Here is a 55,413-nt window from a genome sequence, read left to right on the forward strand (position 1 = left end):
CTCATGATCAGCGTCTTCGAGATCAGGGCGTCGAAGGCCGCCGTCATGCTGTCCTCGCGGGCCTTGGCGACCTCGAAATCGTGGTCGAGGGACACGGCGAGGCGCTCGAGCTCGGTGCGCAGCGACTGCTTGGCCGCCAGGATGTCCCGCTGGATCGCCTGGACCGCCTCGTGGTCGGGGCCGAGGCGGCGCTTCAGGTCGTCGGCGCGCTGCACGAGGTCGACGTACTGCCGGCGCAGCTGGATGATGACGCTGTCCTTGAACGCCTCGGTGATCCCCGGATCGGCGATGTCGGAATCGAGGAGCCCGCGGATCTGATCGCGCACCGCTCGGGCGTCGACGGTCTTGGACCGGGCTGCGGCCACCGCGGTGTTGAGCTCCTCGACCTGCTGCTCGCCCACGAGGCCGCGCTTGCCCAGGTCGATGATGGTGTGCTCGGCCTTGTAGGTCTGGGCCTCGCGCGAGGCCTGGCTGGCGCGCTGCTGGAGTTCCTTCAGGCGCGGCAGCATCCACTCGCCGGCGACCTTCCAGACCTGGGCCCGGTTCTCCAGCTCGGTGCTGACATAGGCCCCGGCCACCGCGTTCGCGACAGCGGCCGCCGTGGCGGGATTGTCCGCGCTGTAGCCGACCTCGATCACGTAGGCGGCGCCGATGCGGCTGGCCTCGACGTTCTCGCGCAGCGTTCGCGCCTGGCGCAGGTCCGGGCTGACGGGGGCGGGTTCCTGGACCGGCCGCTCGGCCCCGATCAGCCGGAGGGGCAGCGCCTTGGCGGCCTTCACGAACTCCCGGACCTTCGCGACGAGCGGGTGCGTCGGCGCCGCCAGATCCTTCAGAGCCGACTCGTCGAGCCGGTGCACGGCGGCGAGCGCGATCTTCTCCGAGCGGATGTACTCGACCTGGCTCTCGACCTCGGCGATCTCGAGCGGCGTCCCGGCATTGGGCGTGTCGCGGGCCGTCACCGGGCTGGAGCGGCTCTCGATGTAGACGCGGGCCCGGGCCGTGAAGATGGCCGGCGCCGTCGCGACGTAGATCCCGGCGCAGACCAGCCCGACGGCGGCGAAGGCCAGGATCGACCGCCAGTTCTGCCGCGCGATGGTCAGGATCGAGACCTGGGACTCCGTCTCGGGCGAGAAGGGCTGGCCGCGCCAGGCTCCGGTCCCACCGGGGCGGGTCGCACCGATCGGCAGGAAGGACGCGCTGGTCGAGTGTCGATTCATGGATCTCTCCTCACCGCGGCGGTCACCGCCTCGGGGCGCTATCCGTCAAAGGGGACGCCGGCTCGGCCCGATGGGCGCGTCGAGCCGGGGCGGGTGGGTCAGTTCTGGCCGGCCCCGTCGCCGACGCCCCGCATGGCGGGATCCGGCTTGAGCGCGATCTCCACGACGTCGCCCGGCAGCAGCTCCGTGTCCTCGGCGGCGTCGATCTGCGTCTTGGCCGGTCCGCTCTGCCGGAAGACCGCGATCGCCGCCTGCGCGCGGCTTCCGGACAGGAGCTGCGCCCGGAGGGCGCCGGTATAGACCAGCTTGTCGTTGATGCTGTTCAGGCGCGACCGGTACGTCGCCAGGTTGTTCTCCGCGACCTGGAGCTTCTCCAGGGCGTCCATGGCCTGCACGTCGTCGACCCGCTCGAGCTTGCGGGCGACGTCGCTCTTGTCGCGCTCGAGCTGGGTGAGCTGGACCGTCGTCTGCAGCGCGCGGGTCGAGGAGAGCAGGACGGCGCGCCGCGCGTCGGTCAGCCGGGTCGTGACCACGGCGCCGCGCTGGAAGAGCGCCCGCACGGTGTCGTAATCCTCGGCGTCGGCGGTGACGCCCTCCTTCTCCTTGACCTGCTGATCGCTGAGGCTGGTGAACTGCGTCTGCGTCCGGTTGAGGGAGCGCTGCAGATGGTCCTTCTCCTTGGCGATGTCGGTCATCTGTACCCGGAGCTGCTGCTCGGCGAGCTTCTGCGCCGGGGTCGCGCGGCTGCCCGGGGCGACGTCCGCCGGCGGCGGGGACTTGTCGCCCCGCGACGCGGCGACGACCGCCTTCAGGCGCCAGATCGTGGCGGATTCCCGCTGGATGCTCGCCCAGGTGCTGTCGTACTCGGCGCGCAGGTTCGCCGTCTCGACGACGGGGTTCTCCATCCTGAACCGCAGGAGGTTGTAGCCGCCCGCCAGGGCGATGGCCTGCCGCACGGTCATGCCCGGATGGAACGGGTGCTCGCCCTGCTTGGTCACGTCGCCGCTCAGGTAGACCGGCTGGTACTTCGAGATCCGCACCCCGATCTCGTCGGGCTCGAGCACGGCGATCGATTCCTTGCCCTCGGAGTTGCGCTGCCGCACCGCCTTGGCGGGCAGCGACTTCTGCAGGCTCTGGCGCAGCTCCGCGACGGTGAGCCCGGCGGCCGGGACGTCCCCGAGCAGCGGGACCATGACGGTGCCGTCGGTGGAGACCGTCGCCTCCTGCTTGAAGGTCGGGATGCTGAGGGCCGTGACCTCGATCGTGTCGCCGGGCCCGATGCGGTACTCCGCGGCCGCCGGCAGCGCCGACAGGGCGAGCAGGCACGCCGCGAGACCGGCGCGGCCGGCGCGGGCGGTGGCGCGGGTTGCCGCGGTCTTCGTCGACATCTTCGACACGCATCGTCCCCTTAAGGCTCGCCCTCGGAACCCGGGCGCGGCGGTCGAGCGGCAGGACCGCGCCGGCCTCACGGGCTCATGAGGGCTGAGACGGCATGATGCGTAACGGCCGAGCCAGCCGGGACTCCTCCAAATGGCGGGCGCGGGCATCCTTGCCGGGGCGGGGGCTTCGCCTTTCGACGTAGGCCCCCTGGCCCGAACGGTGCGCCGGGCCGGGGAGGGGTCACACCGGATGGGCGCCGTTCGCCTTTCGACGGACGAACCGCATCGAAAGCCTGGGTTCCCGGCCGTCCGCAGCTCTGTGCAGTTTTGACGCACAGAAGTTCGGCGGAAGGAGCGGCGGGCATGCCGATTACCGATGCAGATATTGGGGCGGATGTGGGGATCTTCTACCCGGATCTAGTCAATATTTATGGATGTCGAATCGAAAGCGGTTCGCGCATCGGCCCCTTCGTGGAGATCCAGCGCGGTAGCCGGATCGGCCCGCGCTGCAAGATCTCCTCGCACAGCTTCATCTGCGCGGGCGTCTCGATCGGGGCCGAGGTGTTCGTCGGCCACGGCGTGGTCTTCACCAACGAGCTCTACCCGGAAGCCACCAACGCGGACGGGAGCCTGAAGCGGGACGGCGAGTGGGAGCTCGTCGAGACCGTGGTCGAGGCCCGCGCCTCCATCGGCTCCAACGCAACCATCGTGGCGGGGATCACCATCGGCGAGGGCGCCCTGGTCGGCGCCGGTGCCGTCGTCACCCGGGACGTCCCGGCCTTCGCCATCGTCGCCGGATGCCCCGCGCGGGTCGTCGGCGACACCCGCACCAAGCGCGCCGAGAGCGCCGCGCGCGCCCGTTCCGTCCAGTCGCCGCGGCCCGAGCCGGCCGAGCCTCTGCAGGTTGCTTGAGGGGAATGCAGTCATGATCTCGATCGGTATCGTCGGATACGGCTACTGGGGGCCGAACCTCGCCCGGTGCACCTCGGAGAGCGAGCGCTGCCAGCTGGTGGCCATCGCCGACCAGTCGCCCGCCGCGCTCGGCCGGGCCGGCAAGCGCTACCCCGCCGTCCAGCTCCATCAGGACTGGCGCGACCTCGTGGCCGATCCCGCGATCGACGCCGTCATGGTGGCGACGCCAGTGAGCTCGCACTTCGAGATCGCCATCAACGCGCTGCGGGCCGGCAAGCACGTCTTCATCGAGAAGCCGATCACGCCCTCGGCCTTCGAGGCCCGGCTGCTGATCGAGGAGGCGGCCAAGCGCAACCTGCGGCTGATGGTGGACCACACCTTCGTCTACACGGGCGCGGTCGAGAAGATCCACGAACTCATCACGACCGACGCCATCGGCGACGTGTTCTACTACGACTCGACCCGGGTGAACCTCGGCCTGTTCCAGCGCGACGTGAACGTGATCTGGGACCTGGCGGTCCACGACCTCGCCATCCTCGACCACATCCTGGACCTCGCCCCGGTGGCGATCTCGGCGAGCGGCACCGGCCATTTCAGCGGCCGCCCCGAGAACATGGCCCACCTGACCGTCTTCTACCCGCGCGGCGTCGTCGCGCAGATCAACGTCAACTGGCTCGCGCCCGTGAAGGTGCGGCAGACGCTGATCGGCGGCAGCAAGAAGATGATCGTCTACAACGACCTCGACCCGATCGAGAAGGTCAAGGTCTACGACCGCGGCGTCACCGTCGGCGGCGGCTCGGACGACATCACCGAGCTGATGGTCTCCTACCGGACCGGCGACATGTGGTCGCCGCACCTGTCCTTCCGCGAGGCGCTGATCGTCGAGATCGAGCACTTCGCCGACTCCATCGAGAACGGCACCGCGCCCATGACCGACGGCCACAGCGGCCTGCGCGTCGTCGAGATGCTCGAAGCCGCCATGCGCTCCCTGCGCCAGAACGGCACCCCCATCGACCTCATGCCACTTGCGAGGGCCTCGTGATCCCCTTCCTCGACCTCAAGGCGCAGTACGCGGCGATCGGCGGCGACGTCGAGACCGCGGTCCTCAACGTCCTGCGCAGCGGCGACTTCGTCCTCGGCCCGGCGGTCAGCGCCTTCGAGGCGGCCTTCGCCGAAGCCTGCGGCGCCCGCCACGCGGTCGCCGTCAGCAGCGGCACCGCGGCCCTGCACCTCGCCCTCCTCGCCCTCGACATCGGTCCGGGCGACGAGGTGATCACGGTCTCGTCGACCTTCGTGGCGACGGTGGCGGCGGTGCTGTACGCCGGCGCCACTCCGGTCCTCGTCGACATCGACCCGGTCGACTGGACCATGGACCCGGCCCTGGTCGAGGCGGCGATCACGCCCCGCACCAAGGCGATCCTGCCGGTGCACCTGCACGGCCGGATGGCCGATCTCGACGCGCTCGGCGCCATCGCCCGGCGCCACGGGATCGCCCTCGTCGAGGACGCCGCCCAGGCGCATCTCGCCGAGCGCGGCGGCCGCAAGGCCGGCACGATCGGGGATCTCGGCTGCTTCAGCTTCTATCCCGGCAAGAATCTCGGGGCCTACGGCGAGGGCGGCGCCATCGTCACGGACCGGGACGACCTCGCCGAGGCGGCCCGCTGCCTGCGCGACTGGGGCCAGCAGGGCAAGTACAACCACGTCCGCCACGGCTTCAACCTGCGCATGGACGGCGTCCAGGGCGCGGTGCTGGGGGTCAAACTCCCGCACCTGGAGGGCTGGACCCGCGCCCGCCAGGCGGTGGCGGCGGAGTACGGGGCGCGGCTCGCGGGCCTCGGCCTGGAGCTTCCGGCCCCCGCCGGCCTCGACCACGTGTTCCACGTCTACGCCGTGTCGACGGCGGACCGCGAGGGGCTGCGCCAGTACCTCAACGCGGCCGGCATCGCCACCGGCATCCACTACCCCGTCCCGGTCCACCGGCAGCCCGCTTACAGCCACCTCGACGACGGTGCCGGCCGCCTGCCGGTCACCGAGCGGCTGGCCGCCCGGACCCTGTCCCTCCCGATGTTCCCCGAGATGACGTCCGCGCAGATCGACACCGTCTGCCGGGCCGTCGCCAGCTACTGCGAGGTCGCCGATGCCCAAGCTGCGTGAGGTCACCAAGGGAAGCCGGTTCAGCGGCGACCTGCGCGGGACCCGGATCCTGGTCACGGGCGGATCGGGCTTCATCGGCTCCCACATCATCGACCTTCTGGTCGAGGCCGGCTGCGACGAGATCGTGGCCATCGACAACATGATCCGCGGCCGCCCCGAGAATCTCGGGGACGCCCTCGGCTCCGGCCGCGTCCGCCTCGTCCAGGGCGACATCCGCGACCGCGCCCTGATGGACACGCTGGTCAAGGGCACCGACGTGGTGTTCCACCAGGCGGCCCTCCGGATCACGCAGTGCGCCGCGGAGCCCCGCCACGCCTTCGAGGTGATGGCCGCCGCGACCTTCAACCTGCTGGAGAGCTGCGTCGAGGCCGGCGTCGCCAAGGTCGTGATGGCCTCCTCGGCCTCGGTCTACGGGATGGCGGAGGTCTTCCCGACGACCGAGAAGCACCACCCCTACGACAACCGGACCCTGTACGGCGCCGCCAAGTCCTTCGGCGAGGGCCTCCTGCGCTCGTTCAACGACATGCACGGGCTCGACTACGTCGCGCTCCGGTACTTCAACGCCTACGGCCCGCGGATGGACCTGACCGGCCGCTACACCGAGGTCATGGTCCGCTGGATGCAGCGCCTGGCCGAGGGCCAGTCGCCGATCGTGTTCGGCGACGGCCTGCAGACCATGGACCTCGTCCATGTCCGCGACATCGCCCGGGCCAACATCCTGTCGGCGATCTCGCCGGCCACCGACGTGGTGCTCAACGTCGGCACCGGCGTCGAGACCTCGCTGGTCGACCTCGCCGGCCACCTCACCCGGATCATGGGCCGGGACGGCACGCCGCTGGTCCACGAGGCCGAGCGGGCCGTGAACCCGGTGCCCCGGCGCCTCTGCGACACGAGCCTCGCCAAGGAGCTGATCGGCTTCGAGGCGAAGATCGGGGCGGCCGAGGGCCTCGCCGACCTCGTCGCCTGGTGGCAGGACGAATCCCGCTCGGAACACCTGCGGCGGGCGCTCGCATGATCCCGATCGCCAAGCCCGAAGTCGGCGCCCCCGAGGCCGAGGCCGCCGCCGCCGTCGTCCGCTCCGGATGGCTGACCCAGGGGCCGCAGGTCGCGGCCTTCGAGACGGAGTTCGCCGCGATCGTCGGCGCGCCCCACGCCTGCGCGGTCTCGAACTGCACGACCGCGCTGCATCTCGCCCTGCTCGCCGTCGGGGTCGGCCCCGGCGACGAGGTGGTGACGGTGAGCCACAGCTTCATCGCCACCGCCAACGCCATCGCCCAGTGCGGGGCGACGCCGATCTTCGTCGACATCGACCCGGCGACCTACAACATGGCCCCGGACGCCGCCGCGGCGGCGATCACCGAGAAAACGAAGGCGATCGTCTGCGTCCACCAGATGGGCATGCCCTGCGACCTGGAGGCGATCGCCGCGATCGGGCGCCGCTCCGGCATCCCGGTGATCGAGGACGCCGCCTGCGCCATCGGCTCCGAGCGGCTCCAGGGCGACGTCTGGCGGCCGATCGGCAGCCCGGCGGGCGACATCGCCTGCTTCTCGTTCCACCCGCGCAAGGTGCTGACCACCGGCGACGGCGGCATGATCACCACCGCCAACGCCGCGTGGGACCGGACCTTCCGGCTGCTGCGCCAGCACGGGATGAGCGTCTCCGACATCGCCCGCCACGGCAGCGCCAAGGTGGTGGTCGAGGCGTACTCCATCGCGGGCTTCAACTACCGGATGACGGACGTGCAGGCGGCCATCGGCCGGGAGCAGCTGAAGCGGCTGCCCGACCTGATCGCCCGGCGCCGCGCCCTCGCCGACGGCTACCGCGCGCGGCTCGCCGATCTCCCCGGGGTGACGCCGCCGCCCGAGCCGATGGGGCTGCGCAGCAACTGGCAGAGCTACTGCGTCCGCCTCCCGGACGACGCGGACCAGCAGGCGGTCATGCAGGCGATGCTCGACCGGGGCATCGCCACCCGCCGGGGCATCATGTGCGCGCATCTGGAGCCGCCCTACGCGGAGGCGCCGCGGCGGTTCGCGCTGCCCGAATCCGAGCGGGCGCGCGACCACGCGATCCTGCTGCCGCTCTACGCGGCGATGACGGAGGCGGAGCAGGACCAGGTCGTCGACGGCCTGCGCGACGCCCTGCGATGATCCCCGCACCGGTCAAGAGCCTCGCCCGGGCGGTCGGCCTGACGCGCCCGCGCGTCGCCGCCGCACGGATGGCCTGCGAGCGCACGACGCTCGCCCTCGCCCGGATCCGGCGCCCGGCGCCGGGCGGCCGCATCCTCTGCTACCACTCGGTCGGCCAGTCGGAATGCGGCGTCAACGACGTCTCTCCCGCGCGCTTCCGCCACCAGCTCGAGCGCGCGCTCGGTCTCGGCTACCGCTTCGTGCCGGCGGCCACGATCGCCGACGGGCGCGGCGGCGCGCGGGACCTCGCCATCACCTTCGACGACGGCTGGCGCAGCGTCCTCAGCGGGGCGGCGCCGGTCCTCAGCGATCTCGGGATCCCCTGGACCCTGTTCATCGTGTCGGGCTGGCTCGACCGGCCCGAGAGCGCGCCGCCGGGTGTCCTCGGCTGGGGCGCCATCGAGGCGCTGGCCGCCAACGGGGTCGAGATCGGCAGCCATTCCGTGACCCACCCGGATTTCGGGCGCCTCAGCGCGGAAGAGGCGGCCGAGGAGCTGGAGGAATCCCGGCGCGCCATCGGGGCCCGCCTCGGCGTCCTGCCCGACTCCTTCGCGATACCCCTGGGGCAGTCTGCGAACTGGACGCGGGCGGCCGCCCACGCGGCCCGGGAGGCGGGCTACCGGATCGTCTACGCGCAGGCGGTGGAGACCCGTCCCGCCGGAACCTTGGCGCGCAGCTTCGTCACGCAGTTCGACAACGATCTCGTCTTCGGTGCCCTGCTCCGGGGCGCCTACGACGCCTGGGAGGAGTGGGTATGAACCGACCCGCGCAGCGCCGCGTCTCCGTCGTGGTGCCCACCTGCAACCGGCCCGCCTTCCTGCGCGAGGCCCTGGCGAGCATCCGCGCCCTGGAAGGCCCCGACCTCGCCTTCGAGATCATCGTCGGCGACAACGGCGCGGCGGGGCCGGCCGCCGAGGTCGCCGCCGCGTTCGGCGCGATCCACGTCCCCGTCGACCGGCCCGGCGCCGGCGCGGCCCGCAATGCCGGCCTGACCCGGGCGAGCGCGCCCTACGTGGCGTTCCTCGACGACGACGACGTCTGGCAGCCGGCGCATATCCGGGAGCATCTGCGCCTGTTCGAGGCCGATCCGGAGCTCGGGGTCGTGTTCGGGCAGATCGTCACCGCCGACCACGACCTCGTGCCGACCTACGGCCCCTGGCCGCCGGAACTTCCGTCCGACAAGGGCGCGCTGCTGCGCCGCATGCTGAGCGGCTACTTCCCGCAGATCGGGGCGACGGTGGTGCGCCGGGCCGTCGTGGACGCGATCGGCCTGTTCGACGAGGCCCTGCTCGGCGATCAGGACTGGGACTGGCAGCTGCGCGCTGTCCGCGGCCACGGCGTCGGCTTCGTCGCCGCGCCCTGCGTGCATTTCCGGCAGCGGCCGGCCGGGACCTTCGACCGCCTAATCGCCCGCCGGATCCACTTCACCCGCCTGGTCTTCCGACGCCACGCGCCGGCGCTCGGCGTCTCGCGTCTCGCGGCCCTGCGGCTCTATTTCGGGACCGTGCAGGGCTACTACGACGCTCTGCTGGACGCCACCGAGGCCCACATGGCCCGCGGCGACCGCCGCGCCGCCGCGGGGGCGTTCCTCACGGCATTCCGCCTGATGCCGCACCGGGCGATCCGGCAGGCCTTCCGGCCGACGCGCGTGCGCGCGGCCCTGCTGGCCCTGGCCACCGGGCCGGCCGCCCGGCCGCTGACCGCCGAGCCGAAGACGCGCTGAGGCCGACAAGGCTGTCGCTCCGCGGCGCGGACCCTCCCAGGGCCCGCGCCGCGGAGCGCGCTCGCGCTGTCCCTGTGGTGTTCGGCGGGCCGCCCAGGATTCCACGCGGTCCTGGCGGCTCCGCCGCCCCTGCGGCGGCGCGCGGGCCTTCGTCCCGCGGACCGGTGAGGGCTGTAGAGGCGCGGGCGGGCGACCCGGCCTCCCGCGACGCGCGCGCCGTCCGGCGTGACCGATCCGCGGCCACCCGGGCCCGGGGCGGCCTCAGGCGCCGGGGATCTGCGCTCGGAGCCGCAGCGGGCCGAACCGGTCCTTCACGTTGCGGACCAGCCATTCCGGGAGGAGAAGCCGCACCGGCTCCCAGAGGCCGGAGAAGTCGCCGGCGCGGCGCAGGGCCAGCCAGGAGGCGACGCGCTGCCGCAGCGGCAGCATGCCGATGTAGTTCTTGGTCATCTCCGACACGGGGAAGTCCGAGCCGAACATGTCCTGGTGGCGCAGGTCGGGCTCGCCGAGATGGGGCGTCTCGGCCGGGCCGGGCGCGTCGGCCTCCGGGGGCAGGCGGGGCAGGTCCAGCGCCTGCGCGTAGATCGCGTCGAGTCCCGCCAGCCAGGCGGCCGGCGCGTAGAGGCCCGCGACCGCGGCGGCGCTCTCGGCGCCCGCGGCGTCCCGCGCCGCCGCGTCGGTGATGAGCGCCGTGAGGTGGGCCTCGTAGGCGGCTTGGTCGTGGGCGACCCGGGCCGTGACGTCGAGCCCCGGATGGTTGATCGCCACGATCTCCGCCGCCGCGGGCGCCTCGAACCGCGTGACCAGCGGCAGCCCGTAGGCGGCGGCCTCCAGCATCGAGGTCGACGACACGAACGGGTAGGAATCGACGTAGATGTCGGCCGCCTCGAAGAAGACCCGCGGGTCCGACAGCTCGGGATGGGCCGTGATGCGCCCGCCGGTGGCGGCCCGGGCCCGTTCCCAGTCGGCCCGCTCGCCGGGGCCGACCACGATGAGCCGGGCCTGCGGATGTGCCGCGAGCAGGTCGACGTGGCGATCCGCGTAGGTGACCGGCCCGACGTTGCGGTACTTGGCCCCCCGGGCCACCGAGACCAGGAGGACGCTGTCCTCCGGGACGCCCAGGGCCTGCTTGGCCGCGCTGCGAGCGCGCTGGCGCTCGGGCAGGGTGATCAGGGTCGGCAGCAGGAGGCTGCGGGCCGGATCGACGCCGCGCCGCGTGACGGCGAGCCGGCGCGCGGCCTCGCGCAGGTTGATCACCGCGTGGCTGATCCGCGTCCCGATCCAGAACAGGTGGTCGGCGTGGTTGAGGAGCAGGACCGGCGGGCTCTTCGCCGGATCCGCGAAGGCGATCAGCGGGACCACGTCCTCGCAGTGGATGTGCAGGACGACGACGTCGTAGCCGCGCGCGATCTGGCGCAGCTCCCGCGCCCAGGCGAGCTTGTCGCCCTTGTGGTGGTTCAGGTGGTGGATCCCGCCGCCGCTCTCGCGCACCGCGGCGGTGATCCGCCCGTCGACCGGGCCGCGATGCTGGGTCAGGGCGACGCCGTTGACCCGGTTGCGGTCGGCGCCGATCCAGAGCGCGAGCATCTTGGTGAGGCCGCCCACCGGGGCGAGCTGCGTGCAGACGTGGAGGACGCGCCGGTACGGAGCCCCGTCGGCCCGCGCGCGGTCCGGGCCGCCGCCGTCGAGGGTCCGGCCGATCCCGGTCATCAACCGTTCGAGGCGCGGGCTCGCGAACACGCCGCAGTGCCGGTGCGCCGCCAGGGTCGCCGCGATGGCGGTCTCCACGGCCGCGCCGGCATGGTTGCCGGCCGCCGCGAGACGCTCCGCGTGCCGCACCCGGGCATCGAAGGCCGCGAAGTTCGACCGGATCCGCCCGGCGCGGGACGCCGTCCCGCCCGCGGTTTCGCCGTCGCTGTCACGGACGGGTTCAAACGCGCCTCTGACCATCACGCCCTCCGGGCCTCAGCGCTGCGACGCGGCGCCGTTCGTTGTCCAGGTCCCCGCCTCGTGGAACACGCCGAAGACGTCCGGCGCGAAGACGGGGTGCTCGATGTGGAAGCGGCCGCCGATCTTGGCCGCGAGGAGCCGCTCGAAGCCGCGCTGCCGGACCACCATCGAGACCGTGTAGGTGTCGGCGGTCAGGGTCAGCGGCGGCGTCAGCAGCTCCACCTCGCCCTCGCCCGCGAGGGCAGTCAGGCCGGCGCCGTCCGCCTGGGTGCTGAAATTGCAGCAGAGCAGCTCGTCGGACCGGGTGATCGAGAACAGGACGTGCGGGTCGGCGATCGGCTCGGCGGCGCTGTAGCGGGCCCGGATCCGCATCCGCTCGCCGTGGCGGAACAACGTCCGCGGCGCGCCGGATTCGTCGGCGATCGTCACGTCGCTGATCCGGACCGGCAGGTCGCCGGTGTCGGGGCGGAACCACGCGGTGTCGGCGAGGTAGCTGTCCCGCTCGTAGTGGGTCAGGCCCTCGTCGGTGGGGCCGTCGTAGGCGACGCGGCCGCCCTTGATGTAGATCACCCGCTCGCACATGGTCTTGATGCTGAACATGTTGTGCGAGACCAGCAGGATCGTCGAACCCTTGCCCTGGAGGCGCCGGGCGAAGTCCATGCACTTGCGCTGGAAGGTGTAGTCGCCCACCGCCAGCACCTCGTCGAGGAGCAGAATGTCGGGCTCGAGATGCGCGGCGACCGAGAAGGCCAGCCGGACATACATGCCGCTGGAGTAGCGCTTCACCGGCATGTCGATGAAGTCGCCGATCTCCGAGAAGGCGACGATCGCGTCGAACTTCGCGGCGATCTCCCGGCGGTCCATCCCGAGGATCGAGCCGTAGAGGAAGATGTTCTCGCGGCCGGTCAGCTCCCGGTGGAAACCGGTGCCGACCTCGAGCAGGGCCCCGACCCGGCCCTCGAGGCGGATCCGGCCGGTGGTCGGCGCGGCGATCCGCGACAGGAGCTTGAGGAGCGTGCTCTTGCCTGCGCCGTTGAGGCCGATGATGCCGACATTCTCGCCGTGCCGGATGCCGAAGCTGACCTCCTTCAGCGCCCAGAAGCTCTCCTGCGACGGGCGCGCCGCCGCGCGGCGGGTCACCAGGCCGCGGACGCCCTCGCTGAGCGCGTCGCGCAGCGAGTTCTGGTGCGCGGCGCGGGGGGCGCGCCAGTACTGCTTGCCGATATCCTGAACGCTGATTGCCATCGACATCAGATTACATCCGCGAAGGAGCGCTCCATGCGCTGGAAGAAGATCAGTCCGCTGATGAGCAGGGCGAAGGCGGCCGTGACCGAGACGGCGACCGCGAAGGCGTCGGGCGGCGTGCCGCCCAGGATGGCGAACCGGAACGCCTCGATCAGGCCGACCATCGGGTTGAGCGCGTAGATCCAGCGCACCGAGGCGGGCACGATGCTCGACGCGTAGACGATCGGCGAGGCGTACATCCAGATCTGGATCACGAACGGCAGCGTGTGCTTGATGTCCCGGAAGCGGACGTTGATCGGCCCGAGCCAGAGACTCACGCCGAGGGCGAGCATCGCCGTCACGATCAGGGTCGGGACGGCCAGCACGAGGTGCCAGTCCGGCACCGCCCCGTACCAAGCCATAAGGGCCAGCAGCACGCCGAGCGCGATGGCGAAGTCGACCATCGGCGACACCACCGTCGCCAGCGGGATGACCAGCCGCGGGAAGTAGATCTTCCGGATCAGCTCGGCCTCCGCCACGAGGCCGTTGGCGCTGCGCCGCACCGCCTCGGAGAAGTACGTCCACAGGACGACCGCGCTGCCGGCGAAGAGTGCGTAGGGGGCGCCGTCGGTGGGGATCTTGGCGAAGTGGCCGAAGATCACCGTGAAGATCAGGACGGTGAAGAGCGGCTGCGCGATCGCCCAGGAGGCGCCCATGGCGGTCTGCCGGTAGAGCACCTTCAGGTCCCGCAGGATCAGGACGCGCAGCAGGTCGCGATACTGCCAGAGGCCGACCGCGTCGAAGGCGACGATCCGGTCGTCGGGCGCGATCTCGGTCACCCGCAGCGTCGACGGGTCGGTCCGCTGTTCGGTCGGCCCGCGTTCCGGCGTGCCGAGGGCAAGCGCATCCAAAGATTTCATCATTCGAGGCGGTCCCGCATGACGCTCTGAGCCCGTGGTCGAGCTCGGGGACCCGGTGCGAATCGGAAGTCGTGCCGCCCGGTCGTCCCGCCGGAACGGGCTATCATCGCGGTGCGGCGGTCCGAATTACACCTTTCGTCGTATCGGTCCGGCCGACTGAAGTGGTGGTTGTGATCAACGACCGTAATCGTAGCCAATCACGACAAATGAGACCTCGGGGGCGCGCCGCACGCGGCGTCGGTCCCCGTCCGGGACGACCGGCCCTCATCGGCCGGCGACCGGGACCAGGTTTCGGGAGAACCGCCATGCAGGACCCCGTGAGCGCCGCCGGCGCTCCGCTCGTGACGATCGCCATGCCGGCCCTGAACGAGGCCGCGCACATCGCCGACGCCATCGCGTCGGTGCTGCCCGACCGGGACGCCATCGCCTGCGAGCTGCTGGTGCTGGACGGCGGCAGTCGCGACGACACCTGCGCGATCGTCGCCGCCCTGAGCGCCCGCGACCCCCGCATCCGGCTCGTCCACAACGAGCGCCGCATCCAGGCGGCGGCGATCAACCTCGCCGCGCGACTGGCGCATCCCGCCTCCGCCTACCTCGTCCGCGCCGATTGCCACGCCGTCTATCCGAAGGGATTCGTGCAGAACCTCGTCGGCACGATGCGCCTGCGCCAGGCCGTCTCTGTGGTCGTGCCGCTGCGGACCGTCGGGGTCACGCCGCTGCAGAGGGCGATCGCGGCGGCGCAGAACAGCCGCCTCGGCAACGGCGGCTCGGCCCACCGGCAGGGCGGCATCTCGGGCTACGTCGCCCACGGCCACCACGCGGCCTTCGACCGGCGCGAGTTCCTGCGGGTCGGCGGCTACGACGAGACCTTCACCCACAACGAGGATGCCGAACTCGACCGGCGGCTCTGCGCGGCGGGCGGGCGGATCTACCTCGCCGCCGAGCTCGCCATCACGTACTTCCCGCGCGCCTGCCTCCGCAGCCTCGCCCGGCAGTACCTCCACTACGGGCGCGGCTGCGCGCGGACCCTCGAGAAGCACGCCAGCCTGCCGCGCGCCCGCCAGATCCTTCCGGCCCTGGTCCTGCTCTACGCCGTCGCGGCCCTGCCGCTGGCAGCCCTGATGCCCGCCCTGCTGATCCCGCTGCTGCTCTATGCCGGGGGCTGCGTCCTGAGCGGCCTCGCCCTGGCGCTGAAGGCGCGGGAACCCGTCCTGGTCATGAGCGGCCCGGCGGCCGTGACCATGCACCTGTCCTGGGCGGCGGGGTTCCTGTCCTATCCGGGCTACCGGCGGACGCTGCTCCGGGCCGCCCTGCGAAGGAAGCGCCGCCTGCTCGGCCTCCCGCCGGGATCCGACGCGGCGCGCGTCAACTGACCGCCTGAGTCCCCGTCGGCCGCGCCTTTCCGGCCGCGTCCCGCCAGCCGCGCCCCGCCATGTGCGGAGCGCGGCCGGGGCATGTCAGAAGCCCGACGCTCTCTCGCATCCGTCGCCCATTGGCCCTTCGGGGCGGTGGTCTCGCGCGACCAAGGCGATTATCGACACGCGCAACGATCCGGCCGCGTCAGGGCCCGGAGACCGGCCGCGCGCCGCGCGGCAGCCCAGGAGAGTTGTGACCGTGCCCGACAGTACCCCGCGTCCCGTGATGCTCGTGATCCTCGACGGCTGGGGTCTGCGGGACGCGGTGGCCGACAACGCCGTCCACCAGGCCAGGACGCCGGTCTTCGACGGTCTGATGCGGGAGCGCCCCCGGTCGCGGCTGACGACCTTCGGCGCCGATGTCGGCCTGCCCAACGGGCAGATGGGCAATTCCGAGGTCGGCCACCTCAACATCGGCGCGGGCCGCGTCGTCCTGCAAGACCTGCCGCGGATCGACGCGGCGGTCGCCGACGGCTCCCTCGCCCGGAACCCGGCTCTGGTCCGGTTCATCGAGGCGCTGCGCGCGTCGGGGGGGACCTGCCACCTCGTCGGCCTGCTCTCGCCCGGCGGCGTCCACGCGCACCAGGACCACGCCGTCGCGCTGGCGCGCGCGCTGACGACGGCCGGCATCCCGGTCCGGCTCCACGGCTTCACCGACGGGCGCGACATGCCGCCCCGCTCGGCCGCCACCTGCATCGCCGACGTCGCGGCCGCCCTCCCGAAGGGCGCCCGCATCGCGACGCTGTGCGGCCGCTACTTCGGCATGGACCGCGACCGGCGCTGGGAGCGCGTCCAGACGGCCTACGACGCCCTCACGGAGGCGCGCGGGACCCGGTTCGAGCGGGCCGGGCAGGCGGTTGCCGCGTCCTACGCGCAGGACGTGTCCGATGAGTTCATGCGGCCCGCGATCATCGGCGACTACGCCGGCATGCGGGACGGCGACGGCATCCTGAGCTTCAACTTCCGCGCCGACCGGACCCGGCAGATCCTGGAGGCGCTGCTCGACCCGGCCTTCGCGGGCTTCGAGCGCGCGCGCACGGTCCGGTTCGCCGCCGCCCTGGGGATCGTCCAGTACAGCGTCGAGATCGACGCCTTCGCCGAGACCCTGTTCGGGGCCCTCGACCTGCCCAACGGCCTCGGCGAGACCGTGGCCCGGGCCGGGCGCGCGCAGCTGCGCATGGCTGAGACCGAGAAGTACCCGCACGTCACCTACTTCATGAACGGCGGCCGCGAGGAGCCCTTCGCGGGGCAGGACGCGATCCTCGTGCCCTCGCCGAAGGTCGCGACCTACGACCTGCAGCCGGAGATGTCGGCGCCCGAACTCACCGACCGCGCCGTGGAGGCGATCGGCTCCGGGCGCTACGACCTCATCATCCTGAACTTCGCCAACCCCGACATGGTCGGCCACACCGGCTGCCTCGCGGCCGCCGTGAAGGCGGTGGAGACCGTCGACACCTGCCTCGGCCGCGTCGTCGAGGCGGTGACGGCCCAGGGCGGGGCGCTGCTGGTGACCGCCGACCACGGCAATTGCGAGATGATGCGCGATCCCGAGACCGGCGAGCCGCACACCGCCCACACCCTCAACCCGGTGCCCGCCGCGCTCGTCGGCGTCGACGGCGTGACCCTGGCCGACGGACGGCTGGCCGACGTGGCGCCGACGCTCCTCGACCTGATGGGACTGGACCAGCCGGCCGAGATGACCGGCACGTCGCTGATCCGCCCGCGGGGCGAGGGCTGAGGGCCGGGGCCGGCGGCACGCCGCCTGCAGAGCCCGGGCTGTCATGCGCGCCGTCCCTGCGTTACCTCCCGCCACGGGCCGGTCTGTCCCAGCGTGGTGCGAGGTCGTGGTGCGTCTGACCGGTTCTAGGACATGATCGCCCGGCACAGCCTGATCTATGTCGGCTCGCGGGGCTTCGCGGCCGCCCTGAACATGGCCTCCGTGGCGGTGTTCACGCGGCTCGCGCCGGTGGAGAGCTACGGCACCTACCTGTACGTCCTGTCCTGGGCGCTGGTGCTCTACGGGGCGACCTGCCAGTGGCCGAAATTCGCGTTCTTCGCCCTCTACGACGAGGCGCGCGAGCCCGCGCAGGTCGGCACCGTGGTGCGGATCCTGGGCGGCACCTTGCTCCTCGCCGGGCTCGGCAGCGCGCTCGCCGCCGCCCTCGGCCTGATGCCGGCGCGGATGGCGGCCGCGATCCTGGCGCTGGCCTTCGGGACCACCCTATTCGAGGGCTCCACCGAGATCGCCCGCACCCGCCTGCGGGCCGGGGCGGTGGCGGCCTCGGTGATGAGCCGCGCCGTCCTGATCCTGGCCCTCGGCAGCCTGGCGCTGCACCTCTCGCAGGATCCCCTGCACCTCGCCTTCGCGGTGGCGGCCGCCAACGCCCTGGCCTCCCTGCCGGCCGCGGCCACGATCGCCCCGATGATGCCCGGCCGCGGCAGCCGCGCGGAGGCGCTGCGGCTGTTCGCCTACGGCTGGCCGCTCGTCCTCTCCTTCGGGACTGCGGCGCTCGCCCAGAGCCTCGACCGGCTGATCATCGCCAAGACGGTGGGGCCGGCGGGGCTCGGCGCCTACGGCGCCCTGGCCGACTTCCTGAAGCAGAGCTTCATCGTGTTCGGCGAGGCGATCGCCCTGTCGCTGATCTCGATCGCCAAGCGCGAGGCGCGGGTGGGCGGGATGGCGGCGGCCTCCGGGGTGCTGCGCGACGCCGCACGGGCCATGACGCTGATCGCGGCCTTCGGGGCCGTGTTCTTCCTGTGCTTCGACGATCTGGTCGTGGCGGTGCTGCTCGGGCCCGACTACCGGGCCGAGGCGCGGGAGCTCGCCCCGGTGCTGATCCTGGCGAGCATCCTGATGATGTTCCGCGCCTACTATTTCGGGCAGGTGATCTACTTCGCCCGCTCCAGCGGCCTGGAGGCGGCCGCCGCGTTCGCGACCCTCGCCACCGTCGCCGCGCTGTCGCTCCTGCTGATCCCGCGCTTCGGCGCCGCCGGGGCGGCCCTCGCCTTCGCGGGCGGCCAGAGCGCGGCCTGCCTCGTGCTGGTGCTCGGCGCCCGCCGGACCGGCACGACGATGCCGCTGCCGCTCGCCGACATGGCCGGCATCGCCGGGATCGCGCTGGCCTGCGGCGCGGTGAATGCCGGCATCGCCCTGGTCCCCGGCGGCCTGTTGCCGCCGGGACAGGCCCTGCGCCTCGTCCTGCTCACCGCCGCCGCCGGGGTGACGGCGTGGCGCTACGACGTGCTCGGCTTCGCCGGCGCGATCCGTCACCGTCTCGCGGCCTGACGGTCCCGCGATGGCAGGCCCCGCGTCGGACACCCCATCGGACACGGCCGCGCTTCCCGGCGGGCTCGTGGCGGCGGTCCGGCCCCTCGACGGGGCGGCGCCCTGGGTCCCGGCCTGGCGGGCCCTGGGTCGGGCGAGCCTGGTGCGCAACCCGTTCTACGAGGCGGGCTACGCCCTGGCGGCCCGCGACGCCTTCGGGGCGGGCGTCCGGCTCCTCCTCGTCGCCGACCGGCCCCCCGAGGCGCCCGGGGCCCGGCTCCTCGCCGCCTGGCCGTTCCGGCCGTCGCGCCGCCGCTGGGGCGTGCCGCTGCCGCTGCTCGTGGGCTGGACCCACGGCTACGCCCCGTTCGGGGCGCCGCTCCTCGACGGCGCCGCCCCGGAGGCCGCCCTGGCGGGGCTGCTCGCCGCGCCGGGCGCCCTCGGCCTGCCGCCGCGCCTCCTCCTGCCGAACGCTCCAACCGACGGCCCCCTGCCTGAACTCCTGACGGCGTGTGGCGGGCGCCGCGCCGCGTACTGGCCGCACGACCGCGGCCTGCTCGACCTGACCGGCCGCGGGCCGGAGGCGCGGGCCTCCTATCTCGGGCACCTCTCCGGGCAGCGCCGCCGCAAGCTCCGCCGCGCCCGCGCGCGCCTCGAGGCGGCGGGGCACGTGACCTTCGAGATCCTCGCCGCGCCCGAATCCCTCGGCCCCGCCCTCGACGCCCACGTCGCCCTGGAGGCCGCCGGCTGGAAGGGTCAGGCCGGCACGAGCCTGGCGCAGCGGCCGGCGGAGATCGCCTTCCTGCGCGCCGCCCTGGCCGATCTCAGTGCCGATCTCAGTGCCGATCTCGGGGCCGATCTCGGGGCCGATCTCGGGGCCGCGGACGGCGTGCGGATCGCGCGCCTGCGTCGGGGCGACCGGCTCCTGGCCTCCCTGATCCTGCCGGTCACCGGCCGCGAGGCCTGGGTGCTGAAGATCGCCAACGACGAGACGCGGCCGGAGACCGCGCCGGGGGTCCAGCTCGTCCACCGGCTGACCGAGGCGGTGGCCGGGGGCGACTGGCCGATCGACCGGATCGATTCCTGCGCGCCGCCGGACTTCGCCCTCGGCACCACCTTCTGGACCGCGCGCCGGCCGATCGCCCATCTGCTGGTGGAGGCGGGCCGCGATCCGCTGTTCCCGGTGGCCCGGACCCTGGAGCGGGCCCGGGAGCGCGTTGCCCGGGCGCGTCTCACCATCCGAAGCGGGCGATCTGCTCCAGCCGCGCCCGCGTCGCCGCCGCGTCGCGGCCCGTGACGGCGATCCGCCCGGACAGGTCGTAGCAGGTCGCGCAGAACGGCAGCTGCAGCAGCGTGTACCCGTCGTCCCGCGCCCGGGCGACGGAGGCGATGAGGCAGGGCAGGACCGGCTCGTCGGGCGGCCCGGCGAGGCAGTCGGCCCGGGGGCTGCCGAAGGCCGGGCGGTTCGGCCAGGTCAGCAGAAGCGTGGTCCCGCCCCGGCGGTCCGGGGCTGGCGGCAGGGTGTAGCTGCGCAGGAACAGCGCGCCGGCCGCGAGGACGAGGACCGGCAGGATCAGGGCTGTGCGCATCGGCAGTGTCCTCGCGCCTCAATCCCCCGCGTCGAAGCGCGTCCGATAGAACACCTCGCGGCCGGCGCCGTCGATCACCCGGACCGCCTCGGCCGGCTCGCCCGAGCGCTGCGGCACCCGGGCGCGGGCGAACAGCCGCAGGGCCCGCTCCTGCGCGCTCTCCAGGCTGCCGACCCGCACGGAGATCCGCGTCTGGATCTCGTCCGGCTCCGGTCCGAGGACTTCGATGTGGAAGGTCTCGCGCACGGGTATCCGCCTGATCGAGGGATCTTCAGCGCCGGATATCGGGATCCGGCCGCCGGCCGCCATAGCATGTTCCGGCCGGGTCTCGGGTCCGGCGCCGCGCGGCGAGCCCGGGACGACGCGCCGCGGGCTCGATCTCGGCACGAAGTCCAATTGCCCCGCGGCCCGCCTCGGCACTAAGAGGGCCGCTCCGCCCGAGGAGACATCACCGGAGGAACCCCGTGGACCCGCTCAAGGCCGCCGCCGCGACGCTTCTCTGCCTCGCCCTGTTCTGGCTGGCCTTCCGGCTGACCCGGCGCCTGGTCGATCTCGCCATCGCGGGGGGCTACGCCGAGGAGCGCCGACGGCTCGCCGAGGAGGAGGCCGCTCAGGCCGAGGCGGGCGCTGTCCCGCAGGCCTCGGCCATCCGGGCCACTCCCGCGAGCTTGGCCTCGAACAGGGACCAGTCATCCGCCGCGGCAATCGGGGCCCACAACGCCTCCACCTCGTCGATCAGGAGCGTGCAGGGCGCCTCCGCGAAGTAGGGATGGTCGAGCCGCGCGCCCGGGGCGGGCGCGAGCGGCTCCAGCGCGGCCCGCACCGGCGCGAAGGCCTCGTGCGCGTAGTGGCCGGCGGACGGCCCGGCCTGCGCGCGGGTCGCGCTCGCGAGGCCGCCGTACCAGTCGAAGAAGAACCGCTCGAAGGGCGCCCGCGTCTCCGCGAGGAACCGCCAGACCGCCGAGACCAGCCGGTCGGTCTCCGGCCGCGTCGCCGGGGCGAGGCCGAGCCGGCGGAACAGGGCCTCGGCGAACGCCTCCTGCAGGGCCGGCCCGAATCCGGAGAGCGCCGCTTCCAAGCGCGCCTGGGGGGCCAGCACCAGCAGGCAGTCGGCGAGCCGGGCGAGGTTCCAGAACAGGGCCTCCGGCTGGCGGCCGAAGCTGTAGAGCCCGGTCTCGTCGAAGTAGGCGGCCGTGAAGTCCGGATCGTAATGCGGCAGGAAGCGCCAGGGCCCGTAATCGAAGCTCTCGCCGGTGACGTTGATGTTGTCGCTGTTGAGGACCCCGTGGACGAAGCCGGCCGCCGACCACTGCGCGCCCATCCGGGCGACCCGGGCGACCACGTCCTCCAGGAAGGCGACGGCGCGATCCTCCACGCCGTCGCGCCAGAGCTCCGGCCGGTGGGTCGCGATCGTGTGGTCGAGGAGCCGGGCGATGTTGTCCGGCTCGCCGAGCGCCAGGAAGCGCTGGAAGCTGCCGATGCGGATGTGGCCGTGGGACAGGCGCACCAGCACCGAGGCGCGTGCCGGCGAGGGCTCGTCGCCGCGCACGAGGTCCTCGCCGGTCTCGATCAGACTGAAGCTCTTCGAGGTGTAGACGCCCTGCGCCTCCAGGAGGGCGGTGGCCAGCACCTCGCGCACGCCGCCCTTGAGGGTGAGCCGCCCGTCGGCGCCGCGCGACCAGGGCGTCGTGCCGCTCCCCTTGGTGCCGAGGTCGAGGAGGCGCCCGTCCAGGCGGTCGTGCAGCTGCGCGAAGAGGAAGCCGCGCCCGTCGCCCAGGTCCGGATTGTAGGCGCGGAACTGATGGCCGTGGTAGCGCAGGGCCAGCGGCGTCTCGAAGCTGCCCGGCAGGGGCTCGAACCGGCCGAAATGGGCGATCCACGCCGCCTCGGACAGGCCGCCCAGTCCGACCCGCTTCGCCCAAGTCTGGTTGCGGTAGCGCAGGATCGTCCGCGGGAACCGGGCCGGCGTCACCGGATCGAAGAAGGCGGGGCCCAGATCGGCGTGGCGCCGGGAGGGCGTGAAGGCGGTGTCGTCCATGCGGCGGCGCGTCTCGCGGGGTGAGGATGAGTCCCGTTGTACCAAGCGAGCCGGACGCGATCCGTTGCCGATCCCGTCCTCGCGAGCGCGGCGAAGCAACCCAGTGCAGCGGGACATCGGCCGAGCGTGGCGCCGCCTGGATCGCTTCGCTCCGCTCGCGAAGACGGCGGCCGACCCGAGAGGCGTCACGATCCTAGAGATCTGGTCGGGCCGTCCCGGACACCTGCCGCAGGGCCTCGCCGGCGATCATCGCGGCCGCGACCGCGACGTTGAGCGAGCGCAGGCCCGCCCGGATCGGCACCACGATCCGGGCGTCGGCGGCCGCGTGCACCGCCTCGGGCACGCCGGCGGATTCGCGCCCGACCATCAGGCAATCGTCCGGGCGGAAGGCGAAGTCCGTGTAGGGCACGGCGCCCGCCGTGGTGGCGAGGACGAGCCGGATCCCGGCCTCGGCCCGCCACGCCGCGAAGGCCGCGAAGGAGCGGTGCCGGGTGATCGCCACGTGGTCGAGGTAGTCCAGGCCCGAGCGGCGCAGGTGGCGGTCCGAGACGTCGAAGCCCGCGGGCTCCACGATCTCCACCGCCAGCCCGAGGCAGGCGGCCATGCGCAGCATCGTGCCGGTGTTCTGCGGGATATCGGGCTGGTAGAGGGCGAGGCGGAGCATGGCGCCGGCCTTGTGCGGGGCGGAAGGCCCCGCCGTCAAAGGCCCCCGGCGCCGACGCGCAGCCGGCAAACCGCCGGGCCGGCCCCCGCCGGGGCCGAGACCGCGCGGAACTTAAGCCCCGCCAGAACCTTGAGGCGGCGCGACCCCCCTGTGCGGCCCCCGTCTGAAAGACCTGCTCCGATGCGCACCCCGCTCCTCGCCTCGGCCCTCCTGCTGGCCGGCCTCGCCACCGCCTCGGCGCAGACCGACGGCGCCAGATCGGACGGCGCCAAGCCGGACGGCGGCGCCGCCGCGACCCCGGTCCCCGGCCAGCCCGCCACCATGGCCGACAGCCTGCGCCCGACCTTCGTGGCCCAGGCCCCCGACGACATGGTCGCCAGCAAGCTGATCGGCTCCAGCGTCGTCAACGGCGCCAACGAGACGATCGGGCAGATCGCCGACTTCGTCCTCGACCAGAAGGGGGCCGTGAAGGCCTGGATCATCGGGGTCGGCGGCTTCCTGGGGATCGGCTCGAAATACGTCGCGGTCGACCCGTCCGTGCTCAAGCTCGACCGCACCGACGGCAAGACCCTCCAGGCGCGGATCGACACGACCAAGGACCAGCTCCGGGCGGCGCCGGAATACGTCTATCTCGGCAAGGAGCCGCCGAAGGGCGCCGCCCCGGCGAGCCCCGCGGGGGAGCCGGCCTCGAAGCCGTAGCGGTCGCGCCGGCGCGGCGCCGATCGGTCGGCCGGCGGCACCGCGCCGGCTTGCCTCCGCGCGCCGTTGTGTGCTGTGCCGGCCTCCCCGGAGGTCGGAACCCGTCCCATGCGCCGCGCCCTCGTCCCGCTCCTCGCCTTCTGCCTCGGCCTCATCGGCCTGACCGGGGCGGCGGTGTTCGCGTTCCTGCCCGACAAGGCACCGGTGGGCGTGCCGAGCGTCGGCGGCCCGTTCACGCTGGTGAACCAGGACGGGCGCACCGTCACCGAGCGCGACTTCGCCGGCGCGACGCACCTCGTGTTCTTCGGCTTCACCCACTGCCCGGACGTCTGCCCGACCACCCTGCAGCAGATCTCCGACGTGCTCGCTGCCCTGGGGTCGAAGGGCAAGACGATGCGGGTCGCCTTCGTCACGGTGGATCCCGAGCGGGACGATCCGGCGAGCCTCAAGACCTACCTGTCGAGCTTCGACCCGCGCATCACCGGCCTCACCGGCACGCCCGAGCAGGTCACCGCCACCGAGAAGGCGTACCGGGCCTATGCCCGCAAGGTGCCCGCCAAGGACGGCGACTACACGATGGAGCACACCGCCCTGGTGTACATCATGGACGCGCAGAACCGCTTCCTCGGCGCCCTCGACCTGACCCGGCCGGCCGACGAGGTCGCCGCGCAGCTCGCCAAGAAGATCTGACCGCCGGCCGGTCCGGCCGCACGCGCGTCAGAGCGTCATCCCGGCGTGGAAGCGGTCGGGGGAGAGCGGCAGCAGGAACTGCACGCCGAAGCCGCCCTCGAAGTAGCGCACCAGCCGGCCCGGCGTGCTGCCCACCGTGACGGCGGCGCCGAGGGGCAGCGGCACCGGGCAGGAGATCGCCACGCCCGACATCGAGATGTCGATGAGGCGCGCCCGGATCTCGCGGCCGCCCTCGACGCGCAGGACCACCGCCGTGTTGGTCGGCACGAGGCGCTCGTGCGAGCGTCCCTCCGGCAGCCCCAGCATCTCCCGGTTCGCCAGCCAGGTGAGCTGGGAGGCGAGCTTGTCCCGCTTGCGCGACGTGGCGTTGAGCTGGACCGCGAACCCGTCCGGGCAGGTGCGCGCGACGACGCCCTCGATGCGGCCGATATGCTCCAGGTAGAGCACCACGCGCTCGCCGACCGCGCCCTTGACCGCGCAGGTCAGCCGCACGCCGCCCGGCGACATGTCCACGGTCTGGCAGGGATATTCCCGGCGGTCGGCCAGCATGTAGCGGCCGAGCACGGCGACCCGCACGCGCTGGTGGCGGCGCTGGTCGGCGGCACCGCGCGCCGGCTCGGCGGCGAGGCCGCGCAGATCAGTTCCAGCGGTGGCCTCGACCGCGATCATTCCGAGATTGGTCCTGCGCCGGAGAATGGCCGGTGCAGACTAGGCACGGACAGTTACGAAACCCTTTTTTCCTGCTCCGGGATCGATCGGCCTTGTAGAAACATCCATTGTCGAGCCCTGCCGCGTCGTGCGCGATCGACTTGTGCGCCGAAGCTTTCCTCGGGTGCACGCGCCGATTCGATCGAACTGGCCGTCCCGGACCGGGCGTAACCTTGGACGAATACGGTTCTCAGGCGCGCCCGCCGGCGTGGACGAGGAGGTGGCCGTGGCGCACCGGCCCGGGGTAGCCCGCGCTCGTGCGCACGGCGGTGCGGGCGGGCGGGACCGGCTCGGTCCTGCGGCTGGGCAGGATGCGCAGGGAGGTGGTCTCCGCCTCCACCAGCGGGCGCAGGCCGAGCCAGTGCGGCGCGCCGTCGAGGCTGAGGGTGCCGAGGGCGCGGACCTGCGTCCGGCCGCGGTGGCGCAGGGGCAGGAGCAGGAGTTCGAGATCCGCCGCCTCGCCGGCCGCGTTGGTGCCGCGCAGGCCCGCGACGACGCCCAGCGTGTCGCTGGCCACGATCTCGACGATCCGCCAGGGATCCGTCGCCCGGGAGCCCCACAGCTTGGCGAAGGGCTCGCCCTTCAGCTCGCGGCCGTACAGGGCGCAGACCCGGGTCCCCGCGAGCCGGATGCTCGCGGAGCGGCTCGGCATGTCGAGTTCCAGGATCAGGCTGTCGGCGAGGAGGTGCCGGATCTCGCCCGGCTCGATCTCGGCGCGTTCCGGCGCGGCCCGTTCTCCGCGCAGGCGCTCCCAGTAGGCGTGGAGCATGCGGCTGGTGGGATGCTTCATCGGTGTCCCGATTCTCAACGCCTGTGGTTCATCCCCGGATCATTCTGGCACATCCGCGGGGGTGTGACCGGCCGATCCGGGCGTTCACCGCGTCCGGGCGCACGGGCCGTGCCGGCTCCCGCACCCGCGCGCCGCCGGTCCCGCCGGCGCCGCGCGGGGCGGGGGGTAGCGCGTCGTGGCCGGCGACACAATCGTCGCACCCCGCCGGGCGCGCCGCGGCCGTCCGGGACGGATCCGGACTGAAGACGGGGCGGTGCGCGATACGGACCGCGATCCGACCGGTATTTGCGAGCTTCAATACGTCGCCGGGGCTTGCCCGATCGCGCCGCGCCCCGACATGGTGCGCCGATGGACGCCTCCCCCGATTTCCCGCGGCAGAGCCGCGTGCCCGTGTTCAACATGCCGGGCATCGTCACCGCGTCGATCGGGCTGCTCCTGGCGATCCAGGCGGTGCGCGAGTTCCTGCTGCCGGACACCTGGGACATCCGCCTCGTCCTCGACCTCGCGCTGGTCCCGGCGCGCTGGACCCTCTGGTTCGATCCCGGCCGGGCCTCCGAGGTGATCCGCGCCGCCGCCGATCCGGGCGATCCCGGCCTGGAGGCGGCCCGCGAGGCCTTCGCCCGCTACATCGTGGGCGAGCACGCCCTCCAGCCCTGGACGCTCGTCACCTACGGGCTGCTGCACGGCTCGTGGATGCACGTGATCTTCAACAGCGTCTGGCTCGCGGCCTTCGGCGCCCCGGTGGCGCGCCGCTGCGGCGCCGTGCGCTGGTGCGTGCTCGCGCTGGCCGGCACGGCGGCCGGCGGACTTCTCCACATCCTGATCGATCCGCTGAGCGCGGGGCCGCTGGTCGGCGCCTCGGCGGGGATCTCGGCCCTGATGGCCGCCGCCGCGCGCTTCGTGTTCCAGCCGCCGGTCTCGGGCTACGGCGCGCCGGCCTGGCAGGTGCCGCCGCCCCGTCCCGCCGAGACGATCCCGGAGCTGCTGCGCAACCGGACCGCGGTGTCGTTCCTGGTGATCTGGCTGCTGACCAACCTGCTCTTCGGCCTCGTCAGCGTGCCGCTCGTCGGCGAGAACGCCGCCATCGCCTGGGACGCCCATCTCGGCGGCTTCATCGCGGGCTTCTTCCTGTTCCCCCTGGTGGATCCCCGAGAGCCGCGCCGGCACTGAGTCCCTGCCATCGACGCCCGGCACCTTGCCATCCGGCCGGATCGATCACACACTCGCCACAATGTGAACGAGCCGGGCCAACCCGGCCGAGAACGCCATCAGGGCGCCGCGGGCTGACGGCGCACCGGCCGCGTCACACAGGGAGAGAGCCATGACCGTCGCACGCATCCTCGCCGAGAAGGGCAGCTCCGTCGTCACCGTGGGCCCCGACAAGACCCTCGATGAGGTGATCCAGATCCTCGCCGACAAGCGGATCGGCGCCCTCGTGGTCGCCCAGGCCGACGGGACGGTGGCGGGCATCATCTCCGAGCGGGACATCATGCGGGCGCTCGCCCGGCACGGGGGCTCGGCCTTCGACGCGCCGGTCTCGGCCCACATGACCACCGCGGTCACCACCTGCGGCCGGACCACCACGATCGAGGAGGTCATGACCCTCATGACCGACGGGCGCTTCCGCCACGTACCGGTCTGCGAGGACGGGCGGCTGATCGGCCTGGTCTCGATCGGCGACGTGGTGGCGCGCAAGATCGCCACCGTCGAGGCCGAGCACCAGGCCCTGCGCGACTACATCACGATGGCGTAGGGGCGCCGGCACCGCGCGTTTCTCTCGCCCTCCGCCCCCGGGCCTCGCCGGTTCAGGACAGGCCGCCGGGGCGCGACGCGCTCCCTCTCCCGTGCGGGAGAGGGGACCCGCGCCCCTTCGTCGACGGGCGAGCAGGCCGACATCGCGAGCCCGTACCGCCCGCGGTCCGCCTCACGCCTTCACGGGATCAAGCGTGACGTGCCAGAGGTCGGTGTCGGCCGCGTCCTTGAGGGTCACCGTCATCTGCTCGGTGGCGCCGTCCACCGCCACGTGGCCGAAGAACTGGTAGCCGGCGGCCGGCGACAGGTTCACCTGGCCCTTGTCGGGCGCCTTCACGTAGCGCAGCTGCGGCCCGAAGGTGTTGTCCAGCGCGTTCGGCCCGAAGGTGCCGGCGTGCAGCGGCCCGGAGACGAACTCCCAGAACGGCTCGAAATCCTGGAACTGCGCCTTGTCGGGGTCGTAGTAGTGGGCGGCCGTGTAGTGCACGTCGGCCGTGAGCCAGACCGTGTTGCGGATCCCTGCGCTCTTGATGAAGCGCAGCAGGTCGGCGATCTCCAGCTCGCGCCCCAGCGGCGGTCCGTCGCCCTGCGCCACCGCCTCCGAGCCGAAATTGCGGTCGGTGTCGTAGGTCACCACGAGGCCGAGCGGCATGTCGGCGGCGATCACCTTCCAGGTCGCGCGGGACTCGAGCAGCGCCCGCTTCAGCCACGCGATCTGCTGCGGCCCGAGGAAGTAGGACTCGGGCCCGTATTCCGTCTGCCGGTTCTCGCCGTTCGGGCCCCGGTAGGAGCGCATGTCGAGCATGAACACGTCGACCAGCGGGCCGTAGCCGATCTTGCGGTAGACCCGGCCGGGCTCCGACGGCTCGAAGCGCATCGGCATGTACTCGTGGAAGGCCTTGGCCGCCCGCAGCTGCAGCGCCAGCACGTTCGGGTCGGCGTACTTCTTCTTCAGGTGCTCGGCCCGGGTCAGCGGCTCCCCCGGCCACCAGTTGTTGGTGACCTCGTGGTCGTCCCACTGGGCCAGGATCGGCACGGCGGCGTTCATCGCCAGGACGTTCCGGTCGGTGAGGTTGTACTTGTGCCGGCCCCGGAACTCCGCGAGCGTCTCGGCCGGCTTGGCCACCTCCTCGGTCACCCGATTGCGCCACAGGCTGCCGTCGGGGAGCTTCACCTCGGACTGGATCGGCCCGTCGGCGTAGATCGTGTCGCCGGAATGGATGAAGAAGTCCGGTCGGTTCTTCAGGATGGCGGAGTAGATCGTCATGCCGCCGCGGGCCTCGTCGATGCCCCAGCCCTGGCCCGCCGTGTCGCCCGACCAGCAGAACGAGACCGAGCGCCGGTCCGCCGGCGCGGTCCGGAACCGCCCGACCTGGGCCGGCCCGACGATGGTCGGCGCGGCGACGTCCTCCAGGCGGACACGGTAGAACACGTCCTGGCCGGCCGGCAGCCCGGTCAGTGTCACCTTCACGGTGCCGTCGGTCTCCGGCAGGGCGTCGGCGAAGACGCCGCCGCGGATGTCGGCGAAGCTCTCGGTGGTCGCCCACTCGACGATCGCCCGGGCCGGCCGGTCGGACCGGGCCCAGACCACCGCCGAGTCGGTGCCGACGTCGCCCGACTGGAGGCCGTGGGTCAGGAGCGGCCGGTCGGCGGCGCGGCTCAGGCCGGGCCGTCCGAGGCCCGTGGCCAGCCCGACGAGGCCGGCGCCTCCGGACAGCAGGATCTGACGGCGACTCGTATACATTGGAGGTCCTCCAGCATGCACGGGCGCCCATCGCAGGCGGCCACGACAGCCGGATGACGGCCCCCTCCGGACGGAGCGCGCCCGGATCCCTCAGGCGCGCGCGGCCGCGCCCTCCAGCACGGCCCGGATCCGGGGCAGGGCGGCGCGGGCGGCGCGGTGCCCGAGGGCGATGCCCTCCGCGGCCCGGTGGAAGTCGAACAGCCCGAAGGCCGCCAGATCCGGGCCGATGGCCACGTCCGGCGGGTCGCGCTCCAGCCGCGCCCGCGAGATCCGGTCCTGGGTGGTGTTGAACGCGTCGAGCACCACTCGCGCGATGCCCGGCACGGCGATCTCGGGCTCGGGTCGGTCGAAGCCCGGCAGGCGCCCGCGCACGACCTGCAGGAAGCCCCGGCGCGGCGGGGCCGGGTGCGGCGCCTCGCGCACCACCGGTCCGCCGGTGTCGCCGTTGAGGTTCACGCAGATGACGAGGTCGGCCCCGAGCGCCCGGGCGAGGCCCACCGGCACCGGGTTGACCAGGGTCCCGTCCATCAGCACGCGGCCGTCATGGGCCACCGGCGGGAACAGACCGGGGATCGCGTAGGAGGCGCGCACCGCGTCCACCGCCGGACCCTCGGTCAGGCTGACCTCGTGGCCGGTCCCGTACTCGGTGGCGACGCAGCCGAAGCGGATCGGCAGCGTCTCGATGCGGCGCTCGCCGAGATCCGCGGCGAGGCGCTGGCGCAGGCGGTTGCCGGCGATCAGGCCTGAGCCCGGCAGGCGGGGGTCGATGAGCCCCACCACCCGACGCCGGGTCAGCGCCCGGGCGAAGGCCTCGAGCCGGTCGAGGCGCCCGGCCGCGTAGCAGGCGCCGACCACGGCGCCGATGGAGCAGCCGGCCACCACGGTCGGCGTGATGCCGCCTTCCTCCAGGGCGCGGATCACCCCGATATGCGCCCAGCCCCGTGCCGAGCCGCCCCCGAGGGCGAGCCCGACCTGCGGGCCGGGGCTCGGCGGCGCGCGGACCGGCTCGACGGTTCCGGGCGGGAAATGCGGGTCGGCGGACTCGTCTTGCCACCGCGTGGCAAGAGGGCGGCTCATCGCCCGGCGGCTTTCAGGACGACCCGGCCGTCCGCCTCCCGGACGACGCTGCGGTAGAAGCAGTCGCGCCGGCCGGTGTGGCAGCAGCCGCCGTCGCCGCCGACCTCGACGCGGATCAGCAGGGCGTCCTGGTCGCAGTCGACCCGCATCTCGACGACGCGCTGGATCTGGCCGCTGGTCGCGCCCTTGTGCCAGAGCTCCCGGCGCGAGCGCGACCAGTACCACGCCTCGCCGGTCTCGAGGGTGCGCGCCAGCGACTCGGCGTTCATGTGGGCGAGCATCAGCACCTGCCCGTCCCGCGCGTCCACCGCGATGCAGGCGACGAGGCCGTCGCGGTCGAACCGGGGCGTGAGGGCCGTGCCCTCCTCGATCTCGGCCCGGGTGCCGGGGGGAGCGAAGGCGGTGTCGCGCGCGGTCATGGTCGAGGCGTCGCCCGGGGCTACTTGGCGCCGCCGCGCACCAGGGTCAGGAAGCGGACCTGCTCGTTAGCGTTGTCCTTGAAGACACCGCGGAACTGGCTGGTGATGGTCGAGACGCCGGCCTTCTGGACGCCGCGCATCGCCATGCAGAGATGCTCGGCCTCGACCATCACGGCGACGCCGCGGGGCTTGAGGATGCTCTCGATCACGTCGGCGATCTGGGCGGTCATGGTCTCCTGCGTCTGCAGGCGGCGGGCGAAGGTGTCGACCACGCGGGCGAGCTTCGACAGGCCGACCACGCCCCGGGTCGGGTAATAGGCGATGTGGGCAAGGCCCATGAACGGCACCATGTGGTGCTCGCAGTGGGAGTGGAACGGGATGTCGCGCACCAGCACGATGTCCGAGTAGCCCTCCACCTCCTCGAACACGCGCTCCAGCAGCTTCTCGGCGTCGACCGCGTAGCCGCCGAACAACTGCTCGTAGGCCTTGGTGACCCGGGCCGGGGTGTCGAGCAGGCCCTCGCGGGTCGGGTCGTCGCCGGCCCAGCGCAGGAGGGTGCGCACGGCGGCCTCGGCCTCGGCGCGGCTCGGGCGGCCGGTCTCGATCCCGTCCGGGACGCGGGTCGCGGAGGCCGGCTCGGGCGCCACCTCGACGGGACGGCCCTCATCCACCGGCCGATTGTCATTGCGCATGCCGTTCAGCCCTTGCCCGTCGCCCCCGTTCCGGTCGAAACCCTGGCCGTCACCCTGGTAGGACAAGGATTTGAGCGCGGCATCCATGGCATCTCCGGCCCGCGCGATGCGGGATTTCATCGGGGTGCTGTCGGGCTTGGCGTACATCGTCGGATCGCGTCGGGCGTTCGAGGGAAGATCCCGGGCTCGAAAAGGTTTCAAGCCGGCGCCCCGGGATGGACGAAAGGCCGTGGGAACCACCGTGGCCGTTGGCGCGACCCTGGTCGACGGCCCGCCTCCTCGCGAAGCGGCCGTATGGCGCCTATATCATCGTTCGCGGGGTAACGCGCAATGCGCGATGCACGCGGCAGAGTCCCGATGGGAAGTGTGCCTCCGGCCGAGGACCCGATGCTCGACGACATCTACAACCGCCGTATCCTGGAACTCGCCGCCGACATCCCCCGGCTCGGCCGGCTCGAGAACCCGGACGCGAGTGCCACGGCCCATTCGCGCCTGTGCGGCTCGACCGTGACGGTCGACCTCGTCCTGGGCGAGGACGGCCGGGTCGCGGATTTCGCCCAGGAGGTTCGGGCCTGCGCCCTGGGACAGGCCTCCTCGTCGCTGATGGGCCGGCACGTGGTCGGCGCCAGCGCGGACGAGCTGCGCGGCGTCCGCGCGGCCATGCGGTCGATGCTCAAGGAGAACGGCCCGGCGCCCGGCGGCGCGTGGTCGGACCTCGCGGTGCTCGAGCCGGTGCGGGACTTCAAGGCGCGCCACGCCTCGACGCTCCTGACCTTCGACGCGGTGGTGGACGCCCTCGACCAGATCGCCGCCAAGCGGCAGGCCGCCTGACGGGATGGTCCGGCGCGCCGCCCACTGGGCGATCCGCGGCTACCAGCTGACGCTGTCGGGCCTGATCGGGCGCCAGTGCCGCCACTGGCCGAGCTGTTCCGAGTACACCGACACGGCCATCGCCCGGCACGGGCTCTGGCCCGGCGGCTGGATGGGCTTCGCCCGGATCTGCCGCTGCGGGCCGTTCGGCACCCACGGCATCGACCTCGTCCCGGAGCGGGTGCCCGCGGGGGCGGCGTGGTACCGCCCCTGGGCCTACGGCCGCTGGCGCGGCGTCGAGGCGCCGCCGTCTCCGTTCGCCTGCGAGGCCGTGGGGCAGGAGGCCGACGCGCGGTAGATTTCGTTCCTGCTTTGTTTCACGTGAAACACAGCCTTGACGAGCGCGGGTGTCCCCTCCGGTTCAGGAGAGGGAACAGGTCGCGCACCGCTATGGGCCGCAAACCTGTGGAGCCCGTAGGCCTGCGAGGGAGGGGACCGCCCGCCCTGCGCTCAACCGGCCTGACGGTTCGCCGCCAGCTTCTCGGCGAACTCGATCGCCTCGATGAGGCTGCGCTCGTTGGCGACGCCGGTGCCGGCGATGTCGAAGGCGGTGCCGTGATCGACCGAGGTGCGGATGATCGGCAGCCCCAGGGTGATGTTCACCCCCGACAGGTCCATCCACTTGCCCGTGGCCGGGTCGATCTCGAAGCCCAGGAGCTTGACCGGGATGTGCCCCTGGTCGTGGTACATCGCCACCACCGCGTCGTACTGGCCTGCCCGCAGCTTCACGAACACCGTGTCGCCCGGCACCGGGCCGTAAACGTCGAGCCCGTCGGCGTTGGCCTTCTCGATCACCGGCGCGCTGACGTCGATGTCCTGGCGCCCGAACAGGCCGCCCTCGCCGGCATGGGGGTTGAGCGCGGCGACCGCGATCTTCGGCCTGGCCAGGCCGAGCCCCTTCAGGGCCCGGTCGGTGAGGTCGATGACGAGGCGCAGGCGCTCCGGGGTCAGGCGCTTGGGCACGTCCTCCAGGGCGACGTGGGTCGTGACGTGGGAGACCCGCATGTTGCCGTGGGCCAGCATCATCACCGAGCCGCGCACGCCGGTCAGCTCCGCCAGCATCTCGGTGTGGCCGGCATAGTGGTAGCCGGCCCTGTTGAGCGCCTCCTTGTTGAGCGGCGCGGTGACGATGCCGCCGATCCTGCCGGCCAGGGCGAGGCGAACGCCGGCCTCGATCGCCTTGTAGGCGAAGCGGCCGCCGTCGGCCGAGAGCCGGCCGGGCTCGATCGGAGCGCCTTCCGCGTCGGCCTGGAGGCAGCACAGCGCCGGCCAGTCGCCGTCCTCGGTGACCTCGGGAACGGGATCGGGCAGGAGGCCGAGCGCCCGCTCCGCGCGGCGCAGGGACGGGGCGCTGCCGATGACGACGAGCTTGAGGTCGCCCGCGTCGATCCGGTCCTTCAGCCGGGCGGCGGCCTTGACGATGATCTCCGGGCCGATGCCGGCCGGATCGCCCATGGTGATGGCGAGATGTGAGGTCACGCGTCGCTCCTGCTGCGCGGAAAGCCGTTGCCGTGAAGTAGATCGCGCCAGACGCCCTCAGTTCCGAAGGCGCCGGATTTGGACACGACCGCGAGCCCGTCCCAGCGTCCGCCCCGCAGGGTCGAGCGGGGCAGGCCCGGGGTGATCTGCCCGGTGACGTCGAGGCGCGCGACGGAGAGCGCGAGGCACAGCGCCTTCAGGGTCTCGCCGCCGGCCACCAGCAGCGTGCCGGGCCGCGGGACGCGGTCGATCACCCCCGCGAAGGTCCCGGCGATCCGCGCCGCGGCCTCCTCCCGGGCGGTGCCCTCGGGCAGCGCGAGGCTCGCCAGGACGACGCCGTCCCGGTCGAGGCGCGCGGCCACCGCGCCGGCATGGTCCGGATGGCGCGCCGACAGGACGAGGTGGTGGGGGCCGCAGGCCGCGAGCTGCGCCGCGGTCTCGGGCCGGTCCGAGCCGAACAGCCCGAGGACCGGGCCGGCGAGCCGGTCGTCGCCCGGCGCCGCCACGCCGCGCGCCAGGGCCGCCGCGAGGCCGCCGCTGCCGCACCAGAGCACCGGTCCGTCGCCGCCGAGATCCGCGACCCGGGCGAGGTCGGCGTCGCTCGCCGCGTCGTAGACGGCGACGCCCGCCACGGGGCCGTCGGAGACGTCGGCCCGGCGCGCCGGCAGCCCGACCGCCCGCAGGGCCTCGGCGATGTCGCCGGAGACCGGCTCGAAGCCCGCGCCGCGCCGGGCGAGCTGCCGCCCGCCCTCCGTGCGGCGTCCCTGATACGGGAAGGCCGGCGCCACCACGCAGCGCTTCCAGGCCCCGGCGCGCAGCACGGCCGCGAGTTCGGCCGCCCAGGGGCCGCGCAGCAGGCTGTCGACCTTCTTGAAGGCGATGTCGGCCCCGTCCAGCCGGGACGCGAGGGCGCCGACGATCCGGTCGGCCTCCGCGGCCGAGCCTTCCCGGGTGCCGGAATCGATCGCCAGGCAGCCGAATCCGTCCCCCGCCAGGATCTCCGGCCACGCCACCGGGATCGACCCGCACAGGCCGGTGAAGCCCGCGGCCGTGTCGAGGGTGCCGGTGAGATCGTCGGCGATGAGGCGCAGGCGGGTCATGTCGGGCGGATCATGGCGGGAGCCGCGCCGGCCGCGCCCCCGGCCGAGCGCGGCTCGCGTTCTCGTTGTCAGGTTGTCGCGCGGCATACCGACCGGCCGGCGCGGCGGCAAGCGGGCGGCCCCGCGCCGCGGATCGACCGCCGCCCGGCGAGGCCGCCGGGTCTGGGGAGCCGGAGAGGGACGGGGACGTCGCTGACGACATCCGGGACGCCGCCGCGGATCGTGCCGGGCCCCGCCCAGTCAGGGATGGGCCTGCCCCGTGGCCAACACGTGCACCGGTCCGGCCGCGCGTTGCGCGGACTCGTCGAAAGGTTGTAGCAGCCCGCCCGGGGGGCAAGTGGGTGCCGGGGCTCGGGACGGGGCGGCACCGGAAGGGCAACCCATGCAGATTCCCATCAAGCGCTCCCTGGAGCGCGTGCCCGGCGGCCTGATGGTGGTGCCGCTGTTCCTCGGCGCGATCCTCCACACGCTCTTCCCGGACACCGCGACCTTCTTCGGCTCGTTCACCGGCGCGCTGTTCAACGGCGCCCTGCCGATCCTGGCGGTCTTCTTCGTCTGCATGGGCGCGGGCATCGACTTCCGCGCCGCCCCGGCGATCGCCCGCAAGGGCGGCGTCCTGCTGGCCGCCAAGGTCGGCGTCGCGGCGATCATGGGCGTGGTGTTCGGGCAGATCCTCGGCGAGGCGCCGGTGGTCGGGGGCGCCTTCGCGGGGCTGTCGACGCTGGCGATCGTCGCCGCCATGAACGACACCAACGGCGGGCTCTACCTCGCCCTGATGGGCCAGTTCGGCCGCCCGAAGGATGCGGGCGCCTACGCGATCATGAGCCTCGAATCCGGGCCGTTCCTCACCATGGTGACGCTCGGGCTGGCGGGCCTGTCGGCCTTCCCGTGGCCGACCCTGGTGGGCAGCATCCTGCCGCTGCTGATCGGGATGATCCTCGGCAACCTCGACCGCGACATGCGCGCCTTCCTGTCGGGAGCGGCACCGGTGATGATCCCGTTCTTCGCCTTCGCCCTCGGCTTCGGGCTCGACCTCGCCAAGATCTGGCAGGCGGGCCTCCTCGGCATCGGCCTCGGCGTGGCGGTGGTGGCGATCACCGGGGCCGCCCTGTTCGTCGCCGACCGGCTCACCGGGGGCAACGGCGTGGCCGGCGTCGCCGCCGCCTCGACGGCCGGCAACGCCGCCGCCGTGCCGGCGATCATCGCCGCCGCCAACCCGGCCTACAAGGAGGCCGCCGGTCCCGCCACCGTACTGGTGGCGGCGAGCGTGGTGGTCACGGCGCTGCTCGTGCCGCTGCTGACCGCCTTCGTGGCGGGGCGGGTCCGTCCGGACGCGGCCGAGGAGGATCCGGCACCGGTTCCCAGCCCCGCGCCGACCGCACCCTGACGTCTCGCGCGGGCCGGCCGCGCGTCCCGCGCGACCGGCGGCAACCGAAGTCTCCGAGTCCGGTTGTCCTTCCAGGAAGCGCGGCACGGCCGCGTCTCACGGCGAACCGGAGCGGGCACCGCATGTCGACCGAATCGAGAGGCAAGACGCATATCGACATCTACGACCGCGCCACCCGCGAGGAGTGGGCGCAGCGTTTCGGCGTCAGCGAGGAGAGGCTGCGCAAGGCGGTGACCATGGTCGGCAGCCGGATCACCAGCATTGCCGCCTATCTCGACAAGCCGGCCGCCTGAGACCGGCGTCATGGAAGTGCCCCCCGATTTCCGCCCGCCTCCGGATCATCCGATGGCGGGGACACAGGCGCACGGATCCGCGTCCGGGTCTGGGTCCGAGTCCGGCTCCGCGCCGGGACACGCGTCCGGGACCGACGAGGCGGCACCGCAGCCTTCGGCGCGGTCCTCCGACGCGATCACGTTCGAGCAGATCCGCGAGCGGGCCTACGAGCTCTGGGAGCGCAATCACAGGCCCGAGGGCTTCGAGATCGAGTTCTGGCTGCTGGCCGAGCGGGAATTGCGCAAGGAGCGCGATCGCCGGAAGGCCAACGCGGCGCCGGCCGCGCCGCGGTCCGATCCGCCGCCGGCCTGACGGTCTCCGACCTTGATCCGAGACGGCCCCGGGTCACGGCGGACCCGGGGCCGGACTCAACTTCAGGCCTCGATCGCCGCCCGGGCTTCCTTCACCGCCGCCTCGAAGGCGACGAACGCCGTGGTCGCCGAGTCCCAGGTCTGGCTGCGCACGTGGCGGACCAGGGCGGCCGCCTGCTCGCGGGCCTGCGCCAGGGGCTTCTCGATGGCGGCCGGCCGCGTCGCGTCGGCGGGGATCCCCTCCGGCGGCGTGTCGGTCGAGCGCATGCCGACCAGGGTCGCCGCGATGGCGCGCCGCCACGCGGCGCAGTCCGCCGACAGGCGGATCACCCGCTGATCCGCGGCGGTGCCGGTCTGCCGGTCGAGCAGGGTGCGGCCGAGATCCTCGATCCGTCCGAGCTGCGCGAGGGCGTCGCCGATCTCGCGGCGGGCCTTGTCGGTCCCTTCCGCGATGCGGCCGACGTTCTGGGCGATGTCGCCGGTGGCCTGCATCTGCTGGCCAAGGATCTCCGAGGCCTCGCGCATCTGCGCCGCGACGTTCGCGACGGCGCCGCTCTCCGCCTCGACGCGGGCATTGGCCCGCACCATCGCGGCCGCGCCGGCCTCGACGGCGTTGCGGCTGCGCGAGACGGCGGCCTGCATCGCTGCCATCTCCTCGCGCAGGCCGCTGACCCGCGCCCGGATCTCGTCCGTCGCCTTCGCGGTCTGCGCCGACAGCGTCTTCACTTCGGCGGCCACCACCGCGAAGCCGCGCCCGGCCTCGCCGGCCCGCGCCGCCTCGATCGTGGCGTTGAGCGCCAGCAGGTTGGTCTGGGCCGAGATCGCCGCGATGGTGCCGGCCATCTCCTCGATCCGCAGCGCCGCGGTCGAGAAGCTGTCGAGCCGGCTGCCGATCTCCTCGGTGCCCTCCTCGATCCCGCGCATGCCGTCGGTGGCCCGGTGCAGGTCGCCCACGCAGGTGGCGATGCCGGCCCGGGCCGTCTCGGCCATCTCGGCCGCCGACGAGGAGCGGGCGGCGATCTCACCCGTGGTCGCGGCGAGTTCCTCGCTGGCGGCCGCGATCAGACGGGCCTGCTCGGCGGTGCCGGAAGCGTCGTGGGTCATCCAGCCGATCGAGGTGCCGGCGTCGGACGCGGAGGCGGACAGGCGCGCCAGGAGGGTCAGCCACTCCCGATCGACGGCCAGTTCCGCGACGGGGTTCGGGGCCGTCTCGACCGGCAAGACCGCCGCCGTTTCGACTGGGGCGGTCGCCGTCACCGGGGTTGCTAGCGCGTCAGGGATCTGACGCTGCCGGCGCAAACTGAACATGCGGGCCTCTCCGACACTCTAATCGGAGCGCATGGTCACACGGAACCTTCAACCAATGGTGAAGGATAGACAAGTCTCTCGACAAGCGTTGCGGGGCATCGGTGCAGCGCAACACGTCTACTTCGAGAAGTTGCGCCCCCTGATAGCGCTCTATCAGGGGGCGCAATGCTTCATTCGCCGGTCAGGGCCGCCTTGGTGCGCGACCACCAGCCGGCGCGCTTCGGCCGGTCCGGATCGGACGGCGGCGTCAGCACGATCGCCACGGGCTCGGGCGCCGGCTCGGCGGGAGCGGCCTCGGGCGAGGCGGCCTCGGCCTGCGCGCCGACGGTCGCCCGCTCGGCGGACTCGACCGGGTCCACCGGCAGGTCCACCGCGGTCTCCGTCCGGGTCTCGGCGGCCGCGGCCGGCGCCGCCTCGATCGCCTCGGCCACAGCCTGGGCGCTCACCGGCTCCTCCGCCGACAGGGCGACGACATCGCCCGCGGCTTCCGGCGCGTCGTCCGTCTCGGACGCCTCGCGGGCGCGGCCCTCGCTGCGTCCGCGGCCACCCCGGCGCCCGCGGCGACGGCGACGGCCGCCCTCGTCCTCGGACCGCGCCGCCTCGTCCGAACCCGCCACGGCCTCGTCGGCCTCGCCGGCCTCCGCGGCGACGGCCACGGCGGGAGCCTCGGTCCCGGCCGGCTGCGCGCCGTCCCAGTCCCCGTCGCTGCTCCCCTCGTCCGAGCGGCCGCCGTCCTGCTGGTCGTCCTGCTGGTCGTCCTGATCGTCCTCGCCGCGATCGTCCTCGGCGCGCCCGTCCTCGCCGCGGCCCTCCTGACGACCGCCGCGCCGGCGGCGGCGACGGCGGCGGCGCCGGCCCTCGCCCTCCTCGCGCGACCCGTCCTCGCGGGCCTCGGTGCGGCCCTCGTCGGCCTCGCCCTCGGCGTCGGTCTCGGTCTCGGCCTCGTCGGCCTCCTCGTCCTCGTCGTCGAACTCCATCGCGGGCGAGATCGCCTGGGCGCGCACGCCCGTGACCGGGCCCTCCGCCCGCTGGGCCGGCTCACCGCGGTCGAGCTGGAACGGGGTGGTCGCCGCCAGCCGCTCGTCGGCCGCGATCGTGATCGTCACGCCGAAGCGCACCTCGAGCTCGCGCAGGTGCCCGCGCTTCTGGTTGAGGATGTAGAGCGCGATCTCGGTGCGGGTGCGCAGGACGAGGTTGTGGGAGGCCGACTTGAGCAGCACCTCCTCGATCGAGCGCAGGATGTGCAGCGCCACCGACGCGGTGGCGCGCACGAAGCCCGAGCCGCCGCAATGGGCGCAGGGGATCGAGGAGGATTCGAGCACGCCGGTGCGGATCCGCTGGCGGCTCATCTCCAGGAGGCCGAAGGGCGAGATCCGGCCGACCTGGATGCGGGCGCGGTCGTTCTTCAGGCACTCGTTGAGCTTTTTCTCGACGGCGCGGTTGTTCCGCTTCTCCTCCATGTCGATGAAGTCGATGACGATCAGGCCCGCGAGGTCGCGCAGCCGGAGCTGGCGGGCGACCTCCTCGGCCGCCTCCAGGTTCGTCTTGAGGGCGGTGTCCTCGATGTCGTGCTCGCGGGTGGCGCGGCCGGAGTTCACGTCGATCGAGACCAGGGCCTCGGTCGGGTTGATCACGAGGTAGCCGCCGGACTTCAGCGAGACGTGCGTCGAGAACATCGCGTCGAGCTGCTGCTCGACGCCGAAGCGGGCGAAGATCGGCGTCGAGTCGCGGTAGGGCTTCACGACCTTGGACTGGCCGGGCATCAGCATCCGCATGAAGTCCTTGGCCTCGCGGTAGGCGTCCTCGCCGGCGACCAGAACCTCGTCCAGATCCTTGTTGTAGAGGTCGCGGATGGCGCGCTTGATCAGCGAGCCCTCCTCGTAGACGAGGGCCGGCGCCATCGACGTCAGGGTCAGCTCGCGGACCGACTCCCACAGGCGCATCAGGTACTCGAAGTCGCGGGCGATCTCGGGCTTGGACCGCGAGGCGCCGGCGGTGCGCAGGATGACGCCCATCCCCTCGGGCACCTCCAAGTCCTGCACGACCTCCTTCAGGCGCTTGCGGTCGGCCGCCGAGGTGATCTTGCGGGAGATGCCGCCGCCCCGGCCGGTGTTGGGCATCAGCACCGAGTAGCGGCCGGCGAGCGACAGATAGGTCGTGAGCGCCGCGCCCTTCGTGCCGCGCTCCTCCTTGACCACCTGCACCAGGATGATCTGGCGGCGCTTGATCACCTCCTGGATCTTGTACTGGCGGCGGTAGTGGCGCGGACGCTCGGGGATCTCGGCCAGCGCGTCGCCGTTGCCGCCGACCTGGGCGATCTTGGGCTCGGCGTCGGGATCGTCGGACTCCTCATCGGACTCCTCGTCCGAGTCGTCATCCTCGTCGGACTCGTCCTCGTCGTCCTCCGACTCGTCCTCATCCTCGTCGTCGTCGGATTCCTCGTCGTCCTCCTCGGAGGCCTCGTCCAACGCTTCGGCCGACGGGTCGGCGGCGGTCGGCGCGGTCTCCTCGGCCTCGCTCGCCCCAGCCTCGCTCTCCTCCGTCACGATCGCGTGCGCGGCGGTCTCGTCCGGCGCGTCGGACACGGTCAGCGCCTCCGCCACGGCGATGCGGGCCTCCGGCTCGGAGGGGGCGTCCTCGGACGGGGCGGAGGCGGCGGCGACCGGCTCCGACGCGGCGGGGGCCGCCTGCGCCTCGACCGGCGCGGTCTGGGGCTCGGCGGCCTGCGCCGGCTCACCCTCCGGGAGGTCGCCGGCGGCGGCCTCGGAGGCGAGGGCCTCCTGCACGGCCTCGGGGTTCTCGGACAGCGTGTCGGGCTGGACGGCCGGGTCGATCCCCGACTCGTTCCGGATCTCGGCCTGATCCTCGCTCTCGGACGCCGCGTGCGTGTCCTCGGCGCTCACGGTCTCGTCGGCGCCGCGGGCGCGGGCCTCGGCACGGCGGCCGCGGGACCGGCGCGACGACGACCGGCGGCGCCGCTCCTCGCGCTCGCGGTGCTCCTCGGCGTCGCGGGCCTCCTCTTCGAGGAGTGCCTGCCGGTCGGCCAGCGGGATCTGGTAGTAGTCGGGATGGATCTCGTTGAAGGCCAGGAAGCCGTGGCGGTTGCCGCCGTACTCGACGAACGCCGCCTGGAGCGACGGCTCCACCCGGGTGACCTTGGCGAGGTAGATGTTGCCGCGCAGCTGGCGCCGGTTGGCGGCTTCGAAGTCGAACTCCTCGACCCTAGACCCGTGGACCGTGACGACCCGGGTCTCCTCCGGGTGCATCGCGTCGATCAGCATTTTGTTGGCCATGTCGGACTCTCGGCATGGCGGCCGACGTCGTTCTCCGTGCCCGTGGTCCCGGCGGCGCCTCGCCCGACGTCAATGCTGTCGGGCGGGATGCCGGCCTCGTCGCCGAGGCGGATGGGTTCGAGGGGAAATTGCCGTCAACCGCCGTTCGGCGCCCTGGGCGCCTGGGGTTGAAACAGGCCGGGCGGACGGACGGACCGGCGTGACGCACCGTTTGCGCCTCCGGGGCACGCGCAGCCTTATGCTGGGCCGTGCGTCCGTCCATCGTGGTCCCGACCTCGCGAAACAATCTCGGCCGGCGGGGGACCGGCCGTGAATTCCTGGGTGCGGCGGAGGATCTCCGCCGCGTCGTGCGACACCTGCCCGATCGCGGGCGGCACATGCCGCCGCCAAGCGGACCGACAGGGCCCGCCGCGACACCGCGACCGCTTTCGCGAGGAATTCGGTCACGTCCGCGGGCCGTTGCGGCGACCGGCGGGACCGGAGAGGGGTCGACATCATTACAGACCGCTGCGCGGATTTGGCAAGGGTCAACGTGAATAGATGTCACGGGCCTGTCACGGTGCGCGCGGCGCCACGCGACAGGTGTGTGTCTACTCCGCCGCTTCGAGCCGCGGCGTCACCCCGGCGAGCGCCGCGGGCTTCGGGCCGCCGGTCGCCCAGTCGAGCAGCTCGACCGTGTGGACGATTGGGATGCCGGTGCCCTTCCCGATCTGCGTGGCGCAGCCGATGTTGCCGGTGGCGATCACGTCGGGGCGCACGCGCTCGATGTTGGCGACCTTCCGGGCGCGCAGCTTCGCGGCGAGCTCCGGCTGCAGGATGTTGTAGGTCCCCGCCGAGCCGCAGCAGATATGGCCCTCGGGCACGTCCTTCACGGTGAAGCCCGCGCGCTTCAGCAGCGTCTTGGGCTCGAGGCGGATGCCCTGGCCGTGCTGCATCGAGCAGGCCGAGTGATAGGCCACGACGAGGTCGGTCTCGGCCACGGGGGCCAGGTCGAGCAGGGCGAGGTACTCGGTCACGTCCTTGGCCAGGCTCGAGACCCGCAGCGCCTTCTCGGCGTAGGCCGGGTCGTCGCGGAACATGAAGCCGTAATCCTTGATGGTCGTGCCGCAGCCCGAGGCCGTGACCAGGATCGCGTCGAGGCCCTGGGCGATCTCGGCGTCCCAGGCGTCGATCGCCTGCCTGGCATGGGCGTGGGCCGATTCCTCCTTGCCCATGTGGTGGGTCAGCGCCCCGCAGCAGCCCTCGTTCGCGTGCACCACCTCGATCCCGTGCCGGTTGAGCAGCCGGATCGCGGCGGCGTTGAAGTCCGGCCGCAGGACGCTCTGGGCGCAGCCGCGGAGGAGGGCGACGCGCCGGGCGGGCGTCCCGGCCGCCTGACCGCCCGCCGGCGGGAACCGGCCGGGCCGGTTCGTCGGCTCGCGGGGCGGCGCCCCGGCCGGCGCGAGGTCGAGCATGGCCGCGAGGCGGTTGCCGACCCGCGGCAGCCGGGCCACCAGCCCCCGGAACGGCGCGCCGAGCTTGGCGGCGGTGAGCGCGAGGCGGAAGCGGCCCGGATAGGGCAGGACCTGGGCGAGGAGCGCCCGCAGGAACCGGTCGCCGGCGGGGCGCGCGTAGGTCTCCTCGATATGGGCCCGGGCGTGGTCGACGAGGTGCATATAGTGCACCCCCGACGGGCAGGTGGTCATGCAGGACAGGCACGAGAGGCAGCGGTCGACGTGCTTGACCACCTCCTGCGAGGCCGGCTTGCCGCCCTCCAGCATGTCCTTGATCAGGTAGATCCGCCCGCGCGGGGAATCGAGCTCGTCCCCGAGCAGCAGGTAGGTCGGGCAGGTCGCCGTGCAGAATCCGCAATGCACGCAGGTCCGCAGGATCTTCTCCGACGCCGCCATGGCGGGATCGGCGAGCTGGGCGGGGGCGAAGTTGGTCTGCACGGGTCGCGTCCTCGGCGCCACGGCTCCCCACGCTCGGGGAGGGGCGGGATCTGAAGCTTCAGAGTCCGGCGTACATCCGGCCGGGGTTGAGCACCCCGGCGGGGTCGTGCGCCGCCTTGATGCCGGCGGTGAGCCGCATCAGCGGCTCGGCCAGCGGCTCGAACACCGGCACGGCGGCGCGCACGGCGTCGGGGGCCCGCACCAGCGTGGCGTGGCCGCCCTGAGCCCGCACCGCCCGGCGCACCGTCGCGGCGCCGGCATCGCCCGCCGCGCCGGTGGCGAGCCAGATCAGGCCGCCGCCCCAGTCGAAGAACCAGCGCGCGTCGCGCTCGGCCGCGACCGCCGCCGCCAGGGCCGGCCCGCGGGTCGGCGCGGTGGAGATCCGCCACAGGGCGGCCTCCCGCGGCTCGGCGAGCGGCGCCGCGTCGCGCACCGTCCGCCACAGGGCGGCGCCGGCCTCGCCGTCGATGATCTCGGGCTGGCCGTAGCGCTTCAGCAGGCGCCGCAGCTCGCCCGTGCGGTAGTTGATGGAGTCGGAGAAACCCTCGAGGCGCATCAGGGTCCGCGCCTCCGGGGCGCCGATCCCCGCCGGCAGGTGCGCGGCGCCCGTGAGCTCGAAGGGCGAGCCAAGCGCCTCCGACAGGGCGGTCACCGCCCGCGTGTCGTCCAGGCCGGAGAAGACCAGGGTCGCCACCCGCTCGCAGGCGGGCAGCACCTTGAAGGTGACCTCGGTGAGGAGGCCCAGCGTGCCGTGGGCGCCGGCCATCAGCTTCACGAGATCGAGGCCGGTGACGTTCTTCATCACCCGGCCGCCCGACTTGATCGCCTCGCCGCGCCCGTTGACGAAGCGCACGCCGATCAGGCTGTCCCGGGCGGCGCCGGCATTGATCCGCCGGGGGCCGGCATTGTTGATCGCCGCCACGGCCCCGAGGGTCGGCTCGCCGGCGGTGCCGTACAGGCCGCGCAGGTCCATCGGCTCGAAGGGCAGCATCTGGCCGCGGGAGGCGAGCAGCGCCTCGACCTCGGCGAGCGGCGTCCCGGCCCGGGCCGCCACCACCATCTCGGCGGGCTCGTAGAGCGTGACGCCGGTGAGCGCCTGCGCGGAGAGCGTCGCGCTGTCCTGCGCGGGCCGGCCGAGCCCCGCGGCGGTGCCGCCGCCGGCGAGGCGCAGGCCCTCGCCGCGCCCGGCGGCGGCCCGCACGATCTCCCCGGCCTCCGCCTCGGTGCCGGGCTCGTAGACGCCCATCGTTCCCGTCCCGGTCCTGTTTGTATCCATTCCAGGACGGGTGTCGCCGGATCCGGCGGCGGATTCAAGCGCAGGCGGAGTCGCGGGGTTTCAGCGGCGGGATTTCCACTGCGCCGCCTTCGCGTGAGTCTACTCCGCCGGCACGGTCCGCGCCGGGCGCAGGCGCGCCAGGACCTGACGGCGCAGGCCGGCGATGTCGAAGATCCAGACCAGGGCGCCGTAGAGAACCATCCCGGACGGGACCAGCACGGCCAGGGCGGTGGCGGGCGGCAGCTGCCGGAAGGGGGCGAGGGCGAGCCCCATCGCCGCGCAGGCGAGCGCGGCGACGCCGATCTCGCCCCAGGGCAGCGCGATGCGCCCCGGGCCGGTGAGGGCGCGCCAGCCGAGCCACGTTCCGGCGGCGGCGAGGCCCGCGGTCTGCGCCACCGCGACGCCGAGCCCGCCCATCCGGTCCGGGAGGACCAGCAGGCCGGCGCCGTTCACCGCGAGGCCGACCAGGGCGGCGGCGACCACCGGCAGGGTCTTGCGGCGGATCTGGAAGACCGGGTTGAGGGCGTAGAACATCATCGCGAGGCAGAACAGGCCCGGCATCAGCACGGTGCTGTAGGTCTCGAACGGTCCGCGATAGGCGTCCGGCACCACCAGGCCCTGGAGGGCCGGCAGCACCGCCCAGAAGCCGACCGCGCAGGGTGCCAGCAGGGCGAACACGGTGCCGGCATTGGCGGCGACCTGCGCCTCTGCGGCGGCGCGGCCGCTCTGCTCCTCGGCCTGCACGGCGAACTGGAACAGCAGCAGGTCGAGGGCGGTGCCCAGCGTCATCAGCGAGCGCGAGGTGACGTCGGCCGCCAGGGCGAAGTAGCCGGCCTCGGCGAAGCCGGCATGGCCCGCGATGGCGCCGCGATTGACGAAGGCGAGGCACTGGTAGGCGGTGTTGGCGGCGATCAGCGGCAGGCCGTAGCGCGCGAAGACCCGCCAGGTCGTCGACAGGCGCGGCCGCTCGAGGGGCGTGCGCGGGTCGCGCAGGGGGTGGCGCAGCACCGCCACCGCGAGGAGCTGGCTGAGCCCCGCCGCCGCCAGCACCCAGGCCGGCTGGGGCAGCCACCACGCCGCCGCGGCCATCATGGCGAAGGACAGGACGTTCTTCACCGCCACGAGGCCGAGATAGAGCTTGCCGTCGAACCGCGCCCGGGCGAGGGCCGCGTGGTAGTCGAACACGCCGATGCCCAGGGCCGCGAGGCCGGTGCCGCACAGGACCGCCTCGCGCCCGTCGGCGCCGCCGGCGAAGCCGAAGGCCCCGCACAGGGCCGCGGCGGCCAGGAGCAGCGCGCCGATGCGCAGGTAGGCCCGGTCGAGCCCGTGGCGGATCCACGGCTCGTCGACGCGCACGCGCCCCGAGTAGAACCGCGTCGCCGACAGGCGCAGCCACTCGAACAGCACCGTGTTCAGCACGATGGCGCCGGTGGTCGCGAGGGCGAACCGGCCGAAATCCGCCGGCCCCAGCAGCTTGGCGATCAGCAGGCCGAGGACGAAGTTGAGCCCCGCATTGATGACGAAGGCGACGATCACGGCCATGGACGGCGACTCATGCGCGGCGGGATTGCCCCCGCCCGTTGCGTACGCTGTAGCGCGCGAGCCGTAAGACTCCCCTAAACGGGCGAGATCGGGGCGGAGACCCGCGCGGCTCCCGGCACCGTCCGGTCACGCGGCCCGGACGGTGTCGAGGAAGCGCGCGACCTCGGCCGCGAGCGTCTCGGACTGGCGCGACAGCGCGGACGCCGCCGCGAGCACCGCGTTGGCCGCCCGGCCGGTCTCCTCGGCGGCCCCGGCGACGCCGAGGATCGTGCGGGTCACCGCGCCGGTGCCGACGGCCGCCTCCCCGATGTTGCGGACGATCTCCCGGGTGGCCGATCCCTGCTCCTCCACCGCCGCCGCGATCGCGCTCGCCACGCCGCTGATCTCCTGGATCCGCCCCGTGATCGCGCCGATCGCCGCGACGGCCCCGCCGGTCACGCCCTGGATGCCGGCGATCTGGCCCGCGATCTCCTCGGTCGCCCGGGCGGTCTGCGCGGCCAGGGCCTTCACCTCGCCGGCGACGACCGCGAAGCCATGACCCGCCTCGCCGGCCCGGGCGGCCTCGATCGTGGCGTTCAGCGCCAGCAGGTTGGTCTGCCCGGCGATCGCCGCGATCAGCCCGATCACGTCGCCGATCCGCGCGACCGCGTCGCTCAGGTCCCGGACCATCGCGCCGGTCTGCCCCGCTTCCGCGACGGCCCCCTGGGCGAGCCGGGTCGATCCCTCGACCTGCCGGCCGATCTCCTCCACGGAGGCGCCGAGCTCCTCGGCCGCAGCCGCCACGGTGCCGACGTTGGTGGCGGCCTCCTCGGCGGCGGCCGCCACGGTGCTGGACTGGCTGGCGGTCTCGGTCGCGGTGGCCGTCATGGTCTGGGCCGTGCCCTGCAGCGCGGTGGCCGCGTCCGAGACCTGGGCGATGATGCCGCCGACCGTCCGCTCGAAGCGCTCGGCCATCGCCCGCAGGTCGGACCGGCGCCGTGCCTCCGCCGCCTGACGCGCCTCGGCGGCCTCGGATTCGAGCTGGCGGCCGCGGATGAGGTTGTCCTTGAACACCTGGACGGCCCGCGCCATGGCGCCGATCTCGTTGCGGTAGGTGCGCGCCGGGACCGTGACGGAGGCGTCCCCGTCGGCCAGCGCCCCCATCGTGGCGGTCAGCACCCGGAGCGGGCGCAGCACGCCGCCGAACAGGGTCCACAGGCCGAGGGCCACCAGCAGGATCACCGCCAGCAGCGCCGCCCCGCTGCGCGCGACGTCGCCCCGCGCGTCCTCGGCGAGGGCCTCGGCGCGCGCCACCATCGCGTCGAGGGCCGCGTCGCAGAGGGCCACGAGGGAGCGCTGGTTCACCGTGTTGCGGTCGCGCAGCTCCGCGAAGGTGTGGCGCGGGGGCGCGTGCGTGCTGAGCGCGTCGAAGACCGCCCGCGCGATGGCCTCGGTGTCGCCCTCGAAATTGGCGGCCTTCGCCCGCTCGTACGCGGCCCGCACCGTCTCCGAGACGTCGACCGCTGCCTCGGTGGTGCGGCGCCACGCGGACAGAAGCTCGGTCCGCTCCGCCGCCGCCGCGACCGTCTCGGGCAGGGACCACGCCGTGCCGGCGACCAGCGAGGCCTGTACCCGGACCGCAACGTTGCCGCTGGCGACGCGCGTCTCCCAGGCCGCCTGCTTGAGGCCGAGATAGCGCTGCAGCACCGGATCGGACCGGGGAATGGCCGCGTCGACCGCCTTCAGCGTGGCCGTCAGCGCCTCGAGCAGGTCCTGGAAGGCGGCCATCGCGGCGTCCCGCAGCGCCGGGTCACGCCGGGCCAGCGGCAGCCCGAGGGCCGCGTCGATGCGGGGACGCAGGTCCGCCATCGCCGCCTGCGCGGTGCTCAGGCGCTCGAGCGTCGCGCTGACCGCCGGCTCTGCCAGATCGCCCAGGCTGCGCCGGGCCCGGCCGTAATGCTCGGTCAGCGCCTGCCGGCTCCCCGCGATGGTCGACAGGGTCTTCGCGTCCGCCGGCGCCTCACCCCCGAGGGCGAGGGTCGATCCGCGCTCGAGCCGCAGCGGCAGGATCGTCCGGAGGAGGCCCTGGCTCGCCTGCGTCAGGGTCAGGGCTCTCGCGGCGCCCGCCGCCCGCGCCCGCGCGTCGACGAGTGTCCGCACCGCGTTGCCCAGCGCCATGCAGGCCATGATGACGATCACCAGGCACAGCAAAGTCCGGATCGAGAAGCGTCCCAGCCAGCGAGTCATCGGTGAGATCTCATGTCCCGCGATGCTCTGTCTTAGAACGTAAGGTTTTGTCAGGCAATCGACCGAAATTCTTCGACAGAAATACGGATTTATAAGTCGACGATGGACCGAATTGTGAAGTAATATGAGACAAATACCGGAATTGGCGAGGATTGTCGGGAATTGGGCCGCATTCTCGCGTGACGATATCGGCGCGGTCGCCGGCCGCGCGGCGGGCTTGTGCCGGTCCGTGGCGCGGCGCGAGGGACCAGGTATCCTGCGGGCGCACTCCCGAAGAGCCGCAGGTTCAGCGCTGTCGGCCTGCCGGTGCCCCCGCGATGACGGAGTGTGGCGCGAGGACGCGCCTGGCCGGATCTCGCTATCGCCGGGACGGTGTGCGGGCCAGCCGGCGGCTGGGCGGCGGTCCGCGCGGCAGTCCGCGCGGCGACTACAGCGCGCGCTCGTAGCGCCACGCCTCCATCCCGTCCTCGTAATAGTCCGGCCGCACGGCGAAGCGGGTGTAACCCCGGCGCTCGTAGAGGCGGATGCCGGCGCCGTTGTCGGCGCGCACCTCCAGCCGGAGCCGGTCGCAGCCCTCGGCGCGGGCGCGGGCCTCCGCGGCGTCGAGGAGACGGCCGCCGAGGCCGAGGCCGCCGCGATTCGGCGCCACCGCGATCGAGGCCAGCCGGGCGATCCGGCTGCCGCGCCGCCGCTCCAGCACCGCGGCGCCGACGAGCACCGGAACGGGATCCCGGTCCGGCGGGTCGATCAGGGCCGCCAGCACGTCCATGGAGAGCGAGCGGATCGCGTGGCGGATCGCCCGGCGCTCGGCCCGGTCGGTGGCGAAGGCGGCGTGCTCCAGGGCGACGAGGGCGTCGAGATCGGCGAGCGTGGCGGTGCGAATCGTCGGCTCGGGGAGACCGTCGCCGACCGGGCTGCGCAAGGGGGCGCTCATGACCGGGCGCTCACAGGGAGGCGCTCACGCCCGCGCCGTCGCGGTGAATCTGGTCGGCCCGGCCATCGCTCGCTCGCCTGAGTACTCTGCCCCGTCCGGTCAGATGCCCGCTTCCGCCCCGCTTGGGAAGCCCGCACGGCCCCGTCGACGCGGTCGGGGCGCGTCGTCGATGCGTCGTTTTTGCAACGGAGCGCGCGGGGTGTGGATTGCGGGCGGAAAAGCGGGCGTTCCGGGGCGGTTTCCCCTTGTCGCGCGGGTCCCGTCTCCGTATATGCGCCGTGCCCAATTTCGCACGTGCCTGTGGCCGCGTGTCGGTTGGTGGGCATCCGGTCAACTGCCGGACAGCCGCCAGGGGTCTTAAAGGATCGATGGTCGCAAGGGTGGATCCCTACGGCCGGCATCCAGGTGGCAACACCGGACCCCGACAACAACCGGCAGCCGGAGGCGAAACCGGCGAACCCCGCTCTCCACGGGGGACGCAGCTTAAAGCAACGACGAACGGGCTTTTTTGGTCTCGTCGGCCCTCCACAGGCCGGCACCGAAGAGGCTTGTTTCTCTTTGCCCGGCGTGCGGTGGGGGTCCTCCCTTCCAATCCACGGCAGCTTCCGGGTGCTCTGCGCCCGCTCCGACGCACGCGTCTCCAAAGCGCGTGGGTCCGCGCGACGCATCGCCCCCTGACGCCGGCGGCCCGTTCGGGCCGTCATCTTCGACAGCGCGCCCCGCGTAGGGCGCTCGCGAACCCGTGCCGGGAGACGACCATGACCGACCGCATCCGTGACTTCCTGCGCGTGCGCCGCGACCTCGGTCAGGACGAGGGCCCCGTGATGGTCCTCGACCTCGACGTCGTGCGCGACAACTACACCGCCTTCGCGCGCTCCCTGCCGGACACCCGCGTGTTCTACGCCGTGAAGGCGAACCCGGCCCCCGAGGTGCTGCGCCTGCTCGCCGAGATGGGCTCCTGCTTCGACACCGCCTCGGTGGCCGAGATGGAGATGGTGCTGGCCGCCGGCGCCACCGCCGACCGGATCTCCTTCGGCAACACCATCAAGAAGGAGCGCTGCATCGGCCGCGCCCTGAAGCTCGGCATCCGCCTGTTCGCGGTCGATTGCCAGGCCGAGGTCGAGAAGATCGCACGGGCCACCGACGCGCTGGGCGTGCCGGCGGGCGAGGTGCGGGTGTTCTGCCGCATCCTGTGCGACGGCGCGGGCGCCGACTGGCCGCTCTCCCGCAAGTTCGGCTGCGTGCCCGAGATGGCCGCGGACGTGCTGGAGCACGCCCACCGCCAGGGGCTCGAGGCCTACGGCATCTCGTTCCACGTCGGCTCTCAGCAGGGCAACACCGAGGCCTGGGACGGGGCGCTCGGCTCCGCGGCGGCGATCTTCCGCGAGTGCGCGGAGCGCGGCATCGGCCTCTCGATGGTCAATCTCGGCGGCGGCTTCCCGACCAAGTACCTCAAGGCGGTGCCGGGCGTGGAGAGCTACGGCGAGGCGATCTTCCGGGGCCTGACCAAGCATTTCGGCAACCAGATCCCCGAGACGATCATCGAGCCGGGCCGCGGCATGGTCGGCAATGCCGGCCTGATCGAGGCCGAGGTCGTGCTCGTGTCGAAGAAGTCCGCCGAGGCCGACGAGGTCCGATGGGTCTACCTCGACATCGGCAAGTTCGGGGGGCTCGCCGAGACCATGGACGAGGCGATCCGCTACCCGATCCGCACTGCGCGGGACGGGGAGGCGACCGAGCCCTGCGTCATCGCCGGCCCGACCTGCGACTCGGTGGACGTGCTCTACGAGCGGCAGCTCTACCCGCTGCCGGTCTCGCTCTCGATCGGCGACAAGGTGCTGATCGAGGGGGCGGGCGCCTACACCACGACCTACGCGGCGGTGGCCTTCAACGGCTTCCCGCCCCTTCAGCAGATCGTCATCTGATCCTTCCTAGGATCAGGACGGGTTCCGGCTGAGGGACGCAGGCTCCTCCGTCCTCGCGAGCGGAGCGGAGCGATCCAGGGACGCGGGACGCCTTCCGACGTTTCGCTGCCCTGGGTCACGTCGCTTCGCTCGTGATGACGGGGAGGGCGACCCTGCCGGACGCTGACGTCCACCACCGCGTCGACCGAGGGCGTCCGGCTCTCGGTCACAGACAATCGCTTCTCCCGCTCGCCGGCCCGGGGAGGGCACAGCCATGATCGAGATCCGCGCGGAGCATCTCCACGACGTCCCGGCGCGCGAGCGCCTGCTCGACGCGTGCTTTCCCGGCAATCGACGCGCCAAGACCTCGGAGCGCCTGCGCGAGGGCCGCCTGCCGGCCCGCGGCCTCGCCTTCGCGGCGACCCGGGCGGGGCGGCTCGTCGGCACCCTGCGGCTGTGGCACGTCGAGGCCGGGCTCGGCCGCCCGGCGCTGCTGCTCGGCCCGCTCGCCGTCGATCCGGCGATCCAGGGCCAGGGGCTCGGCTCGGTGATGATGCAGGCGGCCCTCGGCCGGGCGGAATCCCTCGGCCACGGCGCCGTGCTGCTGGTCGGCGACGCGCCCTACTACGCGCGCTTCGGCTTCGACCGGGCGCTCGCGGAGGGCCTGACCCTGCCGGGGCCGTTCGAGCGCGCGCGCTTCCTCGGTCTCGAGCTGCGCGCGGGCGCGCTGGCGGGCGCCGAGGGGATGGTCCGGGCGACCGGCGTGCCGGCGCCGGTGGGCGCGGTGGCCAACGAGGCGGGGGTGGCGCGACGACGCGCCGCCTGAACGGGGCTTCGGCGCTCCGCCGATCTGAGGCGACGAACCGTCTTCGCGAGCGGAGCGAAGCAAGCCTGGGTCGCGCCCCGTTCAATGACGTCGCGCTGCCCTGGGTCGCTTCGCTGCGCTCGCGATGACGGCGTGCAGAGCCGGTATGCTCCGTGGGGCGGCCGCATCGACCGCCTTGGCCAGCCCCATGCATTGCGCACGCCGCCCGCGATCCCGCATAGACGGTCCGCCGGCCTCCCGGAGAAGGTTGCTCGACCGATGCAGATCGCCACGCCCTACCTGATGTTCCTGGGCGACGTGCCCGACACGCTGGCGGCCAAGACCGCCTACGGGATCAAGGACTGGCGCCCCGAATGGTGCGTCGGCCAGATGCGCCTGCCGGGCTGCGCCGCCGATCTCGGCATCCCCGACATGACCCTGCCCGAGGCCCTGGCGAAGGGCTGCCGGACCCTGGTGATCGGCGTCGTCAACGCCGGCGGCGTCCTGCCGGACCACTGGGTCAAGGAGATCGTCGCGGCGATCGAGGCCGGGCTCGACGTGGCGAGCGGCCTGCACGTGAAGCTCGGCGCGGTCCCGGCCATCGCGGAGGCCGCCGCCCGCCGCGGCCGCCAGCTCCACGACGTCCGCCACACCGACGAGCGCTTCCCCACCGGCAAGGGCACCAAGCGGGCCGGGCGGCGCTTGCTCACCGTCGGCACCGACTGCTCGGTCGGCAAGAAGTACACCGTGCTGGCCCTGGAGCGCGGCATGCGCGAGCGCGGCCTCGACGCCGATTTCCGCGCCACGGGCCAGACCGGCGTGTTCATCTCCGGCCGGGGCGTCGCCATCGACGCCGTCGTGGCCGACTTCATCTCCGGCGCCGTCGAGACGATCTCGCCCGAGGCCGAGCCGAACCACTGGGACCTGATCGAGGGTCAGGGCTCGCTCTACCACCCGTCCTTCGCGGGCGTGAGCCTCGGCCTGCTCCACGGCGCGCAGGCCGACGCCTTCGTGGTCTGCCACGAGCCGACCCGCACCAACATGCGCGGCGTGAAGCACCCGCTTCCGACCATCCGGCAGGTGATCGACCTCACCGTGCAGCTCGGCAGCCTGACCAATCCGGGAATCAAGCCGGTCGGCATCGCGGTGAACACCCAGGCGCTCGCCGAGGGCGAGGCCCGGGCGCTCCTCGACGCGCTCGGCTCCGAGCACGGCCTGCCCGCCACCGACCCGGTGCGCTTCGGCGTCGACGGGCTGGTCGACCGGATCGTCGCCGACTTCCCGGCGATCTGATACCGCTTCCCTGTGCCGGCTCTCACTCCGTCCCCGTGAGCCGAGCGAAGCGATCCAGCAGCGCCATGCCAACCGGCCGCTCGCTGCCCTGGGTCACTTCGCTCCGCCCGTGATGACGGAGCGGGCTGCATCGACCGCAGGCCTGAACCGGAGACCCTACGACATGGCCCGCCGCCTGACCCTCGCCGTCGAGCGCTTCCCGATCGCCGGCGCCTTCACGATCTCCCGCGGCAGCCGCACCGAGATCGCCGTCGTAGTGGCGACGATCGCGGACGGCGACGCGGTCGGGCGCGGCGAGTGCGTGCCCTATCCGCGCTACGGGGAGAGCGTCGAGAGCGTCAGCGCCCTGATCGAGGGCCAGGCGGAGGCGATCGCGGCCGGGATCGGGCGGGACGCGCTCATGACCCGCATGAAGGCGGGCGCCGCGCGCAACGCCCTCGATTGCGCGCTGTTCGACCTCGAGGCGAAGCGGCAGGGCCGTCCCGCCTGGGAGATCGCGGGTCTCGCCGAGCCCCGGCCGGCCATCACCGCCTACACGCTGAGCCTCGGCACGCCGGAGAGCATGGCGGAGGCCGCCCGCAAGGCCGCCCACCGGCCGCTGCTCAAGGTCAAGCTCGGCGGGGACGGCGATCCGGAGCGCATCGCCGCGGTGCGGGCCGGCGCGCCGGAATCGCGGCTGATCGTCGACGCCAACGAGGCGTGGCGGCCCGAGAACGTGGAGGCCAACCTCGCGGCCTGCCTGCGAGCGGGCGTCGCGCTGATCGAGCAGCCGCTGCCGGCCGACGCCGACGCCCTGCTCGCCGAGATCCCCCACCCGGTGCCGGTCTGCGCCGACGAGAGCCTTCACGACCGCGCCGGCCTCGACGCGCTGGCCGGGCGCTACGACGCGATCAACATCAAGCTCGACAAGACCGGCGGCCTGACCGAGGCGGTGCTCCTCGCCCGCGAGGCGCGGGCCCGGGGGCTCTCGATCATGGTCGGCTGCATGCTCGGCACCTCGCTGGGCATGGCGCCGGCGGCCCTGCTCGCCAACGACGCGGAGTTCGTCGACCTCGACGGGCCGTTGCTGCTGGCCCGGGACCGTGACCCGCCGCTGCGCTACGAGGGCAGCCTGATGCACCCGCCGATGCCGGACCTCTGGGGCTAGGGCCCGCGGCGGGGCGGTTGTCGTCCGCGGTCCCGAGAGGGTCCCGCGCGATGTCCCGGAGGCGCCACCCTGTGGAGATCCCGGGTGCGGAGGATAGGGATCGCCCCGCCTGTCACCGGCAGGGCCTCACAAAGGGTTTGGGATTAGGTATACCAGAAGGCTTGCCTTCCGCTCGCCCGGCTGCCATCCATCGCACGTGCGCTTGGGGCCGTGGCGTGGACGCGCTGTTCCCAGCAGCCAGACAACACACAGCAAGTCTCAATGCTGGGGAGGACCGACGTGGCCAAGAACATCCTGATCCTGGGGGCCTCCTACGGCTCGCTCCTGGGCACCAAGCTCCTAATGGCCGGTCACAACGTGACCCTGGTGTGCCGGCGGAAGACCGCGGACCTGATCAACCGCGAGGGGACCGAGGTCCGCATCAAGCTGCGCGACGAGAAGGAGCACCGCGCGATTCACTCGCGCGATCTGCCCGGCAAGGTCGACGCGATGCCGCCGGAGGACGTCGACGTGTCGCGCTACGACCTCGTCGGCCTCGCCATGCAGGAGCCGCAGTACAACAACCACACGATCCGCGTCCTCATGATCAAGATCGCGGCGGCGAAGCTGCCGTGCCTGTCGATCATGAACATGCCGCCGCTGCCCTACCTCAAGCGGATCCCGGCGCTCGCCGCCATGGACCTCGAGGACGCCTACACCAATGCCGGCGTGTGGGACCGGTTCGAGCCGGGTCTGGTGTCGCTCTGCTCCCCCGATCCGCAGGCCTTCCGGCCGCCGGAGGAGGAGGCGAACGTCCTCCACGTCGGCCTGCCGACGAACTTCAAGGCCGCGACCTTCGCGGACGAGGCCCATAACCGGCTGCTCCGGGAGCTGGAGGCCGACATCGACGCCGTGCGCCTCGACGGGCACGACGTGCCGGTGAAGCTCAAGGTGTTCGACTCGCTGTTCGTGCCGCTGGCCAAGTGGTCGATGCTGCTCACCGGCAATTACCGCTGCATCACCCCGGGCGAGCCGCAATCCATCCACGACGCCGTCCACGGCGACCTGGCGCGCTCGCGGGCGATCT

Annotated in this window: 49 protein-coding genes (2 of these 49 cut by a window edge); 25 read left to right on the forward strand and 24 right to left on the reverse strand. The window is 73.1% G+C overall.

Annotation, left to right across the window (positions count from 1 at the left end; translation table 11 throughout):
- Nucleotides 1–1,217 carry the 5' portion of a GumC family protein gene (locus LXM90_RS03440; RefSeq protein ID WP_020091191.1) on the reverse strand. It extends 1,156 nt beyond the left edge of the window, so the window shows 1,217 of its 2,373 coding nt (coding positions 1–1,217); it begins with the start codon at nucleotides 1,215–1,217; its stop codon lies beyond the left edge, outside the window.
- Between the two features lie 98 nt (nucleotides 1,218–1,315).
- On the reverse strand, nucleotides 1,316–2,605 hold the full coding sequence (locus LXM90_RS03445; protein WP_020091190.1) for a polysaccharide biosynthesis/export family protein: 1,290 nt from the start codon (nucleotides 2,603–2,605) through the stop codon (nucleotides 1,316–1,318).
- A 354-nt stretch (nucleotides 2,606–2,959) separates the two neighbouring features.
- Here LXM90_RS03445 and LXM90_RS03450 point away from each other — a divergent pair, with 354 nt between their 5' ends.
- From LXM90_RS03450 to LXM90_RS03480, 7 genes are read left to right on the forward strand one after another with little or no spacing between them, the layout of a single operon-like run.
- The gene (locus tag LXM90_RS03450) at nucleotides 2,960–3,508 is read left to right on the forward strand and encodes an acyltransferase (RefSeq protein WP_026604627.1); all 549 of its coding nucleotides are present in this window, start codon (nucleotides 2,960–2,962) and stop codon (nucleotides 3,506–3,508) included.
- Between the two features lie 13 nt (nucleotides 3,509–3,521).
- Nucleotides 3,522–4,550: a Gfo/Idh/MocA family protein gene (locus tag LXM90_RS03455; RefSeq protein ID WP_020091188.1), complete on the forward strand. Its 1,029-nt coding sequence runs from the start codon at nucleotides 3,522–3,524 to the stop codon at nucleotides 4,548–4,550.
- Nucleotides 4,547–5,662: a DegT/DnrJ/EryC1/StrS family aminotransferase gene (locus tag LXM90_RS03460; protein ID WP_020091187.1), complete on the forward strand. Its 1,116-nt coding sequence runs from the start codon at nucleotides 4,547–4,549 to the stop codon at nucleotides 5,660–5,662. Before LXM90_RS03455 ends, LXM90_RS03460 begins: the two co-directional genes overlap by 4 nt.
- Nucleotides 5,646–6,677: an NAD-dependent epimerase/dehydratase family protein gene (locus LXM90_RS03465; protein WP_020091186.1), complete on the forward strand. Its 1,032-nt coding sequence runs from the start codon at nucleotides 5,646–5,648 to the stop codon at nucleotides 6,675–6,677. The genes LXM90_RS03460 and LXM90_RS03465 overlap by 17 nt, the downstream gene beginning before the upstream one ends.
- Nucleotides 6,674–7,810 carry a DegT/DnrJ/EryC1/StrS family aminotransferase gene (locus LXM90_RS03470; protein ID WP_020091185.1) on the forward strand — a complete coding sequence of 379 codons (1,137 nt, stop codon included), beginning with the start codon at nucleotides 6,674–6,676 and terminating at the stop codon, nucleotides 7,808–7,810. The genes LXM90_RS03465 and LXM90_RS03470 overlap by 4 nt, the downstream gene beginning before the upstream one ends.
- Nucleotides 7,807–8,607, forward strand: a complete 801-nt coding sequence (locus LXM90_RS03475) for a polysaccharide deacetylase family protein (protein WP_234081762.1) — start codon at nucleotides 7,807–7,809, stop codon at nucleotides 8,605–8,607. Before LXM90_RS03470 ends, LXM90_RS03475 begins: the two co-directional genes overlap by 4 nt.
- On the forward strand, nucleotides 8,604–9,572 hold the full coding sequence (locus LXM90_RS03480; RefSeq protein ID WP_234081764.1) for a glycosyltransferase family 2 protein: 969 nt from the start codon (nucleotides 8,604–8,606) through the stop codon (nucleotides 9,570–9,572). The genes LXM90_RS03475 and LXM90_RS03480 overlap by 4 nt, the downstream gene beginning before the upstream one ends.
- A gap of 261 nt (nucleotides 9,573–9,833) precedes the next feature.
- Here the strand turns inward: LXM90_RS03480 and LXM90_RS03485 are convergent, their stop codons facing one another.
- From LXM90_RS03485 to LXM90_RS03495, 3 genes are read right to left on the reverse strand one after another with little or no spacing between them, the layout of a single operon-like run.
- On the reverse strand, nucleotides 9,834–11,522 hold the full coding sequence (locus LXM90_RS03485; RefSeq protein WP_234081765.1) for a glycosyltransferase: 1,689 nt from the start codon (nucleotides 11,520–11,522) through the stop codon (nucleotides 9,834–9,836).
- Nucleotides 11,523–11,537: 15 nt separating this feature from the next.
- On the reverse strand, nucleotides 11,538–12,773 hold the full coding sequence (locus tag LXM90_RS03490) for an ABC transporter ATP-binding protein (RefSeq protein ID WP_020091181.1): 1,236 nt from the start codon (nucleotides 12,771–12,773) through the stop codon (nucleotides 11,538–11,540).
- Nucleotides 12,773–13,666, reverse strand: coding sequence for an ABC transporter permease (locus tag LXM90_RS03495; RefSeq protein WP_234082931.1), 894 nt, complete (start codon nucleotides 13,664–13,666; stop codon nucleotides 12,773–12,775). Before LXM90_RS03495 ends, LXM90_RS03490 begins: the two co-directional genes overlap by 1 nt.
- A 305-nt stretch (nucleotides 13,667–13,971) precedes the next feature.
- Between LXM90_RS03495 and LXM90_RS03500 the strand changes: the two genes are divergently transcribed.
- From LXM90_RS03500 to LXM90_RS03515, 4 genes are all read left to right on the forward strand, one after another.
- Nucleotides 13,972–15,039 (forward strand): glycosyltransferase family 2 protein, encoded by a 1,068-nt coding sequence (locus LXM90_RS03500; RefSeq protein ID WP_020091179.1) that lies wholly within the window; start codon nucleotides 13,972–13,974, stop codon nucleotides 15,037–15,039.
- Nucleotides 15,040–15,307: 268 nt separating this feature from the next.
- Nucleotides 15,308–16,819 carry a 2,3-bisphosphoglycerate-independent phosphoglycerate mutase gene (gene gpmI, locus LXM90_RS03505; RefSeq protein ID WP_234082935.1) on the forward strand — a complete coding sequence of 504 codons (1,512 nt, stop codon included), beginning with the start codon at nucleotides 15,308–15,310 and terminating at the stop codon, nucleotides 16,817–16,819.
- A gap of 132 nt (nucleotides 16,820–16,951) precedes the next feature.
- The gene (locus tag LXM90_RS03510; RefSeq protein ID WP_091675739.1) at nucleotides 16,952–18,367 is read left to right on the forward strand and encodes a lipopolysaccharide biosynthesis protein; all 1,416 of its coding nucleotides are present in this window, start codon (nucleotides 16,952–16,954) and stop codon (nucleotides 18,365–18,367) included.
- 10 nt (nucleotides 18,368–18,377) lie between these two features.
- The gene (locus LXM90_RS03515; RefSeq protein ID WP_234081767.1) at nucleotides 18,378–19,643 is read left to right on the forward strand and encodes a GNAT family N-acetyltransferase; all 1,266 of its coding nucleotides are present in this window, start codon (nucleotides 18,378–18,380) and stop codon (nucleotides 19,641–19,643) included.
- Here LXM90_RS03515 and LXM90_RS03520 read toward each other — a convergent pair.
- From LXM90_RS03520 to LXM90_RS03535, 4 genes are all read right to left on the reverse strand, one after another.
- A complete protein-coding gene (locus LXM90_RS03520) occupies nucleotides 19,579–19,935 on the reverse strand; it encodes a hypothetical protein (RefSeq protein ID WP_056526493.1) in 357 nt (118 codons plus the stop codon). The two genes, LXM90_RS03515 and LXM90_RS03520, sit on opposite strands and share 65 nt — an antisense overlap.
- An 18-nt stretch (nucleotides 19,936–19,953) precedes the next feature.
- Entirely contained in the window at nucleotides 19,954–20,181 is a 228-nt protein-coding gene (locus tag LXM90_RS03525) for a hypothetical protein (protein ID WP_020091174.1), read from the reverse strand.
- A gap of 364 nt (nucleotides 20,182–20,545) precedes the next feature.
- On the reverse strand, nucleotides 20,546–21,973 hold the full coding sequence (locus LXM90_RS03530; protein WP_234081769.1) for a protein adenylyltransferase SelO: 1,428 nt from the start codon (nucleotides 21,971–21,973) through the stop codon (nucleotides 20,546–20,548).
- A gap of 193 nt (nucleotides 21,974–22,166) precedes the next feature.
- The gene (locus LXM90_RS03535; RefSeq protein ID WP_020091172.1) at nucleotides 22,167–22,637 is read right to left on the reverse strand and encodes a tRNA (cytidine(34)-2'-O)-methyltransferase; all 471 of its coding nucleotides are present in this window, start codon (nucleotides 22,635–22,637) and stop codon (nucleotides 22,167–22,169) included.
- Nucleotides 22,638–22,817: 180 nt separating this feature from the next.
- Here LXM90_RS03535 and LXM90_RS03540 point away from each other — a divergent pair, with 180 nt between their 5' ends.
- Entirely contained in the window at nucleotides 22,818–23,336 is a 519-nt protein-coding gene (locus LXM90_RS03540; RefSeq protein WP_020091171.1) for a PRC-barrel domain-containing protein, read from the forward strand.
- Between the two features lie 108 nt (nucleotides 23,337–23,444).
- Nucleotides 23,445–24,026 (forward strand): SCO family protein, encoded by a 582-nt coding sequence (locus tag LXM90_RS03545; RefSeq protein ID WP_020091170.1) that lies wholly within the window; start codon nucleotides 23,445–23,447, stop codon nucleotides 24,024–24,026.
- Nucleotides 24,027–24,053: 27 nt separating this feature from the next.
- Here the strand turns inward: LXM90_RS03545 and LXM90_RS03550 are convergent, their stop codons facing one another.
- Entirely contained in the window at nucleotides 24,054–24,695 is a 642-nt protein-coding gene (locus LXM90_RS03550; RefSeq protein ID WP_020091169.1) for a PilZ domain-containing protein, read from the reverse strand.
- A gap of 229 nt (nucleotides 24,696–24,924) precedes the next feature.
- Nucleotides 24,925–25,524: a PAS domain-containing protein gene (locus LXM90_RS03555; RefSeq protein WP_020091168.1), complete on the reverse strand. Its 600-nt coding sequence runs from the start codon at nucleotides 25,522–25,524 to the stop codon at nucleotides 24,925–24,927.
- 348 nt (nucleotides 25,525–25,872) lie between these two features.
- Here LXM90_RS03555 and LXM90_RS03560 point away from each other — a divergent pair, with 348 nt between their 5' ends.
- The gene (locus LXM90_RS03560; RefSeq protein ID WP_020091167.1) at nucleotides 25,873–26,694 is read left to right on the forward strand and encodes a rhomboid family intramembrane serine protease; all 822 of its coding nucleotides are present in this window, start codon (nucleotides 25,873–25,875) and stop codon (nucleotides 26,692–26,694) included.
- Between the two features lie 151 nt (nucleotides 26,695–26,845).
- Nucleotides 26,846–27,277 (forward strand): CBS domain-containing protein, encoded by a 432-nt coding sequence (locus LXM90_RS03565; RefSeq protein ID WP_020091165.1) that lies wholly within the window; start codon nucleotides 26,846–26,848, stop codon nucleotides 27,275–27,277.
- A 171-nt stretch (nucleotides 27,278–27,448) separates the two neighbouring features.
- On the opposite strand, the gene LXM90_RS03570 is transcribed toward LXM90_RS03565, so the two are convergent.
- The 4 genes from LXM90_RS03570 to folE all read right to left on the reverse strand — a co-directional run bounded on the left by LXM90_RS03570 (nucleotide 27,449) and on the right by folE (nucleotide 31,355).
- Nucleotides 27,449–29,020: an alkaline phosphatase D family protein gene (locus tag LXM90_RS03570; protein ID WP_042672535.1), complete on the reverse strand. Its 1,572-nt coding sequence runs from the start codon at nucleotides 29,018–29,020 to the stop codon at nucleotides 27,449–27,451.
- A gap of 90 nt (nucleotides 29,021–29,110) precedes the next feature.
- The gene (locus tag LXM90_RS03575) at nucleotides 29,111–30,097 is read right to left on the reverse strand and encodes a patatin-like phospholipase family protein (RefSeq protein WP_020091163.1); all 987 of its coding nucleotides are present in this window, start codon (nucleotides 30,095–30,097) and stop codon (nucleotides 29,111–29,113) included.
- Entirely contained in the window at nucleotides 30,094–30,516 is a 423-nt protein-coding gene (gene hisI / locus LXM90_RS03580; RefSeq protein ID WP_020091162.1) for a phosphoribosyl-AMP cyclohydrolase, read from the reverse strand. The genes LXM90_RS03575 and hisI overlap by 4 nt, the downstream gene beginning before the upstream one ends.
- A 20-nt stretch (nucleotides 30,517–30,536) precedes the next feature.
- Complete coding sequence (folE, locus tag LXM90_RS03585) at nucleotides 30,537–31,355, reverse strand: GTP cyclohydrolase I FolE (protein WP_020091161.1); 819 nt, start codon at nucleotides 31,353–31,355, stop codon at nucleotides 30,537–30,539.
- Between the two features lie 240 nt (nucleotides 31,356–31,595).
- Between folE and LXM90_RS03590 the strand changes: the two genes are divergently transcribed.
- A complete protein-coding gene (locus LXM90_RS03590) occupies nucleotides 31,596–32,039 on the forward strand; it encodes an iron-sulfur cluster assembly scaffold protein (RefSeq protein ID WP_020091160.1) in 444 nt (147 codons plus the stop codon).
- A gap of 4 nt (nucleotides 32,040–32,043) precedes the next feature.
- Entirely contained in the window at nucleotides 32,044–32,376 is a 333-nt protein-coding gene (gene yidD / locus LXM90_RS03595) for a membrane protein insertion efficiency factor YidD (protein WP_234081771.1), read from the forward strand.
- 152 nt (nucleotides 32,377–32,528) lie between these two features.
- Here yidD and pdxA read toward each other — a convergent pair whose 3' ends face one another.
- Nucleotides 32,529–33,557 carry a 4-hydroxythreonine-4-phosphate dehydrogenase PdxA gene (gene pdxA, locus LXM90_RS03600; protein ID WP_234081773.1) on the reverse strand — a complete coding sequence of 343 codons (1,029 nt, stop codon included), beginning with the start codon at nucleotides 33,555–33,557 and terminating at the stop codon, nucleotides 32,529–32,531.
- Complete coding sequence (locus tag LXM90_RS03605; RefSeq protein WP_234081774.1) at nucleotides 33,554–34,657, reverse strand: four-carbon acid sugar kinase family protein; 1,104 nt, start codon at nucleotides 34,655–34,657, stop codon at nucleotides 33,554–33,556. The genes pdxA and LXM90_RS03605 overlap by 4 nt, the downstream gene beginning before the upstream one ends.
- A gap of 382 nt (nucleotides 34,658–35,039) precedes the next feature.
- Between LXM90_RS03605 and LXM90_RS03610 the strand changes: the two genes are divergently transcribed.
- The 3 genes from LXM90_RS03610 to LXM90_RS31985 all read left to right on the forward strand — a co-directional run bounded on the left by LXM90_RS03610 (nucleotide 35,040) and on the right by LXM90_RS31985 (nucleotide 36,689).
- Complete coding sequence (locus tag LXM90_RS03610) at nucleotides 35,040–36,044, forward strand: 2-keto-3-deoxygluconate permease (RefSeq protein ID WP_326491894.1); 1,005 nt, start codon at nucleotides 35,040–35,042, stop codon at nucleotides 36,042–36,044.
- A 122-nt stretch (nucleotides 36,045–36,166) separates the two neighbouring features.
- On the forward strand, nucleotides 36,167–36,337 hold the full coding sequence (locus LXM90_RS03615) for a DUF3606 domain-containing protein (protein WP_234081777.1): 171 nt from the start codon (nucleotides 36,167–36,169) through the stop codon (nucleotides 36,335–36,337).
- 52 nt (nucleotides 36,338–36,389) lie between these two features.
- Complete coding sequence (locus tag LXM90_RS31985; RefSeq protein ID WP_326491895.1) at nucleotides 36,390–36,689, forward strand: DUF2934 domain-containing protein; 300 nt, start codon at nucleotides 36,390–36,392, stop codon at nucleotides 36,687–36,689.
- A 62-nt stretch (nucleotides 36,690–36,751) separates the two neighbouring features.
- Here LXM90_RS31985 and LXM90_RS03625 read toward each other — a convergent pair whose 3' ends face one another.
- The 7 genes from LXM90_RS03625 to LXM90_RS03655 all read right to left on the reverse strand — a co-directional run bounded on the left by LXM90_RS03625 (nucleotide 36,752) and on the right by LXM90_RS03655 (nucleotide 49,198).
- Complete coding sequence (locus tag LXM90_RS03625) at nucleotides 36,752–37,909, reverse strand: methyl-accepting chemotaxis protein (RefSeq protein ID WP_234081779.1); 1,158 nt, start codon at nucleotides 37,907–37,909, stop codon at nucleotides 36,752–36,754.
- A 257-nt stretch (nucleotides 37,910–38,166) separates the two neighbouring features.
- A complete protein-coding gene (locus LXM90_RS03630) occupies nucleotides 38,167–41,289 on the reverse strand; it encodes an Rne/Rng family ribonuclease (RefSeq protein WP_234081782.1) in 3,123 nt (1,040 codons plus the stop codon).
- A gap of 590 nt (nucleotides 41,290–41,879) precedes the next feature.
- Nucleotides 41,880–43,220 (reverse strand): glycolate oxidase subunit GlcF, encoded by a 1,341-nt coding sequence (gene glcF / locus LXM90_RS03635; protein WP_020091151.1) that lies wholly within the window; start codon nucleotides 43,218–43,220, stop codon nucleotides 41,880–41,882.
- Between the two features lie 58 nt (nucleotides 43,221–43,278).
- On the reverse strand, nucleotides 43,279–44,466 hold the full coding sequence (locus LXM90_RS03640) for an FAD-binding protein (protein WP_042672358.1): 1,188 nt from the start codon (nucleotides 44,464–44,466) through the stop codon (nucleotides 43,279–43,281).
- 129 nt (nucleotides 44,467–44,595) lie between these two features.
- Nucleotides 44,596–46,038: a polysaccharide biosynthesis C-terminal domain-containing protein gene (locus LXM90_RS03645; protein ID WP_020091149.1), complete on the reverse strand. Its 1,443-nt coding sequence runs from the start codon at nucleotides 46,036–46,038 to the stop codon at nucleotides 44,596–44,598.
- 126 nt (nucleotides 46,039–46,164) lie between these two features.
- Nucleotides 46,165–48,264, reverse strand: a complete 2,100-nt coding sequence (locus LXM90_RS03650; protein WP_026604622.1) for a methyl-accepting chemotaxis protein — start codon at nucleotides 48,262–48,264, stop codon at nucleotides 46,165–46,167.
- 427 nt (nucleotides 48,265–48,691) lie between these two features.
- Nucleotides 48,692–49,198: a GNAT family N-acetyltransferase gene (locus LXM90_RS03655; protein WP_042672356.1), complete on the reverse strand. Its 507-nt coding sequence runs from the start codon at nucleotides 49,196–49,198 to the stop codon at nucleotides 48,692–48,694.
- 758 nt (nucleotides 49,199–49,956) lie between these two features.
- Here LXM90_RS03655 and LXM90_RS03660 point away from each other — a divergent pair.
- The 5 genes from LXM90_RS03660 to LXM90_RS03680 all read left to right on the forward strand — a co-directional run.
- Nucleotides 49,957–51,123, forward strand: a complete 1,167-nt coding sequence (locus LXM90_RS03660) for a type III PLP-dependent enzyme (protein ID WP_020091146.1) — start codon at nucleotides 49,957–49,959, stop codon at nucleotides 51,121–51,123.
- Between the two features lie 253 nt (nucleotides 51,124–51,376).
- A complete protein-coding gene (locus tag LXM90_RS03665; protein WP_020091145.1) occupies nucleotides 51,377–51,928 on the forward strand; it encodes a GNAT family N-acetyltransferase in 552 nt (183 codons plus the stop codon).
- Nucleotides 51,929–52,186: 258 nt separating this feature from the next.
- A complete protein-coding gene (gene dgcN, locus LXM90_RS03670; protein WP_020091144.1) occupies nucleotides 52,187–53,200 on the forward strand; it encodes an N-acetyltransferase DgcN in 1,014 nt (337 codons plus the stop codon).
- Between the two features lie 163 nt (nucleotides 53,201–53,363).
- Nucleotides 53,364–54,347 carry an N-acetyl-D-Glu racemase DgcA gene (dgcA, locus tag LXM90_RS03675; protein WP_020091143.1) on the forward strand — a complete coding sequence of 328 codons (984 nt, stop codon included), beginning with the start codon at nucleotides 53,364–53,366 and terminating at the stop codon, nucleotides 54,345–54,347.
- A 279-nt stretch (nucleotides 54,348–54,626) separates the two neighbouring features.
- Nucleotides 54,627–55,413, forward strand: the 5' portion of a protein-coding gene (locus LXM90_RS03680; protein ID WP_026604621.1) for a ketopantoate reductase family protein. It continues 263 nt past the right edge of the window; the window shows 787 of its 1,050 coding nt (coding positions 1–787); the start codon lies at nucleotides 54,627–54,629; its stop codon lies beyond the right edge, outside the window.

The sequence above is a fragment of the Methylobacterium oryzae genome, from assembly GCF_021398735.1.
Lineage (GTDB): Bacteria > Pseudomonadota > Alphaproteobacteria > Rhizobiales > Beijerinckiaceae > Methylobacterium.

What these genes read in the sequence shown, in the direction of transcription:
- LXM90_RS03445 (WP_020091190.1), bottom strand. Translation starts at nt 2,605, where the DNA reads ATGTCGACGAAGACCGCGGCAACCCGCGCCACCGCCCGCGCCGGCCGC.
- LXM90_RS03450 (WP_026604627.1), top strand. Translation starts at nt 2,960, where the DNA reads ATGCCGATTACCGATGCAGATATTGGGGCGGATGTGGGGATCTTCTAC.
- LXM90_RS03455 (WP_020091188.1), top strand. Translation starts at nt 3,522, where the DNA reads ATGATCTCGATCGGTATCGTCGGATACGGCTACTGGGGGCCGAACCTC.
- LXM90_RS03465 (WP_020091186.1), top strand. Translation starts at nt 5,646, where the DNA reads ATGCCCAAGCTGCGTGAGGTCACCAAGGGAAGCCGGTTCAGCGGCGAC.
- LXM90_RS03470 (WP_020091185.1), top strand. Translation starts at nt 6,674, where the DNA reads ATGATCCCGATCGCCAAGCCCGAAGTCGGCGCCCCCGAGGCCGAGGCC.
- LXM90_RS03475 (WP_234081762.1), top strand. Translation starts at nt 7,807, where the DNA reads ATGATCCCCGCACCGGTCAAGAGCCTCGCCCGGGCGGTCGGCCTGACG.
- LXM90_RS03480 (WP_234081764.1), top strand. Translation starts at nt 8,604, where the DNA reads ATGAACCGACCCGCGCAGCGCCGCGTCTCCGTCGTGGTGCCCACCTGC.
- LXM90_RS03485 (WP_234081765.1), bottom strand. Translation starts at nt 11,522, where the DNA reads ATGGTCAGAGGCGCGTTTGAACCCGTCCGTGACAGCGACGGCGAAACC.
- LXM90_RS03490 (WP_020091181.1), bottom strand. Translation starts at nt 12,773, where the DNA reads ATGTCGATGGCAATCAGCGTTCAGGATATCGGCAAGCAGTACTGGCGC.
- LXM90_RS03495 (WP_234082931.1), bottom strand. Translation starts at nt 13,666, where the DNA reads ATGAAATCTTTGGATGCGCTTGCCCTCGGCACGCCGGAACGCGGGCCG.
- LXM90_RS03500 (WP_020091179.1), top strand. Translation starts at nt 13,972, where the DNA reads ATGCAGGACCCCGTGAGCGCCGCCGGCGCTCCGCTCGTGACGATCGCC.
- gpmI (WP_234082935.1), top strand. Translation starts at nt 15,308, where the DNA reads ATGCTCGTGATCCTCGACGGCTGGGGTCTGCGGGACGCGGTGGCCGAC.
- LXM90_RS03510 (WP_091675739.1), top strand. Translation starts at nt 16,952, where the DNA reads ATGATCGCCCGGCACAGCCTGATCTATGTCGGCTCGCGGGGCTTCGCG.
- LXM90_RS03515 (WP_234081767.1), top strand. Translation starts at nt 18,378, where the DNA reads ATGGCAGGCCCCGCGTCGGACACCCCATCGGACACGGCCGCGCTTCCC.
- LXM90_RS03520 (WP_056526493.1), bottom strand. Translation starts at nt 19,935, where the DNA reads ATGCGCACAGCCCTGATCCTGCCGGTCCTCGTCCTCGCGGCCGGCGCG.
- LXM90_RS03530 (WP_234081769.1), bottom strand. Translation starts at nt 21,973, where the DNA reads ATGGACGACACCGCCTTCACGCCCTCCCGGCGCCACGCCGATCTGGGC.
- LXM90_RS03535 (WP_020091172.1), bottom strand. Translation starts at nt 22,637, where the DNA reads ATGCTCCGCCTCGCCCTCTACCAGCCCGATATCCCGCAGAACACCGGC.
- LXM90_RS03540 (WP_020091171.1), top strand. Translation starts at nt 22,818, where the DNA reads ATGCGCACCCCGCTCCTCGCCTCGGCCCTCCTGCTGGCCGGCCTCGCC.
- LXM90_RS03545 (WP_020091170.1), top strand. Translation starts at nt 23,445, where the DNA reads ATGCGCCGCGCCCTCGTCCCGCTCCTCGCCTTCTGCCTCGGCCTCATC.
- LXM90_RS03550 (WP_020091169.1), bottom strand. Translation starts at nt 24,695, where the DNA reads ATGATCGCGGTCGAGGCCACCGCTGGAACTGATCTGCGCGGCCTCGCC.
- LXM90_RS03555 (WP_020091168.1), bottom strand. Translation starts at nt 25,524, where the DNA reads ATGAAGCATCCCACCAGCCGCATGCTCCACGCCTACTGGGAGCGCCTG.
- LXM90_RS03560 (WP_020091167.1), top strand. Translation starts at nt 25,873, where the DNA reads ATGGACGCCTCCCCCGATTTCCCGCGGCAGAGCCGCGTGCCCGTGTTC.
- LXM90_RS03565 (WP_020091165.1), top strand. Translation starts at nt 26,846, where the DNA reads ATGACCGTCGCACGCATCCTCGCCGAGAAGGGCAGCTCCGTCGTCACC.
- LXM90_RS03570 (WP_042672535.1), bottom strand. Translation starts at nt 29,020, where the DNA reads ATGTATACGAGTCGCCGTCAGATCCTGCTGTCCGGAGGCGCCGGCCTC.
- LXM90_RS03575 (WP_020091163.1), bottom strand. Translation starts at nt 30,097, where the DNA reads ATGAGCCGCCCTCTTGCCACGCGGTGGCAAGACGAGTCCGCCGACCCG.
- hisI (WP_020091162.1), bottom strand. Translation starts at nt 30,516, where the DNA reads ATGACCGCGCGCGACACCGCCTTCGCTCCCCCCGGCACCCGGGCCGAG.
- folE (WP_020091161.1), bottom strand. Translation starts at nt 31,355, where the DNA reads ATGTACGCCAAGCCCGACAGCACCCCGATGAAATCCCGCATCGCGCGG.
- LXM90_RS03590 (WP_020091160.1), top strand. Translation starts at nt 31,596, where the DNA reads ATGCTCGACGACATCTACAACCGCCGTATCCTGGAACTCGCCGCCGAC.
- yidD (WP_234081771.1), top strand. Translation starts at nt 32,044, where the DNA reads ATGGTCCGGCGCGCCGCCCACTGGGCGATCCGCGGCTACCAGCTGACG.
- LXM90_RS03605 (WP_234081774.1), bottom strand. Translation starts at nt 34,657, where the DNA reads ATGACCCGCCTGCGCCTCATCGCCGACGATCTCACCGGCACCCTCGAC.
- LXM90_RS03610 (WP_326491894.1), top strand. Translation starts at nt 35,040, where the DNA reads ATGCAGATTCCCATCAAGCGCTCCCTGGAGCGCGTGCCCGGCGGCCTG.
- LXM90_RS03615 (WP_234081777.1), top strand. Translation starts at nt 36,167, where the DNA reads ATGTCGACCGAATCGAGAGGCAAGACGCATATCGACATCTACGACCGC.
- LXM90_RS31985 (WP_326491895.1), top strand. Translation starts at nt 36,390, where the DNA reads ATGGCGGGGACACAGGCGCACGGATCCGCGTCCGGGTCTGGGTCCGAG.
- LXM90_RS03630 (WP_234081782.1), bottom strand. Translation starts at nt 41,289, where the DNA reads ATGGCCAACAAAATGCTGATCGACGCGATGCACCCGGAGGAGACCCGG.
- LXM90_RS03640 (WP_042672358.1), bottom strand. Translation starts at nt 44,466, where the DNA reads ATGGGCGTCTACGAGCCCGGCACCGAGGCGGAGGCCGGGGAGATCGTG.
- LXM90_RS03645 (WP_020091149.1), bottom strand. Translation starts at nt 46,038, where the DNA reads ATGGCCGTGATCGTCGCCTTCGTCATCAATGCGGGGCTCAACTTCGTC.
- LXM90_RS03650 (WP_026604622.1), bottom strand. Translation starts at nt 48,264, where the DNA reads ATGACTCGCTGGCTGGGACGCTTCTCGATCCGGACTTTGCTGTGCCTG.
- LXM90_RS03655 (WP_042672356.1), bottom strand. Translation starts at nt 49,198, where the DNA reads ATGAGCGCCCCCTTGCGCAGCCCGGTCGGCGACGGTCTCCCCGAGCCG.
- LXM90_RS03660 (WP_020091146.1), top strand. Translation starts at nt 49,957, where the DNA reads ATGACCGACCGCATCCGTGACTTCCTGCGCGTGCGCCGCGACCTCGGT.
- LXM90_RS03665 (WP_020091145.1), top strand. Translation starts at nt 51,377, where the DNA reads ATGATCGAGATCCGCGCGGAGCATCTCCACGACGTCCCGGCGCGCGAG.
- dgcN (WP_020091144.1), top strand. Translation starts at nt 52,187, where the DNA reads ATGCAGATCGCCACGCCCTACCTGATGTTCCTGGGCGACGTGCCCGAC.
- dgcA (WP_020091143.1), top strand. Translation starts at nt 53,364, where the DNA reads ATGGCCCGCCGCCTGACCCTCGCCGTCGAGCGCTTCCCGATCGCCGGC.